Annotated in this window: 61 protein-coding genes and 1 tRNA gene (1 of these 62 cut by a window edge); 11 read left to right on the top strand and 51 right to left on the bottom strand. The window is 41.3% G+C overall.

Annotated elements, in window-relative coordinates:
• The 9 genes from vncS to I6G42_RS04770 form a co-directional block, all read right to left on the bottom strand.
• Positions 1-638, bottom strand: the 5' end (the start) of a protein-coding gene (gene vncS / locus I6G42_RS04810; RefSeq protein WP_038804919.1) for a sensor histidine kinase VncS. 691 nt of this gene lie to the left of the window's left edge; the window shows 638 of its 1,329 coding nt (coding positions 1-638); its start codon is at positions 636-638; its stop codon lies off the left edge, out of view.
• Complete coding sequence (vncR, locus tag I6G42_RS04805) at positions 635-1,291, bottom strand: response regulator transcription factor VncR (protein WP_038804918.1); 657 nt, start codon at positions 1,289-1,291, stop codon at positions 635-637. The genes vncS and vncR overlap by 4 nt, the downstream gene beginning before the upstream one ends.
• 141 nt (positions 1,292-1,432) lie before the next feature.
• A complete protein-coding gene (gene vex3 / locus I6G42_RS04800) occupies positions 1,433-2,812 on the bottom strand; it encodes an ABC transporter permease subunit Vex3 (RefSeq protein ID WP_000902987.1) in 1,380 nt (459 codons plus the stop codon).
• Between the two features lie 285 nt (positions 2,813-3,097).
• Complete coding sequence (vex2, locus tag I6G42_RS04795) at positions 3,098-3,730, bottom strand: ABC transporter ATP-binding subunit Vex2 (RefSeq protein ID WP_038804916.1); 633 nt, start codon at positions 3,728-3,730, stop codon at positions 3,098-3,100.
• Positions 3,731-3,742: 12 nt separating this feature from the next.
• Positions 3,743-5,020 (bottom strand): ABC transporter permease, encoded by a 1,278-nt coding sequence (locus I6G42_RS04790; protein WP_038804915.1) that lies wholly within the window; start codon positions 5,018-5,020, stop codon positions 3,743-3,745.
• A 268-nt stretch (positions 5,021-5,288) separates the two neighbouring features.
• Positions 5,289-5,374 (bottom strand) — tRNA-Leu (locus tag I6G42_RS04785).
• A gap of 80 nt (positions 5,375-5,454) precedes the next feature.
• Positions 5,455-6,030: a cysteine hydrolase family protein gene (locus tag I6G42_RS04780; RefSeq protein ID WP_038804914.1), complete on the bottom strand. Its 576-nt coding sequence runs from the start codon at positions 6,028-6,030 to the stop codon at positions 5,455-5,457.
• Positions 6,030-6,818 (bottom strand): GTP-sensing pleiotropic transcriptional regulator CodY, encoded by a 789-nt coding sequence (gene codY / locus I6G42_RS04775; protein ID WP_004246012.1) that lies wholly within the window; start codon positions 6,816-6,818, stop codon positions 6,030-6,032. Before codY ends, I6G42_RS04780 begins: the two co-directional genes overlap by 1 nt.
• A gap of 280 nt (positions 6,819-7,098) precedes the next feature.
• Entirely contained in the window at positions 7,099-8,676 is a 1,578-nt protein-coding gene (locus tag I6G42_RS04770; protein WP_038804912.1) for a DEAD/DEAH box helicase, read from the bottom strand.
• Between the two features lie 347 nt (positions 8,677-9,023).
• On the opposite strand from I6G42_RS04770, the gene I6G42_RS04765 reads away from it, so the two are divergent.
• The 5 genes from I6G42_RS04765 to I6G42_RS04745 all read left to right on the top strand — a co-directional run bounded on the left by I6G42_RS04765 (position 9,024) and on the right by I6G42_RS04745 (position 15,332).
• The gene (locus I6G42_RS04765) at positions 9,024-10,340 is read left to right on the top strand and encodes an FAD-containing oxidoreductase (protein WP_038804910.1); all 1,317 of its coding nucleotides are present in this window, start codon (positions 9,024-9,026) and stop codon (positions 10,338-10,340) included.
• A gap of 604 nt (positions 10,341-10,944) precedes the next feature.
• Positions 10,945-11,700: a hypothetical protein gene (locus I6G42_RS04760; RefSeq protein WP_038804909.1), complete on the top strand. Its 756-nt coding sequence runs from the start codon at positions 10,945-10,947 to the stop codon at positions 11,698-11,700.
• Between the two features lie 296 nt (positions 11,701-11,996).
• On the top strand, positions 11,997-13,340 hold the full coding sequence (gene murT / locus I6G42_RS04755; protein ID WP_038804908.1) for a lipid II isoglutaminyl synthase subunit MurT: 1,344 nt from the start codon (positions 11,997-11,999) through the stop codon (positions 13,338-13,340).
• Complete coding sequence (gene gatD / locus I6G42_RS04750; protein WP_038804907.1) at positions 13,340-14,122, top strand: lipid II isoglutaminyl synthase subunit GatD; 783 nt, start codon at positions 13,340-13,342, stop codon at positions 14,120-14,122. Before murT ends, gatD begins: the two co-directional genes overlap by 1 nt.
• Positions 14,123-14,249: 127 nt before the next feature.
• Positions 14,250-15,332, top strand: coding sequence for a M24 family metallopeptidase (locus tag I6G42_RS04745; protein ID WP_038804905.1), 1,083 nt, complete (start codon positions 14,250-14,252; stop codon positions 15,330-15,332).
• Positions 15,333-15,434: 102 nt separating this feature from the next.
• On the opposite strand, the gene I6G42_RS04740 is transcribed toward I6G42_RS04745, so the two are convergent.
• The 19 genes from I6G42_RS04740 to I6G42_RS04650 all read right to left on the bottom strand — a co-directional run bounded on the left by I6G42_RS04740 (position 15,435) and on the right by I6G42_RS04650 (position 31,668).
• A complete protein-coding gene (locus tag I6G42_RS04740; protein ID WP_038804903.1) occupies positions 15,435-15,896 on the bottom strand; it encodes an ECF transporter S component in 462 nt (153 codons plus the stop codon).
• Positions 15,874-16,647, bottom strand: coding sequence for a bifunctional hydroxymethylpyrimidine kinase/phosphomethylpyrimidine kinase (locus tag I6G42_RS04735; protein WP_038804901.1), 774 nt, complete (start codon positions 16,645-16,647; stop codon positions 15,874-15,876). The genes I6G42_RS04740 and I6G42_RS04735 overlap by 23 nt, the downstream gene beginning before the upstream one ends.
• Positions 16,637-17,386 (bottom strand): tRNA pseudouridine(38-40) synthase TruA, encoded by a 750-nt coding sequence (truA, locus tag I6G42_RS04730; protein ID WP_038804900.1) that lies wholly within the window; start codon positions 17,384-17,386, stop codon positions 16,637-16,639. Before truA ends, I6G42_RS04735 begins: the two co-directional genes overlap by 11 nt.
• A gap of 96 nt (positions 17,387-17,482) precedes the next feature.
• Positions 17,483-18,634, bottom strand: a complete 1,152-nt coding sequence (locus I6G42_RS04725) for an MFS transporter (RefSeq protein WP_038804899.1) — start codon at positions 18,632-18,634, stop codon at positions 17,483-17,485.
• A 112-nt stretch (positions 18,635-18,746) separates the two neighbouring features.
• Positions 18,747-19,370 carry a Pr6Pr family membrane protein gene (locus I6G42_RS04720; protein WP_038804898.1) on the bottom strand — a complete coding sequence of 208 codons (624 nt, stop codon included), beginning with the start codon at positions 19,368-19,370 and terminating at the stop codon, positions 18,747-18,749.
• Between the two features lie 2 nt (positions 19,371-19,372).
• The gene (locus I6G42_RS04715) at positions 19,373-19,711 is read right to left on the bottom strand and encodes a zinc ribbon domain-containing protein YjdM (RefSeq protein WP_001061600.1); all 339 of its coding nucleotides are present in this window, start codon (positions 19,709-19,711) and stop codon (positions 19,373-19,375) included.
• A gap of 209 nt (positions 19,712-19,920) precedes the next feature.
• On the bottom strand, positions 19,921-20,439 hold the full coding sequence (locus I6G42_RS04710; RefSeq protein ID WP_038804896.1) for a Dps family protein: 519 nt from the start codon (positions 20,437-20,439) through the stop codon (positions 19,921-19,923).
• Positions 20,440-20,587: 148 nt separating this feature from the next.
• Positions 20,588-22,369: an ABC transporter ATP-binding protein gene (locus I6G42_RS04705; protein ID WP_038804894.1), complete on the bottom strand. Its 1,782-nt coding sequence runs from the start codon at positions 22,367-22,369 to the stop codon at positions 20,588-20,590.
• Between the two features lie 8 nt (positions 22,370-22,377).
• On the bottom strand, positions 22,378-24,114 hold the full coding sequence (locus I6G42_RS04700) for an ABC transporter ATP-binding protein (protein ID WP_038804893.1): 1,737 nt from the start codon (positions 24,112-24,114) through the stop codon (positions 22,378-22,380).
• A gap of 178 nt (positions 24,115-24,292) precedes the next feature.
• Positions 24,293-25,051, bottom strand: a complete 759-nt coding sequence (gene tpiA, locus I6G42_RS04695; RefSeq protein WP_038804892.1) for a triose-phosphate isomerase — start codon at positions 25,049-25,051, stop codon at positions 24,293-24,295.
• 96 nt (positions 25,052-25,147) lie between these two features.
• Entirely contained in the window at positions 25,148-25,825 is a 678-nt protein-coding gene (locus I6G42_RS04690) for a DnaD domain-containing protein (protein ID WP_038804890.1), read from the bottom strand.
• 8 nt (positions 25,826-25,833) lie between these two features.
• Positions 25,834-26,778 carry a homoserine O-acetyltransferase MetA gene (gene metA / locus I6G42_RS04685; RefSeq protein ID WP_038804889.1) on the bottom strand — a complete coding sequence of 315 codons (945 nt, stop codon included), beginning with the start codon at positions 26,776-26,778 and terminating at the stop codon, positions 25,834-25,836.
• Positions 26,779-26,959: 181 nt separating this feature from the next.
• Positions 26,960-27,472 carry an adenine phosphoribosyltransferase gene (locus I6G42_RS04680; RefSeq protein ID WP_038804888.1) on the bottom strand — a complete coding sequence of 171 codons (513 nt, stop codon included), beginning with the start codon at positions 27,470-27,472 and terminating at the stop codon, positions 26,960-26,962.
• 119 nt (positions 27,473-27,591) lie between these two features.
• Positions 27,592-28,029, bottom strand: a complete 438-nt coding sequence (locus I6G42_RS04675) for a GNAT family N-acetyltransferase (protein WP_038804887.1) — start codon at positions 28,027-28,029, stop codon at positions 27,592-27,594.
• A gap of 73 nt (positions 28,030-28,102) precedes the next feature.
• Positions 28,103-28,792 carry a 50S ribosomal protein L1 gene (gene rplA / locus I6G42_RS04670; RefSeq protein ID WP_038804886.1) on the bottom strand — a complete coding sequence of 230 codons (690 nt, stop codon included), beginning with the start codon at positions 28,790-28,792 and terminating at the stop codon, positions 28,103-28,105.
• A gap of 96 nt (positions 28,793-28,888) precedes the next feature.
• Positions 28,889-29,314: a 50S ribosomal protein L11 gene (gene rplK, locus I6G42_RS04665; RefSeq protein WP_001085808.1), complete on the bottom strand. Its 426-nt coding sequence runs from the start codon at positions 29,312-29,314 to the stop codon at positions 28,889-28,891.
• A 122-nt stretch (positions 29,315-29,436) separates the two neighbouring features.
• Positions 29,437-30,153, bottom strand: a complete 717-nt coding sequence (gene ldcB, locus I6G42_RS04660; RefSeq protein WP_038804885.1) for an LD-carboxypeptidase LdcB/DacB — start codon at positions 30,151-30,153, stop codon at positions 29,437-29,439.
• Positions 30,154-30,167: 14 nt separating this feature from the next.
• On the bottom strand, positions 30,168-30,629 hold the full coding sequence (locus tag I6G42_RS04655) for an HIT family protein (RefSeq protein WP_038804884.1): 462 nt from the start codon (positions 30,627-30,629) through the stop codon (positions 30,168-30,170).
• Between the two features lies 1 nt (position 30,630).
• On the bottom strand, positions 30,631-31,668 hold the full coding sequence (locus I6G42_RS04650) for a M42 family metallopeptidase (protein WP_038805623.1): 1,038 nt from the start codon (positions 31,666-31,668) through the stop codon (positions 30,631-30,633).
• Between the two features lie 138 nt (positions 31,669-31,806).
• On the opposite strand from I6G42_RS04650, the gene I6G42_RS04645 reads away from it, so the two are divergent.
• Positions 31,807-32,358, top strand: coding sequence for a DUF1307 domain-containing protein (locus I6G42_RS04645; protein WP_038804882.1), 552 nt, complete (start codon positions 31,807-31,809; stop codon positions 32,356-32,358).
• Positions 32,359-32,409: 51 nt separating this feature from the next.
• On the opposite strand, the gene brnQ is transcribed toward I6G42_RS04645, so the two are convergent.
• The 20 genes from brnQ to recJ all read right to left on the bottom strand — a co-directional run bounded on the left by brnQ (position 32,410) and on the right by recJ (position 51,020).
• Positions 32,410-33,735, bottom strand: coding sequence for a branched-chain amino acid transport system II carrier protein (brnQ, locus tag I6G42_RS04640; protein WP_038804881.1), 1,326 nt, complete (start codon positions 33,733-33,735; stop codon positions 32,410-32,412).
• Between the two features lie 170 nt (positions 33,736-33,905).
• Positions 33,906-34,193, bottom strand: a complete 288-nt coding sequence (locus I6G42_RS04635) for a rhodanese-like domain-containing protein (RefSeq protein ID WP_038804880.1) — start codon at positions 34,191-34,193, stop codon at positions 33,906-33,908.
• 21 nt (positions 34,194-34,214) lie between these two features.
• Positions 34,215-34,706, bottom strand: a complete 492-nt coding sequence (locus tag I6G42_RS04630; RefSeq protein WP_038804879.1) for a prolyl-tRNA synthetase associated domain-containing protein — start codon at positions 34,704-34,706, stop codon at positions 34,215-34,217.
• Between the two features lie 12 nt (positions 34,707-34,718).
• Positions 34,719-35,303 (bottom strand): uracil-DNA glycosylase family protein, encoded by a 585-nt coding sequence (locus I6G42_RS04625; RefSeq protein ID WP_038804878.1) that lies wholly within the window; start codon positions 35,301-35,303, stop codon positions 34,719-34,721.
• Positions 35,304-35,356: 53 nt separating this feature from the next.
• Positions 35,357-36,757: a dipeptidase PepV gene (pepV, locus tag I6G42_RS04620; RefSeq protein WP_038804877.1), complete on the bottom strand. Its 1,401-nt coding sequence runs from the start codon at positions 36,755-36,757 to the stop codon at positions 35,357-35,359.
• A 12-nt stretch (positions 36,758-36,769) separates the two neighbouring features.
• Positions 36,770-37,375 (bottom strand): nitroreductase family protein, encoded by a 606-nt coding sequence (locus tag I6G42_RS04615; RefSeq protein WP_038804876.1) that lies wholly within the window; start codon positions 37,373-37,375, stop codon positions 36,770-36,772.
• A gap of 143 nt (positions 37,376-37,518) precedes the next feature.
• Positions 37,519-37,812, bottom strand: coding sequence for a hypothetical protein (locus tag I6G42_RS04610; protein WP_038804875.1), 294 nt, complete (start codon positions 37,810-37,812; stop codon positions 37,519-37,521).
• The gene (locus I6G42_RS04605; RefSeq protein WP_038804874.1) at positions 37,793-38,185 is read right to left on the bottom strand and encodes a hypothetical protein; all 393 of its coding nucleotides are present in this window, start codon (positions 38,183-38,185) and stop codon (positions 37,793-37,795) included. The genes I6G42_RS04610 and I6G42_RS04605 overlap by 20 nt, the downstream gene beginning before the upstream one ends.
• Positions 38,167-39,378, bottom strand: a complete 1,212-nt coding sequence (locus tag I6G42_RS04600; RefSeq protein ID WP_038804873.1) for a hypothetical protein — start codon at positions 39,376-39,378, stop codon at positions 38,167-38,169. Before I6G42_RS04600 ends, I6G42_RS04605 begins: the two co-directional genes overlap by 19 nt.
• Positions 39,375-39,770, bottom strand: coding sequence for a hypothetical protein (locus tag I6G42_RS04595; protein WP_038804872.1), 396 nt, complete (start codon positions 39,768-39,770; stop codon positions 39,375-39,377). Before I6G42_RS04595 ends, I6G42_RS04600 begins: the two co-directional genes overlap by 4 nt.
• Before the next feature lie 72 nt (positions 39,771-39,842).
• Positions 39,843-40,250 (bottom strand): hypothetical protein, encoded by a 408-nt coding sequence (locus tag I6G42_RS10045; RefSeq protein WP_050562295.1) that lies wholly within the window; start codon positions 40,248-40,250, stop codon positions 39,843-39,845.
• Positions 40,251-40,673 carry a hypothetical protein gene (locus tag I6G42_RS04585; protein WP_227698176.1) on the bottom strand — a complete coding sequence of 141 codons (423 nt, stop codon included), beginning with the start codon at positions 40,671-40,673 and terminating at the stop codon, positions 40,251-40,253.
• Positions 40,674-41,154: 481 nt separating this feature from the next.
• Positions 41,155-41,553: a hypothetical protein gene (locus I6G42_RS04580; RefSeq protein WP_038804870.1), complete on the bottom strand. Its 399-nt coding sequence runs from the start codon at positions 41,551-41,553 to the stop codon at positions 41,155-41,157.
• Positions 41,554-41,851: 298 nt separating this feature from the next.
• Entirely contained in the window at positions 41,852-42,373 is a 522-nt protein-coding gene (locus I6G42_RS04575; RefSeq protein ID WP_000720915.1) for a hypothetical protein, read from the bottom strand.
• Between the two features lie 151 nt (positions 42,374-42,524).
• Positions 42,525-43,370: a metallophosphoesterase family protein gene (locus I6G42_RS04570; protein WP_038804869.1), complete on the bottom strand. Its 846-nt coding sequence runs from the start codon at positions 43,368-43,370 to the stop codon at positions 42,525-42,527.
• Complete coding sequence (gene uvrC / locus I6G42_RS04565) at positions 43,360-45,207, bottom strand: excinuclease ABC subunit UvrC (protein ID WP_038804868.1); 1,848 nt, start codon at positions 45,205-45,207, stop codon at positions 43,360-43,362. Before uvrC ends, I6G42_RS04570 begins: the two co-directional genes overlap by 11 nt.
• A 101-nt stretch (positions 45,208-45,308) precedes the next feature.
• Positions 45,309-46,001, bottom strand: a complete 693-nt coding sequence (locus I6G42_RS04560) for a M57 family metalloprotease (RefSeq protein WP_227698190.1) — start codon at positions 45,999-46,001, stop codon at positions 45,309-45,311.
• A gap of 113 nt (positions 46,002-46,114) precedes the next feature.
• Positions 46,115-46,894 (bottom strand): alpha/beta hydrolase, encoded by a 780-nt coding sequence (locus I6G42_RS04555; protein ID WP_038804867.1) that lies wholly within the window; start codon positions 46,892-46,894, stop codon positions 46,115-46,117.
• Between the two features lie 68 nt (positions 46,895-46,962).
• Positions 46,963-48,624, bottom strand: coding sequence for a ribonuclease J (locus I6G42_RS04550; protein WP_038804866.1), 1,662 nt, complete (start codon positions 48,622-48,624; stop codon positions 46,963-46,965).
• Between the two features lie 173 nt (positions 48,625-48,797).
• Positions 48,798-51,020: a single-stranded-DNA-specific exonuclease RecJ gene (gene recJ / locus I6G42_RS04545; protein WP_038805616.1), complete on the bottom strand. Its 2,223-nt coding sequence runs from the start codon at positions 51,018-51,020 to the stop codon at positions 48,798-48,800.
• A 177-nt stretch (positions 51,021-51,197) separates the two neighbouring features.
• Between recJ and I6G42_RS04540 the strand changes: the two genes are divergently transcribed.
• From I6G42_RS04540 to I6G42_RS04520, 5 genes are all read left to right on the top strand, one after another.
• Complete coding sequence (locus I6G42_RS04540) at positions 51,198-51,956, top strand: amino acid ABC transporter ATP-binding protein (RefSeq protein WP_033630238.1); 759 nt, start codon at positions 51,198-51,200, stop codon at positions 51,954-51,956.
• A gap of 10 nt (positions 51,957-51,966) precedes the next feature.
• Positions 51,967-52,761 (top strand): transporter substrate-binding domain-containing protein, encoded by a 795-nt coding sequence (locus I6G42_RS04535; protein WP_068981910.1) that lies wholly within the window; start codon positions 51,967-51,969, stop codon positions 52,759-52,761.
• A 12-nt stretch (positions 52,762-52,773) separates the two neighbouring features.
• Entirely contained in the window at positions 52,774-53,451 is a 678-nt protein-coding gene (locus I6G42_RS04530; protein ID WP_038804865.1) for an amino acid ABC transporter permease, read from the top strand.
• A 9-nt stretch (positions 53,452-53,460) separates the two neighbouring features.
• Positions 53,461-54,120 (top strand): amino acid ABC transporter permease, encoded by a 660-nt coding sequence (locus I6G42_RS04525; protein WP_038804864.1) that lies wholly within the window; start codon positions 53,461-53,463, stop codon positions 54,118-54,120.
• 130 nt (positions 54,121-54,250) lie between these two features.
• Positions 54,251-55,033 carry a DUF4037 domain-containing protein gene (locus tag I6G42_RS04520; protein ID WP_038804863.1) on the top strand — a complete coding sequence of 261 codons (783 nt, stop codon included), beginning with the start codon at positions 54,251-54,253 and terminating at the stop codon, positions 55,031-55,033.
• A gap of 68 nt (positions 55,034-55,101) precedes the next feature.
• Here I6G42_RS04520 and I6G42_RS04515 read toward each other — a convergent pair whose 3' ends face one another.
• The 3 genes from I6G42_RS04515 to I6G42_RS04505 all read right to left on the bottom strand — a co-directional run bounded on the left by I6G42_RS04515 (position 55,102) and on the right by I6G42_RS04505 (position 57,528).
• Complete coding sequence (locus tag I6G42_RS04515; protein WP_038804862.1) at positions 55,102-56,124, bottom strand: YdcF family protein; 1,023 nt, start codon at positions 56,122-56,124, stop codon at positions 55,102-55,104.
• 67 nt (positions 56,125-56,191) lie between these two features.
• A complete protein-coding gene (locus tag I6G42_RS04510) occupies positions 56,192-56,629 on the bottom strand; it encodes an Rrf2 family transcriptional regulator (RefSeq protein ID WP_038804861.1) in 438 nt (145 codons plus the stop codon).
• Between the two features lie 56 nt (positions 56,630-56,685).
• Entirely contained in the window at positions 56,686-57,528 is an 843-nt protein-coding gene (locus I6G42_RS04505) for a metallophosphoesterase family protein (RefSeq protein WP_038804860.1), read from the bottom strand.
• Between the last annotated feature and the right edge of the window lie 143 nt (positions 57,529-57,671).

The raw sequence follows: 57,671 nt of genomic DNA, 5'->3' as shown, positions 1-57,671 counted from the left end.
GTCAAGAGATGCTGGTAGAGGCTATTGATTTGTTCCTTGAGATCACCTATCTCATCCTTAGAATCCACGCGCAATCGTACTTGGGCATCCAAATCCATCATTCGACGGGTCACCCGCTTGATTTCCAAAATCGGTGCAACAATGGTCCGAGCGTAGATGTAAGCCACCAAGAGAGAAATCAGAAAGGATGCCAGCAAGGTATAAGGAAGAAATTGGAGACTAATCTGCTCTGCTTCCTTTTGCAAATCCATGGACGCTAGAAATTGGAGAGTCATAGTGCTACCATCTTGCGTTTTCACCTCACGCTCCTCGATAAAGAGGGAAGTAGTTTGACGGTCCGTATCCAGAGGAAGATTGTCCTTGACTTCTAACTTGTCCTCGGTCATCTCTCCCTTGACAGCTCCTTTGATATCACTAGTCTGGGAATACAAGTCTAAGACTTGCTCGATACTTTGCCTATCCTTTCCTTCTAGGGATTGGGAAATGGCTGTCGCTTTCTGGCCAATGGTTTCCTGACGATGACTCAGATAAGTCGAGGGAAAGAGAAAATAAATGGCTAAATGAAGACAAATAACCAGAACACTAAAAATCGAGAAGGTATAGATAAAGATCTTTGTAAATAAACCTGTTCGTTTCATTTTCTCTCCAATTTATAACCAACATTGCGCACAGTGAGGATACAATCCAAGTCTAGCTTTTTCCGTAATTCCTTGATATAGACATCAATGACACGGTCAAAGGGAACCTCATCTGTCACCTTCCAGACCGCATCAATTATCTGAGAACGAGTCAAGGCCCGGCCTTCATTTTTCACCAGATAGTCCAGAATTTCCAACTCTTTGGCATTGATAGCCACTTCTTCTCCCGCGAGGCTTGCACTGTAACTCTCAAAGTCCACCTTGGTATCCTTATAAGAGAAGATTCGTCCCGTATCGTAGTATCGCTTGAAAATCGCGTCCACCCTTACTTTTAAAAGGGAGAGGGAAAAGGGTTTTTCCAGATAACCATCTGCTAGCGAAGCAAAGGCACTCATCTTGTATTCTTCATCCTGAAAGGCGGTCAGCATCAAGACAGGAACCTGACTGCTTTTACGAATCTCAGCTAGTACTTCTAGACCATTAAGCTTGGGCATCTGGATATCCAGCAGTACTAGAGCAACTTCATAGCTGGAAAATTTTTCCAGAGCTTCTTGACCGTCTGCTGCTTCAATGGTTTCATAACCACAATCCGTCAAATAGTCACTGATTCCCTCACGGATCATCTCTTCATCTTCTACAATTAAAATTTTCATAGAAAAACGTTTCACATTCCTTTAAATTTCTTGTAAATCATCTCTGTTTTATCCTGATAGGAAGAGTCCTTATCAAGATGAAATAGATAAAAATGCTACCTATATTATACCCCATTTAGGGAAGAATAGGTAGCAAGTTTTTTATTCGCTATCGAGCAAGAGCTCTTTTGGTTGTTTTCTGAGGAGATTGCTTGAGGCAAGCGCCATAACGAGAACCACTAGAACCAAGGCTAGGACAAAGACGATGATAAAGTCTGATGTCTGAATGGAAATATCTAGGCTCGACAAGGTCTTACTAAAGCCGTCTACTTCTGCACCACCACCAAGGTTAGAGGCTTGAGCAGCCTTGCTGGCTTGCTTGGCAACACCTGAAGTGACATTGGCAAGAACAGTATTTCCGATGGCACGAGCTGTGTAGTTGGCTAGGAAGTAAGCAGAAACGAGAGCAGGGATGGCAATCAGGATAGATTCGGTGATGAATTGTCCCAAGATACTTGCCTGCTTGAGACCGATAGAGAGGAGAATTCCCACTTCCTTGCGACGAGCATTGATCCAAAGACTAAGCAAGAGTGCAAGGAGAAGAACTGAGAAGCTCAAGCTACCCCAGAAGAGGAGGTTGGCCATCTTGTACATACCAGAGATGGATTGCTCTAGAGCTGGGTAGTTAGAGGAGCTCTTCACAAGTGTGTAGCTCTTCCAGTTGATGCCACTGATACCATTCAACTCTTTCATAACATCATCCAAGTTCTTGTCCGCTGTTACAAAGAAGGTTGCGTCCCCATAAATAGCTGTATCTTCTGTGTATCCATAAAGTTTTGCAGCAGTGTGAATGTCTGTGATAGCTGTATTTTCATAGAGTTCTTGTGAGTAGGTTACTGCTGACTTATTGTGGCCATCAAAGAGTCCCTTAATTGTCACTTCAACTGTTTCCTTGGCCCCTTTTTCATTGTCTGCATCGTAGATATTGGAGTCTAGTTTGACCTTATCTCCGACTTTCCAGCCGTGTTTAGCTGCCAAGTCCTTGTGCATGAGGATCTTGTCTTTGTCGTCGTTGGTTAGGTGCTCACCTTCAACAAGCTTATATGAACCAGAGACAAACTTATCTTCTTTAGAGGAGTCATTGACACCTGTAATCATCAAGCTGCTTCCAAACCGTTTGGCACGGTCTGCAGTGAGATTTTTCTTGGTTTCTGGCGTTTCGATGAGGTCGTATCCAGTCAAATCTCCGATAGCGTTGATGCGTTTAACATAAGACTCGATGGCCTTATTTTCGGTGATTTTTTTGATATCCTCACCCTTAATATTCCCAGCACCACGTGGCGTTCCTTGATTGACGCGACGATTGATTTGCATGGAGAAGCTATTGGTGATATTTTTAAAGGTCTCCTGAGAAGCCTTGGCAGTAGCCCCTTTGATTGACAAGCCGACCAAACTCAAGCTCGCCATGAGGAGAATAATCAGGAAGATAACAATCGATTTGAAAAACTTCCTTGTAACATAGGCAAATGCGTTGTGTAACATAGGTTCCCTTTCTAGATTTTGTTCTATTTCAATGTCTTATAACTTATATAAATTATTTTTTTACTATTTCCCTTAGATTGTGCGGACGGGAGCAACTTCCTGTAGGAATTTCATCCCTAATTTTTGAGCCATATGTCTCAAAAATTCCGGCCTAGATAATAACTTTGTTATTATCTAGGCTATCACTACTGCGGGAAATAGTTGTTAAAGACTCACTTTGTTTATTATTACTTTACACGTATATAGTTACCAACTAATACTATTTTAAAGTTTAATAACTAGATTCTATATTTCAGTCAGTTTCTTATCCTTCAATTCAAGTGTAATATCTGACGCTTGTGCCACTTCTTTACTGTGGGTGACGACAATCACACATTTACCTGTTTTCTCGGCAAGTGACTTGAGCAGTTCGATAATATCTCCGGCAGTTTTAGGGTCCAGATTTCCTGTTGGCTCATCAGCTAGAATAACTGGAGCTTCTGATACCAAACTGCGAGCGATGGCTACACGTTGCTGTTGCCCACCTGATAACTGGAGAACGTTCCGCTTGATCTGACTTTCATCCAAACCAAGCTCAAGAAGTGTATCCTTAGTCGCCTTTTTGTTGACCAAGCGGATATTTTCCAGCGGAGAAAGGTAATCAATCAAATTATAATTTTGAAAGACCAGGGAAATATGGTGCATGCGATGGTAAGAATATCCCTTGTCACGAATGTCCTCTCCTTGGAAAAGGATAGAACCTTCAACAGGACTATCTAAACCAGCCAGTAGGGACAAGAGAGTGGATTTTCCTGCTCCTGACTCACCAATAATACTATAAAATTTTCCGGGTTCAAAATTATACTTGATCTGATATAGAACTGCTTCAGCAGTGTTCTTATAACGGTAGGTAACATCTTGCAATTGTAATAAAGTCATGATTTCTCCTTCTTAACTAATAGATGATAAAATTTCTTTTGGCGATTTTCTAAACAAGAATACGAAACAAAGGGCTACAGACAAGCAACTAATCAGGAGCAGAAAAACATAGGATTCTGCAAAGGATAGGAGACTAGTTGATAGACCGCTTGCTTTGGCCAGCGTGTCTTGTAAGGTTGCCTGATCTCCGCTTGCTAGTACGGTTTGTAGCAGATAGGATGTGATGGCGTTTCCTGCAACAAATGCTGGAAGCAAAGCTCCGAGAGATACCAAAACTACCTCTAAACAGAATTGTAGGAAGATTGAGATCTTGCTTTTTCCAAGTGCGAGTAAAATCCCCACTTCGTAGACCCTTTCTCTTAACCAGAGGGACAAGACCAAAATTAAGGCTCCAGCTCCAGCTATCAACATCCCATAAAGGAAGATGGTGAGGAAAGTTTGGAAGGTTGCAACTGAGTCTTTGATTTGTTCAAAGGCCTTGTTTTCCTTCTCGACTTGGTAGCCTTGACTTTCCAAGGCCAAGTTTTCCACCTGCTTCATGAGTCCATCCATTTCCTTAGGATTTTCTACATAGAAGCGAGCTGCACTGACTTGCGGTTCACTATTTCCCAAAAGAGTTTGGCTACTTTCATAGTCTGTAAAGACCTGGTTTTCACTGAAGTCGGAAGACAAGCCTGTGAACTTTTCTTGTTTTTTACCAGAAAAGATTCCGACAATCTCAAACTCTACTATTTGCCCTTTTCCAGATTCAGACTGGCCAGCGTCCAAGCGAATCTTGTCATGAAGCGAAAGACCGTTCTTCTTAGCCAACTCTTCGTGAATGAGGATTTTCTTGGAATCTCCTTTTTGAAGGTGTCGCCCTTCTTTTAGATTGAAAGCCGAACTGGTAAAGGTAACATCCTTGGATGAATCCTCAAGAGCCGTTAAGCTAACCAAGTTCTTGTCCGCAGCTGACAAATCATCACGTTCAACGCTCTGCTCACCACTCACTGCTTCCTTGTCTTTCAGTTTTGCGACCGTTTCGAGTTCAGGAGAGACATTTTCCAGTCCCTTAATCTTGCTCACGGATGCTAGGTCAGACAATTTGAAGGTCTGTCCATTTTCTATCTTTTTGATAGAAAAAGAAGTATTGAGTGATTTGTAAAGATTGCTTTCTACTGTTTTGTTGGACTTCATCAGAGTCAAACAGGCTGAAATTCCTGCCAAAAGGACCAATAAAATCAGAAATAAAATAAAACTTCTCAGTCGTTTTCTGCTGACATAAGCCCAAGCTCTTTGGATTGGATTCATTTGTCACCTCCATGTTTGTAAGACTATTATAAAATCCAAATATGAAATATTTATGAAATCGAAAAAATTTTTTGATTTATTTTTTGAAAAAATAAAAAAGCTAGCGAGCGCTAACTTTCTTCATATAGAACACGTTTTACCAATCAAAAATCGACTCCATGCCATAAATGATAGTTCTTGATGCCCAATACCTTCCGATATCCAAAATGCGTCCTCTAGCCTTCTTTTTAAAAACAAAAAGAGCTAGCCAAAGCTAACTCTTATCCTATGCGGAGAGAGGGACTTGAACCCTCACGACCTAAAGCGGTCACAGGATCCTTAGTCCTGCGCGTCTGCCAATTCCGCCATCCCCGCGTCGATTACTTTACTAGTATATCAACTTTCAAAATCTTTGTCAACACTTTTTTCAGATTTTTTTCATTTTTCCAAGGGAATCATTCTTTAATTTCATCAAGATTTTCATCCAGTAATTTGGCTCCCAAAGTGTTCTTAAAATGTCCAAGAGCAAACTGATGATTTTCTGGCCAGATGGAGGCAACCGCAGGCTTGACAACCTCGATTTGATAACCTAAATTATAAGCATCAATAGCCGTATGGAGAACACAAATATCTGTCAAAACACCAGTTAAGATGACTGTATCAACTCGACGTTCTCGCAAGCGGATATCTAAATCCGTTCCTGAAAATGCTGAATAGTGACGCTTATCCATCCAAAAAACACGACTATCAGAAGCATGGACTTGGTAAAAATCTGCTAGTTTTCCATACAAGTTGCGACCACTAGTTCCAATGATGTTGTGAGGTGGGAAAAGTTTACTCTCAGGATGAAAATCATCCCCTTCCTCATGAGCATCAATGGTGAAGAAAACATAGTCTCCACGATCAAAAGCCAGTCTGGTCACCTGAGCAATCGCCTCTGATATGGCTTGAGCAGGAGCACCTGCTGTCAATTTTCCATGATCTGCTACAAAATCCTCTGTATAGTCAATCGAGATTAAAGCCTTTGTCATTAGTAGTCCCTCTTTTTCACTTCCTCAAAGATATCTGAAATCAATACTTTGAGATAGGTTCCCTTCATTCCTAGTGAACGGCTTTCAATAATTCCTGCCGACTCTAGCTTACGGAGAGCATTGACGATCACTGAGCGCGTGATACCGATACGATCTGCAATGACCGATGCAGTTAATTGTCCTTCATTTCCATTTAGCTCAGATAAAATAGCTGAAACAGCACGAAGTTCTGAGTAGGAAAGGGTATTAACTGCCATGGTGACAGCCGTACGACGACGGATATTTTTCTCATCTTCTTCACGTTGGAAGTTCAAGAGTTGAATCCCCACAACCGTGCTCGCAATCTCAACAAGAATCAAATCCTCATCTTCAAATTTCTTATCATTGCGCCAAATGATCAAGGAACCTAGGCGAATCCCTGATACATGAATGGGAGCAATGGTTGTCAAACCATCTGGAAAATCCGCACGGCTCTCTACAGGAAAAATGGTCAAATCATGTTCAACAGGAAGATTGGCTTCTGTATCATAGATCATGTTTGCCCCTTGTACATAGTCATCTGGGAACGTCTTGGTTTGGAAAAACTGCTCTACACGGTCTGTATTAGTTTTATAGCGCATAAAGTAGCCCAAAAGACGGCCCTTGCTATTGACAATACAGGCATTGCAATCAATAATGTCTGCTAGTTGACGTGTAATGGCATTGTATGGAAGTTCATCCTGCATTTGCTCTTCTGAGCGTTTTAAAATTGATGTAATTTTTCTTGTTTTTTCTAATAAATGTGCCATTTTTTACCTCGCATATAATCGCTTCCATTATAACATAGAAAAGTCTTTATTTCAATAATTATCTGAAAATTGCTTATTGAATTGCAATTTTTAAAAGCAAAAATATTTTATAAAAATAGCAATTTTTTATTGACATTCTGTTTCGATTTTTATATAATAATATTATAAGAAGATGGATTAAAGTTCCCCTTCCCATCTCACCTTTCCTTTACTTTTATACATCTTCTTTTACTATCGGTCTCCTTATATAAAAAAGCGATTCATTTTGAACCGCTTTTTCTTATTTATCGCCCTTGTTACGAATAACAAAGCCTGTTTTCTTTTCACTTGAAGTGTTGCGAGGTTTTTTATTGTCTTTATTACGGTAACGTTTGTCTTTATCAAAACGGTCGTTTCCACGACTACCTTTCTTGAACTCATCACGACGACCATTGCCACGGCGATCACGGTCTCGACGGTCGTCTCCACGACGGCCTCCTCGACCTCCCTTACCTTTACCACCAAAGCCATTACCTGACGGTTTAAATGGCAGTGGTTTTTCACGCGCAATCTCCACTTCAGGAAGGCTGTCTGGATCTTGGACTGTCAGACTCAAGATATACATAGCCAATTCTTCTGGACTAAATTCTGCTGCTAACTTACGAGCATCTTTAGCAAATTTCTCAAAGTTCCCACGAATAGTTTCATCCGCAAAATCTCGTTCGATTTTCTTGAGCGCTACTTGTTTCTTAGCTTGGAAGGCTTCTTCTGCTGTCGCTGGTTTCAAGCCTTTCATGCGTTTCTTAGTCAAGTTTTCGATGATTTGAAGGTAGCCCATTTCATTTGGTGCTACGAAAGTAATAGACTGACCTGACTTACCAGCACGACCTGTACGACCGATACGGTGAACATAACTTTCAGGATCTTGTGGAATATCGTAGTTGTAGACATGGGTCACACCTGAGATATCCAAACCACGCGCTGCCACGTCTGTTGCAACTAGAACATCAAGATTGCCATTTTTAAAATCACGAAGGACACGAAGACGTTTGTTTTGGTCTAAGTCGCCATGAATTCCTTCAACACGGAAGCCACGGATTTTAAGACCACGAGTCAATTCATCTACACGGCGTTTAGTACGACCAAATACAATAGCAAGTTCTGGTTGTTCCACATCCATAAGACGCGTCATGGTATCAAATTTCTCTTGTTCCTTGACACGGATATAGTATTGGTCAACCAGCTCTGTTGTCAATTCCTTGGCAGCAATCTTCACATGCTCAGGGTCTTTCATAAATTGAACACCAATACGTTTGATAGCATCTGGCATGGTTGCTGAAAAGAGCAAAGTTTGACGATTCTCAGGGACACGGGAAATGATGGCTTCGATGTCTTCAAGGAAGCCCATGTTGAGCATTTCATCCGCTTCGTCAAGGATAAGAGTTTCAATATCTTGTAATTTCAAGGCCTTGCGTTTAATCAAATCCAAGAGACGGCCTGGTGTTCCTACCACGATGTGAGCACCAGATTTAAGAGCTTTGATTTGTTTTTCAATGCTGGAACCACCGTAAACTGAGCGAACTTTCACTCCTTTGCTACGGCCAAAGCGGAAGAGTTCTTCTTGACTTTGGACAGCGAGTTCACGAGTTGGAGCGATGACCAAGGCTTGGATGGTCGCTTCTTCTGTCCGGATTTTTTCAAGAGTTGGCAAGCCAAAGGCTGCGGTTTTCCCTGTACCAGTCTGGGCTTGACCGATAACGTCTTTTCCTTCGAGAGCCAAGGGAATCGTCTGTTCTTGGATGGGACTGGCTTCTACAAATCCAGCTTTTTCAATCTCTGCTAGCAAATCAGCAGACAAGTTAAATTCATTAAATTTCACGTTTTTCTTCTTTCTAAAGATGGTGCGAAGCCATCCTATAGCGCGTAGTATATACTTTTCTTTTCATGACGTATCTTCTACAAAAATGAGATACCGTGTTGCTTCTTTTCCACGAAAGAAAAGTACTAGTTCTTTGCAACCTATCTAGTATAACACAAGAGAGAAGCAAAAGATAGTAGAATCCTTTAGGAAAATCATGTAAACGATTTTCTAACAGTAAAGTGGCCTGAAACTTGTTTATCAAAGAATTTGAAGGGAGCATTTCAAGCTCACTTCATTTCCCGTAGCAGATTTGTGCAAAAAGTGTTTTCTTATGCTAGAATGAAAATCGAATAGGAGGACTATAAATGTTAACATATGATTTAATCGTTATTGGATTTGGTAAAGCTGGGAAAACACTAGCTGGTAAATTAGCTTCAGCTGGCAAAAAAGTTGCCCTGGTTGAACGTAGCAAAGCTATGTACGGTGGAACCTGTATCAACATTGGTTGTATCCCAACTAAGACTTTGCTAGTTGCTGCTGAGAAAAACTTGTCTTTTGAAGAGGTTATTGCTACCAAAAATATCATCACTAGTCGCCTCAACGGCAAAAACTATGCTACTGTTGCTGGTACAGGTGTAGATATCTTTGATGCGGAAGCTCACTTCCTTTCAAATAAAGTCATCGAAATCCAAGCTGGTGATGAAAAGAAAGAACTGACTGCTGAAACAATCGTCATCAACACTGGGGCTGTTTCTAACGTCTTACCTATCCCTGGACTTGCTACAAGTAAGAATGTTTTTGACTCAACAGGTATTCAAAACATGGACAAATTGCCTGAAAAACTTGGAGTCCTTGGTGGCGGAAATATCGGTCTTGAATTTGCTGGCCTTTACAACAAACTTGGAAGCAAAGTTACAGTCCTAGATGCCTTGGATACTTTCCTACCTCGAGCAGAACCTTCCATTGCAGCTCTTGCTAAACAATACATGGAAGAAGACGGCATTGAATTGCTTCAAAACATCCGTACTACTGAAATTAAAAATGACGGTGACCAAGTCCTTGTCGTAACTGAAAAGGAAACCTACCGTTTCGATGCCCTTCTCTACGCAACTGGACGTAAACCAAATGTAGAACCACTTCAACTTGAAAATACAGATATTGAACTAACTGAGCGTGGTGCTATCAAGGTTGACAAACATTGTCAAACAAACGTTCCTGGTGTCTTTGCAGTTGGAGACGTCAACGGTGGACCTCAATTTACTTACATTTCACTTGATGACTTCCGTGTTGTCTATAGTTACCTTGCTGGAGATGGCAGCTACACACTCGAAGACCGGCTCAATGTACCAAACACCATGTTCATCACACCAGCTCTTTCTCAAGTTGGCTTGACGGAAAGCCAAGCAGCTAATTTGAAACTTCCATACGCCGTTAAGGAAATCCCTGTTGCTGCCATGCCTCGTGGTCACGTAAATGGAGACCTTCGCGGAGCCTTCAAAGCTGTTGTCAATACTGAAACAAAAGAAATTCTTGGAGCAAGCATCTTCTCAGAAGGTTCTCAAGAAATCATCAACATCATCACTGTTGCTATGGACAACAAGATTCCTTACACTTACTTCACAAAACAAATCTTCACTCACCCAACCTTGGCTGAGAACTTGAATGACTTGTTTGCGATTTAAGTTGAGACTGATTTGTTAGCTAACAGCCCTATTTGGGCTGTTTTTGTTTCTGCGAAATCTCAAATCTATCTTTTCCCTCTTTTATGATATAATGTCCAAACTTTACTTAGCAGTCCTAATTATATATTGAGTCTCAGATCACTCTTTCAAATATCAGCAATACATATGACTTTGAATAACTCGCTTCAGCTCATCGTTTTATGGGTAATTTAAAAAGTATATTTTGCAATGATTGTTTCATGCCTAATTAGTAAATTATCCACTCTTTGCGCGAGTCGTATGTGTATTTTCATCGTTTGTGGAAAGGTTTTACCGTTTGCAAATTGATGGCTAAGTCGATATATTTTTTCTTATCAAATATTTTCCAAATCATTTAATCTTTTTAAAGATAAGAATCACTTTCTAATCAATCAAAGGATACTTCAAATTTCTTCATTCTTGATAATATGAGCAATACTCTGCAAAATGTTTAAACTTTATCATTGTAAAAAATATCGAAAGAAATCCCATATTACATTAGTATATATTTGGTATGGGATGAAATTGACTTTCGAAAACATTAACTATATAATGTCTGTAAACAAGAAATAATGAGGTAACGATTATGAATAAAACAGAATTACTGTTACAAAGACTAGATGATATTGGTCAGTCTCTAAAAGATTCTAGACAAGCACTAGCTTTGCTGGCACTTGGTTCTTGCGGAGTAGAAAGAGACCGATTGGATCAATACTCAGATTTGGATTTTTTTGTTATTGTAAAAGATGGCTACAAGCAGGCCTATATACAGGATCTAACTTGGTTAAGTAATCTAGAACCAATTGCATTTCACTACCAAAATACAGTGGACGGACATAAAGTTCTATTTGAAGATGATGTTTTTTGTGAATTTGCTGTCTTTGAAGCTCATGAACTAGTAAACATTCCCTTCGCTGAAGGCAAGATTATCTGGAAGGAGGTCGGTTTTGATGGAACAATCTGCCAGCCACAAAGATTGCCATCAAAAGAAAATAGAGACCGTGAATGGCTGTTGGGAGAAATTTTATGCAATCTATATATAGGACTAGGTCGCTATCAACGAGGCGAAAAATTGGCTGCTTATGATTTCATCCAAAACAGATCCGTCAAGCTTTGGACCGAACTAATCAATTTGGAAAAAACTTCTAAATCTGATTTTATAGATATTTTTAACAGCAACAGAAGATTTGAAAAAGGTTATCCAAATGAGGCCAAACAATTGCCTCACTTCTTGCAAGGTTACGAACGAATTTCTGAATCTGCTCAGGCACTCCTAGAATATCTTGATAAACACTATCCTCTTAACGCATTTATAAAAGAAAAAATTCGTAATTTATTATAAAAGAGACTTTCCAAAAAATGATCTAAATCCCAAAAGTTAGGTATCTTTGTCAGTTATAATGGATTAATGAAATTTTAAAACCTGTAGAGGATAATCGATGTCCTCTCCTTTCTTATGTTCAGAGTAAGAAAGATTTATTTCTTAAAGTTGCCAAAGTTATCAAATCCAAAGATATTGTATTTGATTGGTTTGGTTTAATCAGAACCTAAAAAGCACTTCTAAGGTTACTTCTTTAGTTGATCTTAGAGGTTACTTTAGTTATTGGACTGCTGGGCGCAGTATGATATAATAGAAACATGAAATTAAAAACTACTTTGGGCCTTCTAGCTGGACGCTCTTCTCACTTCATCTTGAGCCGTCTTGGCCGTGGAAGTACGCTTCCAGGAAAACTTGCCCTTCAATTTGATAAAGATATTTTACAAAATCTAGCTAAGAACTACGAGATTGTCGTGGTCACTGGAACCAATGGAAAAACCCTGACAACTGCCCTCACTGTCGGCATCTTAAAAGAGGTTTATGGTCAGGTTCTGACCAATCCAAGCGGTGCCAATATGATTACAGGGATTACGACAACCTTCTTGACTGCCAAATCTTCTAAAACTGGAAAAAACATTGCCGTCCTAGAAATCGACGAGGCCAGTCTTTCTCGTATCTGTGACTATATCCATCCTAGCCTTTTTGTCATCACTAATATTTTCCGTGACCAGATGGACCGCTATGGTGAGATTTACACGACTTATAAGATGATTTTGGATGCCATCCGTAAGGTGCCTACGGCTACAGTTCTCCTCAATGGTGACAGTCCGCTTTTCTACAAGCCATCTATTCCAAATCCAGTTCAGTATTTTGGTTTTGACTTGGAAAAAGGGCCGGCCCAACTGGCTCACTACAATACCGAAGGTATCCTCTGCCCTGACTGTCAAGGCATCCTCAAATATGAGCACAATACCTATGCCAACTTGGGGGCCTATATCTGTGAAAATTGTGGCTGCAAACGTCCTGACTTGGACTACCGTCTGACAGACTTGGTTGAATTGACCAACAATCGCTCTCGTTTTGTCATTGACGGCCAAGAATACGGAATCCAAATCGGTGGACTCTACAACATCTACAATGCTCTAGCTGCAGTTGCTATCGCCCGTTTCCTCGGTGCAGATTCGCAACGGATCAAGCAAGGATTTGACAAGAGTCGCGCTGTCTTTGGACGTCAGGAGACCTTCCATATCGGTGATAAGGAATGCACCCTTGTCTTGATTAAAAATCCAGTCGGTGCAACTCAGGCTATCGAGATGATCAAACTAGCGCCTTATCCATTTAGCCTATCTGTCCTCCTTAATGCTAACTATGCCGATGGAATTGATACTAGCTGGATCTGGGATGCGGACTTTGAACAAATCACTGAGATGGACATTCCTGAAATCAATGCTGGTGGTGTTCGTCATTCTGAAATCGCACGCCGTCTTCGAGTGACTGGCTACCCAGCTGATAAAATCACTGAGACAAGCAATCTGGAGCAAGTTCTCAAGACCATTGAGAACCAAGACTGCAAGCATGCCTATATCCTGGCTACCTATACTGCTATGCTTGAATTCCGCGAACTGCTGGCTAGTCGTCAGATTGTTAGAAAGGAGATGAACTAATGGTTTATACTTCACTTTCCTCAAAAGCTGGCAACTACCCTTATCAGCTCAACATTGCCCACCTCTACGGAAACCTCATGAATACCTACGGGGACAATGGAAACATCCTCATGCTCAAGTATGTGGCTGAAAAACTGGGAGCTCATGTAACAGTTGATATTGTTTCTCTCCATGATGACTTTGACGAAAACCACTATGATATCGCCTTTTTCGGCGGCGGTCAAGACTTTGAACAAAGCATCATCGCAGGCGATCTTCCTGCTAAAAAAGAGAGCATTGACAACTACATCCAAAACGACGGAGTGGTTCTCGCTATCTGCGGTGGTTTTCAACTATTGGGTCAATATTATGTTGAAGCTTCAGGTAAACGCATCGAAGGGCTCGGTGTCATGGGCCACTACACCCTCAACCAGACCAATAACCGCTTTATCGGTGACATCAAGATCCATAATGACGAATTCAATGAAACCTACTATGGATTTGAAAATCACCAAGGCCGTACCTTCCTCTCAGATGACCAAAAACCGCTGGGACAGGTGGTCTATGGAAATGGAAACAACGAGGAAAAGGTCGGCGAAGGGGTTCATTATAAGAATGTCTTTGGTTCCTACTTCCACGGACCTATCCTCTCACGTAATGCAAATCTGGCTTATCGCCTAGTCACTACTGCCCTCCGGAAAAAATACGGTCAGGATATCCAACTCCCTGCCTATGAGGACATCCTCAGCCAAGAAATCGCTGAAGAATACAGCGACGTGAAAAGCAAGGCAGACTTTTCTTAAAGAAATGAAAGCTATACCAAAGAACTCCGCCATCTTGTCGGAGTTCTTTTTGTCTTTTCTTTTACCCTTCTCCCTTGCATTTTCTCTCTTTTTTTGCCAAAATAGAGGGGTAGAAAGAAGGTAGCATATGTCTAAATTACAACAAATCGTAACATATCTTGAATCAGAAAAACTAGACGTCGCTGTCGTATCTGACCCCGTCACTATTAATTACCTCACTGGCTTTTACAGTGATCCCCATGAACGCCAAATGTTCCTCTTTGTCCTAGCGGATCAGGAACCCCTCCTCTTCGTCCCAGCCCTTGAAGTAGAACGTGCAACCAACACTGTTTCCTTCCCAGTTGTAGGTTATGTGGATTCTGAAAATCCATGGCAAAAAATCAAAAACGCTTTGCCTCAGCTTGACTTCAAACGTGTCGCTGTTGAGTTTGACAATCTCATCTTGATAAAATACCATGGTTTGAAAACAGTCTTTGAAACTGCTGAGTTTGAAAACCTCACTCCTCGCATCCAACGCATGCGCCTCATCAAATCAGCTGACGAAGTGCAAAAAATGATGGTTGCAGGGCTCTATGCTGATAAAGCTGTAAAAGTTGGTTTTGACAATATTTCTCTTGATAAGACTGAGACAGACATCATTGCCCAAATCGACTTTGCCATGAAAGGTGAAGGCTATGAAATGAGCTTTGATACCATGGTCTTGACTGGCGATAACGCTGCAAATCCACACGGAATTCCTGGTGCAAACAAGGTCGAAAAAGACGCCCTTCTCCTCTTTGACCTGGGTGTTATGGTCAATGGCTATGCATCAGATATGACTCGTACAGTCGCTGTCGGCAAACCAGACCAATTCAAGAAAGATATTTACAACTTGACCCTTGAAGCCCAACAAGCTGCTCTTGACTTTATCAAGCCAGGTGTGACTGCCCATGAAGTGGACCGCGCTGCCCGTGAAGTCATTGAAAAAGCTGGTTATGGTGAGTACTTCAACCACCGTCTCGGTCACGGTATCGGTATGGATGTCCACGAATTCCCATCCATCATGGAAGGAAACGACATGGTCATTGAAGAAGGCATGTGCTTCTCTGTTGAACCAGGTATCTATATCCCTGGTAAAGTCGGCGTTCGTATTGAAGACTGTGGTGTTGTTACCAAGGATGGCTTTGACCTCTTTACAAGCACCAGCAAAGATTTGCTTTATTTTGATTAATATTCTTTGAAAATCTTCCCACAATAAAACGCATAATATCAAGGTTTTTCAACACCTGATATTATGCGTTTTTCTGATTTTTAAAACTTTTCTCCAGCCGCTTTACTTAATTTTCTTAATACTCTGACTAAGCACAAACCCCACAACCATTCCCACGATATTTTGCAGGAAGTTTGGTAGGATTTCTGGTAGGGCTGCTGCCCAGCCATTCATCAAAGTTGAGCCCAGAGCATAGCCACTTACCATGACGATAGTAGCCAAGACAAGGCCTAGCCATTGCCACTTCCCTTTAAAACCTGCAAAAAATCCTTGCAAGCCATGGTTTACCAAGCTAAAGAACATCCATTGTGGAAAGCCTGATAAAAGGTCAAGCAGAAAAGCTGCTAGTCCTCCAACGACAGCTCCTTCTTTACTGCCAAAGTAAAAGGCAGTAAAGAAAATACCTGCGTCCAAGAGAGTCAATATTCCTGTTGCCGTTCCAATTTTCAAGTAATAACCTAGAACCACAGAAAGGGCGGTTAAGAGGGATATAAGGGCGATTTTAGTTGTTTTGGTTTGCTTCATATTGTCTTACTCCATATTGATCTGCTTGTGCAATAGCACGGTAAACGAAAGCTTTCGAGCTCTCTACTGCTGGTAAAAGTTCATCCCCTTTAACCAAGTGACTGGCGATGCTTGAGGCAAAGGTACATCCTGCACCAGCATTTTGGCCTTGAATGACTGGGTTTTCTAGAACAGTGAAAGTTTGTCCATCATAAAAGACATCCACTGCCTTGTCCTGACTGAGGCGATTGCCTCCCTTAATAATAACTGCTGGCGCTCCTAAATCATGCAATTTCTGCGATGCAGTTTTCATATCTTCCAAGGTTTTAATCTCTTGATCAGCTAATAATTCTGCCTCTGGAAGATTTGGCGTAATCACACTGACATGAGGAAAAAAGCGGATCAATTCTTGGCAGAGTTCACTGACTGCCACGTCGTGCGTTTCCTTGCAGACCAAGACAGGGTCTAACACCACAGGCACTCCTGAACGTTGCTTGATAAAATCCAAGGCTTTCTCAGCCACACTGACAGTAGGGAGAAGACCAATTTTGATTCCCGCAAAATCCACGTCACGCAAACTATCTAATTCATGTTGAAAAATGACGTCATCTGTTGGAAAGACTTCAAAACCCTTTTCGGTCAAGGCCGTCAAACAAGTCACTGCTACAAAGCCATGCAAGCCGTTTAAGGTATAGGTGGCAAGATCAGCTGACAATCCACCGCCACTAAAAATATCATTCCCAGAAAGGGCTAAAATACGATTATTCTTCATAACGAATCTCCTTTAAATACAAGCCATTCGGTGCAGCCGTTGGACCTGCAAGCTGCCTGTCCTTCTTCTCCAAAATCAAGTCAATCTGCTCAACTGGCATTCGATTATTTCCGATTTTGAGCAGTGTCCCCACCATATTGCGAATCTGCTTATACAAGAAGCCATTTCCTGAAAAGGTAAAGGTTAAAAACTGCCCTGTCTCATCAACACTAAGACTGGCTTCTGTAATGGTACGAACCTTGTCCTCTACACTGGTACCAGAGGCTGTAAAACCGGTGAAATCATGGGTTCCCTCTAGCTTTTTGATTGCCATCTGCATCCGTTCCACATCGAGTGGATAAGGAAAGTGAGTGGCATAGTGACGGCGCATAGGATTTTTGGGACGCCCCCTATCCACGATAAACTCATAGGTCTTGCTATGCTTGGCATAACGGCAATGAAAATCATCCGCCACAAGCTCAATCGAAATCACATTAATATCTTCAGGGGACTGGGTATCCAAAGCAAAACGGAGTTTTTCCTCATTCATTTGATAAGGCAGGTCAAAATGGATAACCTGTCCCAGGGCATGAACCCCACTATCAGTCCTACCAGCACCGTGAACAGTGATGGCTTGTCCTTTATTCAGCCTCGTTAACGTTTTTTCGATTTCCTCCTGAACGCTCCGCGCATGGGGCTGACACTGAAATCCAGCAAAAGCGTAACCGTCATAGGAAATGATTGCTTTATATCTTGTCATGTGTCTATTTTATCAGGAAATAATAGTACAAACAAGTTTAAAGAAAGAGAATTGTCTGGGGACAAAAATGAAAAAGAAAAACTTAGGAAATCAATCCTAAGCTTTCTTTCGAAGAGAAACCATGACAAATACGGAAGTCACTATTAACCAGCATCCTAGAATGGTGAAGACCAGCATCCCGTTTTGAGTGACCATACCGACAGCTCCCAGGACGAATGGGGTCGTAAAGGCCCCAAAGCTACATCCTAACACTGCAAAAGATGTTGCCTGATTAAGGAGGTTAGCTGGAATTCTTTCAGAAAGAAGCTGAAAGACAGTGGTCAAGGCCACACTATAAGAAAAACCTGCCACAATACTTCCTACTACCATCATACCCAATGACGGAGACAAGGCAATCACAATCTGCCCCAATCCAAAGGTAATGCCTGACCAAAGGAGCAATCTTTCTTTAAAGAGAGAAATCAAGAAAGAAAAACTCACACCAGCCACAATCCCAATCAGCTGCATGACACTAAGAACAAAACTAGATAATTGAGCATCCCCGAGGCCTCTTTCCACCATCAAACTAGGGATACGAATGGTGATAGCTGTATTGGTGCAGACAACAACTGCTGCTTCGACAGCCAATAGAAAAATTAAGCCCTTCATCTGTCCCGTCAAACGAGTCGTTTCGGCCTCTTTTTTCTTTGTTTCTTTCTTTTCTTTCCCATAAGGGACAAAGAGCAGATAAAGGATCAATACTAAAAATCCCGCACTGTAGGCCAAGAAGGTCACTGTCCATCCCAGGGATAAGAGTTGACCTACCACTAGAGTCAAAATCGATGCCCCGACAACTTCTGCCGATCCGCGGAGCCCCAGCATCTGGATTCGTGTCTTTCCATGATAGCGTTCACTGATAATAGAAATGGCCTTGGCATTGATCATCCCCACACCCAAACCAAATAAAATTCGCATCGCAAAGACAAAGTTATAATCCTGATACCAGAAGGGGGCTGTTCCACCAATAGAGAGGATGAGAAGCCCTAAACTAATCTGAAGACGCTCAGGAAACAAACGTTCCAAAAATCCATTTAAAATCAGCATGATCATGATTCCAAAAGAAGGAAGGCTGACCAAGAGCTCGATTTGTTCTTTGGGATAGCCCTGATAATAGTCAAACATGGCTGGTAGAGCACTCGAGATGGAAAAGGAAGTAATCAAAACGAGGGAGAGGGCCAAAATACTAGCCCGTTCTAAATATTGTTTCATGAATTTTCTTTCTGTATATTTCTCACTGTTGATCCTTTTAAAAGGAAGATGGCAAGAAAAGAAGGAGCCCGATTGAACTAGAGACTCCGTCCTAACTTTCCTAATAGGAAGACTATTTTCGCTTGATTTGCTTGATCAGATAGAAGATAAATCCTGCAACCATATACGCCGCAAAAATGATCAAACACCATTTGATGACCACGTCCCAACCCTTGTTCACATTTAAAAAGAAATATGGGAAGGGATTGTCCTTGGAATTCGGAATATTGAGTTTTAAGACCAAGCCATTGAACAAGGCAAAAATCATATAAACCAAGGGCAATATGGTCCACAAGACTGGATCCCAGATCTTGTATTGACCCTGTTTATCGAAGAAGAGGGTATCGGCTAAAAACCAGAGTGGAACGATATAGTGGCAAAGGAAATTTTCCACACGGTAAAAGTCTGTCGCGATCGGAGCAAGCATAAAATGGTAAATCACACAGGTAATCATGATACTCATGGTAACACCACCCTTGAGACGAAGCAAGGTCAGACGTTGCCAATTTTCACCTGAACGGCTCATCACACGGAGCAGATAGCCCGTGAAAATCGTTACCAAAAGATTGGACAACACTGTGTAGTAAAGGAGCATACCAAAGCCACCGTGCTTGGTAATTTCTAAATAAACCCCTGTAAATGCCGCTAAAAACAAGAGCACACGACTATAAAAGATAAATTTATAATTCAGTTTCATGGCTAGATTTTCTTAACAAATTCTGACTTGAGTTTCATAGCTCCAAAACCATCAATCTTGCAGTCGATGTTGTGGTCACCTTCTACGATACGAATATTTTTGACACGAGTTCCTTGTTTCAAATCCTTAGGTGCTCCTTTTACTTTCAAATCCTTGATGAGGGTTACAGTATCACCATCAGCCAATTTATTTCCATTAGCATCGATAGCAACAACACCTTCTTCTACTTCTGCAACTTCAGCAGGATTCCATTCATAGGCACACTCTGGGCAGACCAAGAGACTTCCATCTTCGTAGACATATTCTGAATTACATTTTGGGCAATTTGGTAAGTTGTTCATAAGTCCTCCTTAAACTAACAATTATTCTTTAAAATTCATATGTTATTGAACAGCAACTATTATACCGTAAAATCCTACTTTTGACAATGTGTCCTAAGTCCAGCAAACAAAAAAATCATGCAACTGTTTATAGTTACATGACTTTTAAAAGATGATTGGTCATGGGCACTTATCAGGCACCTCATGATAAAAGGGGTAGCAACTATATTTTACAAACCAGGAGCTTGTCCAAGTTCTGCTGCAAGCATCCAAACGGTTTTCTCAAGTTCAGCCTTAGCACCAACAAAGATATCGTTTGTAACATCATCGCCTTCTTCATCAGTCACATCCAAAGCTTTTTGGAAAAGAGCGATGAGGTAGCGATAAATCGCTAGAACACGTTCCAAGCTTTCTTCAACGTTACGGAATTCTCCTTCTTCTTCTTCAATTTCACTGTGTTGAAGGAACTCTGTCAAAGTTGAGTAAGGTTTGCCACCAAGAGTAATCAAACGTTCGCTGATTTCGTCAAGATAGCCATCAAGACTGTCCATATATTCATCCATTTTTGGATGCCATACCAGGAAGCCACGGCCACGCATATACCAATGAACTTGGTGAAGGGCAATGTGAGCCACATACAAGTCCGCTACTGCTTGGTTCAATACTTCCTTTGTTTTTGCCAATGCTACTGGCGCTGTTTTAGATAATGTTGTTACGTCTTTTAATGCATCTTTTTTCAATTCAACCATTTTTCTCACCTCGTAATATTATTTTTGTAACCAATTTATTGATTACTACCTAAGTATACTACTCCTGGTATACAAAAGCAAGGAAATTAACTCATATTAAAAAAGTTGTAATTGACTGATAATTTAAGAAAAATTTAGCTTTATTTTATTAGCTGACTTGATCAGATTTGCTCGAAAATTGGCTTTGATAAAGATTATAATAAAAGCCTTTTGCTTGGAGCAAGCTTTCATGGTTTCCCTGCTCAATAATCTGTCCATCCTTAAGAACGAGAATTTTGTCCGCTTCTTGAATGGTCGAAAGACGATGGGCGATGACAAAGCTGGTTCTTCCCTTCATCAAGCGTTTCATAGCTTTTTGAATCAAGAGTTCCAAACGGGTATCAACTGAGGAAGTCGCTTCATCCAGAATGAGAATTTTAGGATTGGCTAGGAGAGCACGCGCGATGGTCAAGAGTTGTTTTTGCCCAAGGGAAATATTACTGGACTCTTGATTCATCTCCATGTTGTAACCACCAGGAAGAGTTCGAATAAAGTGGTCTACATTTGCTGCTTTGGCAGCTTCTATTATTTCTTCATCACTGGCGTCAAGATTTCCAAAACGTAGATTTTCTTTGATAGTCCCTTCATAGAGCCAAGCATCCTGCAAGACCATCCCAAACTGACGGCGGTAGTCTTGTCGTGACAACTGGCGAATATCCTGGCCGTCAACCAAGATTGCACCTGCTGTAACATCATAAAAACGCATGAGTAGATTGATCAAGGTCGTCTTACCAGCTCCAGTAGGACCAACAATCGCCACCATCTCTCCCGGTTGAACTTCTAGATTAAAGTCTCGAATCAATGGTTTGTTTTCAACATACTGGAAGTCAACATGTTGGAAGGTCACCTGACCTGTTAAGGGTTCAAGGATTTCGAGTTCTTCTCCCTTGACTTCCTCTGTCTCATCTAAGATATCGAAGATGCGGTCTAACGAAGACTTGGCACTTTGCATTTGACCCGCAAGTTGTGTGATGTTTTGGATAGGCTGGCTAACCTGCCAGACATACTGAACAAAAGCCTGCATATTCCCTACTGTCAAACGACCTGCAATAACCTGCAAACCACCAAGAACTGCAACGATCAGATAGGTCAAGTCTGATACGACATGAAGGGCTGGCATCATGAGTCCAGAGATAAAGCTAGCTTTAAAGCCAACACGTTGGAGGTCGTCCGTAATCTCAGAAAACTCTTTATGAGAAGTTTCCTCACGACCATAGAGTTTCAAAACATTAAAACCTGTAAGATTTTCCTGCACATAGCCATTCATCCGTCCTAAAATAGCCGCCTGTTCTTTAAAATAAGGCTGAGAACGTTTCAAGATACTTCTGGCACCGAAATAAGTCACTGGGATGGATAGAATCACTACAAGGGCCAGTTGGAAGTTCAAGTATAAAACCATTCCCATCACGAGGACAATCGTCAAAACGGCATTGACAATTTGGAGAAAAGACTGTTGAAGAGCGTTGGATACTGTCTCAACGTCACTGGTAAAGCGTCCCAATAAATCACCAAATTGGTGTTTGTCAAAGAAAGATACAGGGATACGATTGATTTTTTCAGTCATTTCATTTCGCAGATCTTGGGTCATGGACTGGACCGCATTAGTCATGAAATAGTTGGAATAATAAGACCCAAGTTCATACAAGAGACCTCTAAAGAGGTAAATGATTAAAACCGTTCCGATGTAGCCAGTATTGATACTAGCACCTGAAAGGCCCTTAGCCATATCTAAGAGGTTTTTTGTCAACTCCGTAATGGCCAGCCCCAAGACAAAAGGCTCCAAGACACTCATGACCACACTCAAAACTTTTAGAAAGACTGCAAAAAAGACAGAAAAACGGTAGGCTTTCAAATAGCTCCACAAACGAGCCAAACTAGATTGTGTTTTCATATTTCCTCCTATTCTTCTGTTAGCGATGCATTTTTCAACTGCGACTCAGCAATCTCACGATAGATATCATTGGTTTCCATCAATTCCTCATGTCGACCGCGACCCACGATTTCCCCTTTATCAAGAACGATAATCTGGTCCGCATCCATGATGGTTCCGACACGTTGAGCGACAATTAAAACTGTAGCATTCTGTGTTACTTCCTTGAGACGACGGCGTAAAATAGCATCCGTGCGATAATCCAAGGCTGAGAAGGAATCGTCAAAAATATAGATATCCGGATTCTTTATAACCGCTCGGGCAATTGAGAGGCGTTGTTTCTGTCCTCCAGAAAGGTTGCTTCCGCCTTCAGCTAGATGGGTCGCAAAGCCTTCTTCTCGGCTTTCGATAAAATCTTTGGCTTGCGCCACGTCCGCTGCCTGATGTAAATCTTTGTGACTAGCATCTTCCTTCCCATAGCGAATATTCTCAGCGATAGTTCCTGTAAAGAGCAAGGCCTTCTGCGGGATAAATCCAATCTTTTGACGGAGAGACTTGAGGCGATAATCTCTCACATCGATACCATCAACTTTGATTTTCCCAAGCGTGACATCGTAAAAACGAGGAATCAATTGCACAAGAGAGGATTTACCAGATCCGGTCGATCCGATAAAGGCAATGGTTTCACCTGGTTTAGCGCTGAAAGAAATGTTGTGCAAAACAGGATTTTCCGTCTCACCGGGATAGGCAAAGGTGACATTTTCAAATTCCAAATAGCCGTGGGTTGCTGTCTCTCTAACGCCTCCTTCATTTGGATCAATAGAAATCGGCATATCCATGACTTCTTTCAAACGTTCACTCGAAACGGCTGTACGAGGGTACATGGTGAAGAGATTGGATAGGAAAAGGAAGGACAAGAGAGCGTGGAAACTATATTCGATAAAGGCTACTAGATCCCCAATTTGCAAACTACCCTGTTTGACAGGATCCAGAGCGAACCAGACAATAGCCACAATCATGGCAATGATAATCTGAACAAACAAGGGTTCTGTCAGACCGGTTAGTTTAAACAGACGATTGGAATTAGCTGCATAGACCGCATTTTGTCCTGCAAAGCGTTCCTCTTGAAACTCCTCACGAGCAAAGGCACGAATGACACGGAGTCCCATTAGATTTTCACGAGCATATTGATTTATCTTATCTAAGGTAGCCTGCTGTTTCTCTGATAATGGTCGAGTCTTGACCGCTACATAAATGACCACCACGGCTAAGAAAGGTACTGCAAAAGCCACTATCCAAGCTAATGACGGGCTGGTCAAAAAGATCATTAAAATACTAGACAGCATCATCATGGGAGTGATGACACCCAGTTTTAAGGTCTGTTCTGCAAACTGCATAAGAACAAAGGCATCACTGGTAATACGAGTAACCAGTGAAGATACTCCTATCTTTTCATATTCATGATGAGAATACTCTTGTAATTTGGCATAGAGATCATCTCTCATATCCTTGACCATATTGGTCGTTAGCTTACTAGCAGCGTAGGCTAAGACTATACGCCCCAAGGTTCCACATAGGATAATCATCAGCATGATTGCGGCCCAAATATACAATTGCTGTTCATTCCCTTTATTCACACCTTCATCAATCATCCGAGCCAGAACAGTTGGCAGTCCAAGATTGACGATAACAAAGAAAATAGCTCCAAAGAAATCCAAGAATAACCACTTGGGATATTTTTTCAAATAAGACCAAATATAGAGCATAACTCCCCCTTTCATAACCTTTTGATACAGAAAAGAGCGCGCATCCGCACGCCTTTCCTTCCCTAAGGAACTTCCCTAGTCGGAAAAATTCCTCTTTCACAAGAATACTCCAAGTAAAAACAAGACAGGCAGTCAAAGTCACCTGGTACTTTTGACTGTCTGTCTGGAAAAAACTAGATTATTTTACAAAATCAAGCAATGCCAAGAAGCTTTCAGCTTCAAGTGACGCACCACCAACAAGGGCACCGTCAACGTCTGGGCAAGCCATGTATGAAGCAACGTTTTCAGGTTTAACTGAACCACCATATTGAACACGAACTTTGTCCGCAACTTCTTGACCAAAGTCGGCAGCTACAACGTCACGAACAACTTTACACATTTTTTGTGCGTCGTCTTGTGAAGCTGATTTACCAGTACCGATTGCCCAGATTGGCTCATAAGCGATAACTGATGCAGCAACTTGTTCAGCTGTCAATCCAGCCAATGCAACAGATACTTGAGCACCTACGAATTCAGCAGCTTTACCAGCTTCGTAAGTTTCAAGTGACTCACCACAACAGATGATTGGAAGCATACCGTTTGCAAAGATTGCTTTTGCTTTTTTGTTGATATCTTCGTCAGTTTCATGGAAGTAGTCACGGCGTTCTGAGTGACCGATAACAACGTAGTCAGTACCGATTGCTTTCAAAACTTGTGGGCTTGTTTCACCAGTGAAAGCACCTGCATTTTCAAAGTAGCAGTTTTGAGCAGCAACTTTAAGGTTTGAACCTTTAGCAGCAGCAAGAACAGTTGTCAAATCAAGAGCTGGAGCTGCGATACCTGCTTCAACAAGGTCTGATGAAGGAAGTTTTGAGGCAACGGCTTCAACGAATGCTTTTGCTTCTTCTGGATTTTTGTTCATTTTCCAGTTACCAGCGATAAATGGTTTACGTGACATTTCACATACCTCTTTTTTCATTTTATTTTCTATTATTTTATCATATTTATAAGGAGCTTGCAAATCTTACTCTAATTTACAAGATTTTTCAATCGGCTACTCTTGCCACAAATTCATGGCATCAAGGAAATCAGCCGAAGCCTGAACTTGTTTAGGATTATTTGCTTCTCTCTCTGCTCGTTTGACCTCTACCTGAGCCACAGACTGGATGCCTTCATGGCGCCAATTCCGAAGGATGGCCTGAATATATTTCCAGTTTGGTTTACCATTGAGAACGGCCTCTCGGAGAGCTTCCTTGATCAAATCCGCCTTAATTCCGTCTTCTTTGACAGTCTTAGAAAGATCTTCGATTTCAAATGGCGTTAACAAGCGTCCCAATTCCTGCTGAAATGTCTCAACCAGATCCTTGAGTTGATTTTGCGGGTTTGGGGCAGTTGCAGCTGGAGTCTGGCTGTTCAACAAGCTATCCAAGCGTTCAAAAGCCAAACTAGCATCAAAAATGAGTTCAATCTCCCCATTTAGTTCAATGGTTCGATATTGTAGTAGCCCATTTTCAGTCAAGTTTGAAATGGATTGGTTGACATCTGCAAGTTCTTTTCCAATAGTTTCTGCAATTTGGCTTGGCGATAGCTCATCCAAAGCAGATGTATTTTGCAGATAAAAAAATTGCCAGACGAGAAAATCATCACTGGAAGGAAAGAGTTCCTTAAAATGCAAGAGCAGGGCACTTGGCAAAACCAAGTTCCCTGATTTAAAAGCGTCAAAATATGTCATAATTCCTCTTATAAATATCCAAATGAAGCTGCGTCATCCTCTACCTTTTTCCAGTCAAAAGGAGTTTCCTGATAGACAGCATAGTTAACCCAATTACTGAAAAAGAGGGCAGCTGATGAAGACCAACAAAGACACGGTTTCTCATTCACATCATCATTTTTGAAGTAATTCTCTGGAATGTGAGGATTAAGTCCTGCCTCACAATCACGAAAATACTCTTTTGCTAGAGTATCACGGTCATATTCTAAATGACCAAAACTATAAATCTCACGAAGATCCCGACTGGCTAAAATAGAAACGCCGACTTGTTCTCCCTCAGAGAGGATTTCCAGATTGGTTTTTCCTAATATCTCTTCCTTATAGATTTCTGTATAACGAGAATGGGGAGCTACATAGCTATCATCAAAACCACGAAAGAGAAGATGGCCCTCTTTCAAGGTATCCTGCGGGTAAATGCCTGACAATTTCTGCTCCATCTGGTGTTTATCAACTCCATAGCGAGCATAAAGACCTGCTTGGGCACCCCAGCAGATATGAAGGGTCGAATAGACATGGGTCTTGGACCACTCAAGCACCTGACTGAATTCCTCCCAATAGTCCACTTCCTCAAATGGTAAATGCTCAATCGGAGCCCCTGTGATAATCATCCCATCAAAATACTCGTCCTTGACTTCAGGAAAAGTTTTATAAAAAGTCTCCATATGCTCTGCACGAGTCGTCTTGGAACGGTGGCTCTCCATATAGAGAAAGTCTATGTCCAATTGCAAAGGAGTATTTGCTAAATGCCGTAACAACTGGGTCTCTGTGACCACTTTTTTGGGCATTAGGTTTAAAATCAAAATTTTCAAGGGACGGATATCTTGGTGGGCCGCACGTTGATCATCCATGACAAAGATATTCTCTGTCCGTAAAATCTCAACAGCTAGCAATTTTTTATCAATTCTAATCGGCATAACCTTCTCCTAACTGTACTCTTTTAGAAATAATTGAATGTGTTTGAAGTCAAATCTCAAACACTTAGTCCTTTTATTATACTGCAAGAAGATATAGTTTTCAATTATAGTTTTTCTCTAACTAGCTATAGTTTGTTTATATAGCAGATGAAGAGAAAACAGCCCCAAGGACTGTTTTTCATTAATAATGCATAAGTACCTTGTAATCGTAATCTCCGATTGTTTCACGGCCTTTAAGCTCATCCAACTCAATCAAGAAAGCACAACCGGCTACAACTCCACCAAGTCTTTCAATCATCTCAATCGTTGCCTTGACAGTTCCACCTGTTGCCAAAAGATCATCTACGATGAGAACACGCTGGCATGGCTTAATCGCATCAGCATGCATGGTCAAGGTATCAATACCGTACTCTTTCTCATAGTCAGCAGAAATGACTTCACGTGGCAATTTCCCTGGTTTACGAACAGGAGCAAATCCAATCCCCAACTCAAAGGCAACTGGACAGCCAACGATAAAACCACGGGCTTCTGGTCCCACGATCATGTCGATTTTCTTGTCCGTTGCATACTGAACGATTTCACGAACAGCATAACTATAGGCATTACCATCTGCCATCAATGGGCTGATATCACGGAAGGTGATGCCTTCCTTGGGATAATTTTCAATCGTTGCGATATAATCTTTTAAATTCATCTTTTTCTTTCTTTCAAAGTTTTTTACTCTCTATTATACCATATTTTCCGTGAAAGAAGAAATAGAAGATTTTTATTTGCTAATCCATGATTTCGTCCTGTTGATTTAAGATTCAAGCTTTAATCCAACCATTGAATATAGGCTGTTTTATCTTCACTATTATAACCAGCTCCTTTATAAAAATTCTGAGTACTTTCATTTTTAGAACCTGTCAGGAGCATCATCTTATAACAATTTTCTTCTTTAGCTATTTGTTTAGCATATTCAAGACAGGCGCTTGCATAGCCCTTCCCTCTATCTTCTTCTCTAGTCACCACATTTTCAATCAAAGCATAGGGTCTCACACCTCTTGTCAAATTGGGAATAATGACACAAATACAGGAGGAGGCTATTCTTCCTTCCACCTCCTTCACGATAACATGATGGCGCTGGTCAGAAATCATCTCACTCCATACTTGTTGCAAATGAAGGTTATCTTCTGGGAGCTCTTTCTCATGTAAGGACAGGTAGAGATTTAATAACTCAAATAAATCCTCCTGTACAGCTTCTCTCAACACTTTTATTTCCTCCAATCCTTTGTTGATAGATTTGAATAAAAAAACTCTGACCGAAGCCAGAGATTCTAGTTAATTAAAGTGAGTTCACGTCAACCTTGATACCAACACCTTGAGTAGTTGTGATTGTCAAGTTTGTTACGTAAGTTCCTTTAGCTGTAGCTGGTTTTGCTTTTTGGATTGTTTCGTTGAAAGCTTTAAAGTTTTCAACCAATTTTTCAGCTTCAAATGATACTTTACCGATGATTGCTTGAACGTTACCTGCACGGTCAGCACGGTAAGTAATTTTACCACCTTTAGACTCTTCAACTGCTTTAGCAACATCCATTGTTACAGTACCAGTTTTAGGGTTTGGCATCAAGTTACGTGGTCCAAGGACACGTCCAAGACGTCCAACAAGAGCCATCATGTCAGGTGTAGCGATAACTACGTCGAAGTCCAACCAACCGTCGTTGATTTTCGCAACAAGGTCATCTTCACCAACGAAGTCTGCACCAGCAGCTTTTGCTTCTTCAGCTTTTGCACCACGTGCAAAAACAAGAACGCGTGAAGTTTTACCAGTACCGTTTGGCAATACCATTGCGCCACGGATTTGTTGGTCAGCTTTTTTAACGTCGATGTTCAAGTTGTAAGCAACTTCTACAGTTGCGTCAAATTTTGCAAAGTTAGTTTCTTTTGCAAGTGCTACAGCTTCTTCTACACTGTATGCTTTTGTGCTGTCGATTTTCTCAAGAGCAGTACGAAGTTGTTTGCTTTTTTTAGCCATTTTCTATTCTCCTTGTAAGTGGTTCAATCGATTTTCATCTCCCACGTCACTTCTCGAAATGATGAAGTCTTGCGGGTTATATTGGGGTGTTATTGATTAGTCAACAACAGTGAATCCCATAGAACGAGCAGTACCTTCGATCATACGCATTGCAGACTCAATGTTTGCTGCGTTCAAATCTGGCATCTTAGTTTCTGCAATTTCTTGTACTTGTGCACGAGTAACTGTAGCAACTTTAGTTTTGTTAGGTGTACCTGATCCTTTTTCAACACCTGCAGCTTTTTTCAAAAGAACAGCAGCTGGTGGTGTTTTTGTAACGAAAGTAAATGATTTGTCTTCGTATACTGAGATAACAACTGGAATGATCATACCAGCTTGGTCAGCTGTACGAGCGTTGAACTCTTTTGTGAATCCCATGATGTTGATACCAGCTTGACCAAGAGCAGGTCCAACTGGTGGAGCTGGTGTAGCTTTACCAGCAGGGATTTGCAATTTTACAAGTTTTTCGACTTTTTTAGCCATTTTTAAATCCTCCTTTGTGGTTTTGGCGGTAATTAGAGATTTTTACCTCCCACAAGTATGCTTTACGCATACCTTTCCATTATACACTATTTATCTAAAAATGCAAGAGAAAAATTTCTTTTTTAATCGACATAATCTCCGCCTTCAAAGCCATAGTATTCTTCCAAACTAAGACCACTTGCAGCAATTTCTTTGGCTTCTTTTCCAACGTAGCGAAGATGCCATTCTTCCGCCATGTAGCCAGTCTCTTTTTCCTTGCCTTTGAGATAGCGAACAACAAAACCATAGTCAGCTGCGTGGTCCAAGAGCCACTGAGCTGCTTTTTCTTCTGTTACCAATTCTCCATTAGTCCCAATCAAATCAAAAGCAAGACCTGTTTGGTGTTCACTGTATCCAGGGCGAGCTGAGTAGCGATCTGCCTCTTCTTTACCATCTTGATTCACATAGTCTTGATAAAGCTTGGTTTGAGTTTCATAACTTCTAAAACCGCTGTAGTGATCGCTGATTGGGTAGCCAGCTGCTTGCATTGCTGCAATGAGTTTCAGCAACTCTGCTTTAGCTGTTGGATTTTCTCCTGGATTGTAGTCTTTTGACAAAGGATAGTGCTTATTAGCTACGACGATTTCATCGTATTTTCCTTGTATACTATAGTGGTCTCCCTTATTCACAACTTCTGCCTTTTTCTGACTAGAGGCTTGAGATTTGCTCCCTACAGTTCCCTCAGGTTGACTAGTTTGCTCCGTCTTTTGAGCACTGTCTTCATTTTTAGGTTTTTCTTGAGAACATGCTGCTAGGGTTACTGCCAGTAAACCAGATAAAACGATGTATCTTTTTTTCATTTTTTCTTCCTCTCTTATACCAAGTGCTTCTCTAATTCATCGGATAAGGCTTTAATCATTTGTTCCAACTCATGGGATTTCACTTGGCAATCTTCTGCCGCCATTTCTTCCCATGGCACCCACCAGACTGGACCACGGCCATTCAATCCATGACCCCTCATATCACCTGATCGTCTTGGAAAGAGGTGCCAGTGAGCGTGGGCATCTCCATTTCCTAGGAGTTCAATATTCATCTTTTCAGCTTTAAACGTTTTGGCGACAGCTTCTTGGACCAAACTCATTTCCTCTAGAAAACGAAGTTTTACAGAAGTCTCCATATGGTGGAGTTCTGTGACATGCTCTTTTGCTAAAAACAAGGTATAGCCCTTAAAGTATTGGTGGTCTCCAATAACAACATAGCCTGTCTCTAGTTCTTTTACAAAGTAGGGATTTTCCCCTGCCTTGATCCATTCAATTCTTTGACAAATCAAGCACATATTAGTCTACCAAGGTGCTCTTGAGATAAGCATCGACCATACGCTCAGTCGCCACGACAGAATCAATGTGTGTTCGTTCGTAAGAGTGACTGGATTCAATACCAGCTCCAAGGAGGGCGTGTTTGACCTCTGCTCCTGCTGACATAGCTGCCGAAGCGTCCGATCCGTAAAATGGATAGATGTCGAGCTTAAATGGAATATCTTGCTCCTTCGCCAAAGCTACCAAGTGTTGACGGAAGTCATAGTGATAGGGACCTGAAGCGTCCTTGACACAGATAGACACTGTATACTCATCCGTCTGCTGGTCATCGCCCATAGCTCCCATATCTACAGCTAGATATTCCACCACTTGAGTTGGAATATTGGAGTTAGCACCGTGGCCCACCTCTTCGAAGACTGAAAAAGCAAAATGAGTTGTTACTGGCAATGCAATCCCCTCTTCCTTATAAACACGAAGAAGATTGAGCAAAATTGCTGCGCTGACCTTGTCATCCAAGTGACGAGACTTGATAAAACCAGTCTCTGTCACGACAGTTCGCGGGTCAAAACTGATAAAGTCGCCAACCTCGATGCCCAAGGCGCGCGTTTCCTTTTCATTGGTTACTTTTTCGTCCAAACGCACTTCTATATTGTCCTGTGTGCGTTCTGCAGTTCCTGCATCCTTGTAGACATGACAAGAAGTCTGGTGAATGAGGATGGTTCCAGATACCTTTTGACCTGTGCTAGCCACATGAACCGTACAGTTCTCCCCTTCAATCATGTTCCAAGGGAAACCACCGATACGATCTAATTTGAGACGGCCATCCGGTTTGACTGCACGAACAATAGCACCCAGCGTATCCACATGGGCAGTCACATAGCGCTGTTGGTCATCATTTTGACCTTTAATGGTCACATTGACACCACCCTTGGCTGTACGAACTGGCTGGTAGCCAAGTTTCTCTAAAGTATGGACTAGATAGTCTGAAATCTCACGAGTAAAACCCGTCGGAGATGCAATAGCGGTTAATTCTTTGATATAGTTTACAGTTTGATTCATTTCTTCACCTCTTCCTACCATTATAACATTTTTCTAGTCAGACTCCTTCTCAAAAGGAGAAAAACTGTGTTTAGTTGCTTTCACTATAGATCCATGTTATAATACAAATACTTTGATTATGAAAGGAAAGTAATAGATATGAAATCATACTTTAAAGTATCACTAGCCCTTGTGGCTTCACTTGTCCTCCTGCTCGGATGTTCCAAACAAGCATCAACACCTGCAAACAGCAGTTCTAAAGAAGACACAACAACTCAGTCAAGTGAGAGCAAACAAAGCACTGAGCAATCTTCTGAGAAGAAAGAAACAGCCAAGACACATACTTTTGTCAACAAAAGCAATCCTGGAATCACTTCTACCTTGGTTTATACTGTAGAAGGCGACAATGTTACCAAGCAAACCGCTCAGAATGTTGCAGATCCTGAAATCCTTGGTGCAACTCCAGAAGAGGTCAAGAGTACACTCGAGGATACCTATAAAGGTTATTACGGGCTAAAAGGTGTTAAACAAACCATTGAAATCAAAGATGGAAAAGTTGTTCAAGATCTCGAAGTTGATTTCTCAACTGCAAGCCTTGACGAACTTAGAAAAGCACTCCCTGAAGAATATCCTGGTATTGGAAATCGTGTCAGTTTCTCAATCTCTAAAAATGGACTAGAGACAATGGGATTTACTGAAGAAACTAACTAATCCTCCAAAGTTAATATAGGCAAAAATCCTTGGCTCAAGCCAAGGATTTTTTTATTCCATTTCAAAAACATCGCTTTCTTGCTTGTTTGGTAAAACCAAGGAAAGCAAAATTCCAATAATAGCTGGCACCAACCATGGTAGAGAGGCAGCTGCAAACGGAAGAGCATTGACGAGATTTGCTAGAAACTCAATCTTAAAGGAACTGCCAAGGACGCTTGCAAGAGCAATAGCTGTAACGACTGCAATTGTTAACTGCATGCCCGGTTTTGATAGAGTAACAAACTTATTAACAATCACGATCATCACAATGGCGATGGTGATTGGGTACAAGATTACCAGTACTGGCACTGAATACTTAATGATTGCATCAAGACCAAGATTTGCAATAGCAAACCCAATCAAGGTAAAGGCAGTGGCATAGACCTTGTAGCTGATTTGTGGGAAACGACCGTTAAAGAACTCGGCTGTCGACACAATCAAGCCAACTGTCGTTGTGAAGCAGGTTACAGTTACCATAACAGCAAGGAAGAGTTGAGCTGTTGAACCAAAGATTTCCTGAGTTGCTTGTGACAAGATATAAACACCTGGTGTTCCACCCTTCATCGCTTCTGCTGGTACTGGGAAATGATTTCCAAGGAAACCTAAACCAATGTAAAGAGCGCTAAAGGCAAGAGCTACAACGATACCAACCACCCAAATAGTTGAAATGTATTCTTTCTTACTGGAGAATCCAAGTTGTTTCAAGGTTTGAACAGCGATTACGCTGAAGGCCACTGAGGCAAGGGCATCTAAGGTGTTATACCCTTCTAGGAAACCTGTACCAAAGGCAGAAGCTTGATAAGCATCTGAAGCCGCTTGAGGGCTTGTTCCACCATATTTGAAGGCACCTAGTACAACCAAGATAACGATCAACAAGGCAAAAACTGGCGTTAAGATACGTCCGATTCGATCCAAAATCTTTGATGGATTGAGTGAAATCAGATAGGCTGTTGCAAAATACAGCACAGTAAAGATAATCAATCCTAGACCTTTATTTGCTTCAGACAAGAGGGGGCTAATCCCAACTTCGTAAGCTGTTGTAGCTGTACGCGGAATAGCAAAGAAGGGACCAATCGATAGATAGAGAACTGCAAGATAAAGCGTTGCAAACCAAGGTGAGATTTTCTTAGAAATCTCGTGAATGTATCCTTTAGGGTTTAGAGTTCCAATAATAAGTGTCAAGACGGCAATACCGACACCTGAAAAGACAAAACCTGCGATGGCAGGAAGAAACTGTTCTCCAGATAGGGCACCTAGAGAAGGTGGAAAAATCAAGTTTCCCGCACCAAAAAATATTCCAAACAGGAGCAAGCCTGTTAGGGCACCTTTTTTAGCCATAAAAATCTCCTTCATATTTCTAAAATACTGACCTAGTATACCATGATTAAGACTCTGAAAAAAGTATCCAAAATTAATCATTGAATGTTTTCAATATTTTTAAAAATAAGAATTATCTAAAAACAAATTTCTCCTACCTAGTCCACACCAAGTAAGAGAAATGCAAAATTTTAAAGATTTTCAAAGGCCGTCATTCCACCTTGGACATTGATAACGTCATAACCCTGTTCAGCTAGAAATTGACAAGCACGCGCTGATCTCATCCCAGATTTACAAATGACATAATGCAAGAGGTCCTTGTCCAATTGATCATAGATATCAGCTAATTGACTAAGTGGTAGATTCTGAGCACCTTCTAAATGAAGCGGCTCGAACTCTTCTACTTCTCTCACATCTAAGACTGAAAGGGACTCTTTCTGATAGAGCTGGTAAAATGCGTCGAAGGCTATTTCTTTCATCATTTCTTCTTTTTGATGCCATTAAGGCAAGATTAAAACCCCATAGGTAAATCCAATCGACTCTAAAAATCGGAACAAGTCTTGGGTTTTAATAAAAATAGTCTTTTCATTGGTATTGGGATGGAAAGTCATGATCTCTTCTGACAAAATATCTTTGTCAAAGTATACCTGAATATCTTTTTCTGCATTATTCAACAAACCAAAAGGTGACACCGTCCCTGCTGACAGGTTCATTTTCTCAGCCAAAGAATCTGCTGAAGCCATGCGAATCCGATTAGCTCCCACTTGAACTTTAAAGTCATCCATATCCAATCGTTTCTTGTCATCCATTATGAGTAGATAGTACTGGGTTTTCTTCCTATCGGTCAAAAACATGGACTTAGTCCGGACTCCTTCCATTCCTTCAATATAGCTATCTGCCTGCTCTGTCGTAAATACAGGTGGGTGCTCCACCACATCAAAGGTGATTCCCAACTCTTGCAAGGTATTAGCTACTTGTTGATAAGCGTCCATAGTTTTTCTCCTTTATTGATGAATAATCTTTTGTACCAATGCTTGCAACTCTGGCACCACTTCTGACTCAAACCAAGGATTCTTAGCCATCCAGATTTGATTACGAGGAGAAGGGTGAACTAGAGGAAAATATTCTGGCAAATAGTCTTTGTAGTGTTTTACCCGCTCTGTTACCTTGCCACTGATTTTCTCATGTAAATAGTAGGCTTGGGCATACTGGCCAATCAAAAGGGTCAATTCAATATTTGGACATTCCTTGAGGAGTTGTGGGTGCCATTTTTCGGCAAAGCCTTTACGGGGTGGAAGGTCGCCCGATTTTCCATGTCCTGGGAAATAAAAGTCTATGGGAATAACTGCAAACAAGCCCGAATTGTAAAAGGTGTCTTCATCCACACCTAGCCACTCACGCAAGCGATCGCCACTCTTATCCTTCCAATAAATCCCAGCTTCTTGCGTTTTAAGCCCAGGAGCCTGACCGACAATATTGATGCGGGCAGTTTTTGGCGCCGCAAAGAGAGGTTCGATTCCACGTTCTGTATAGCTGGTATTTTGCGGATCCGCCATAATGGCTTGCTTGATTCTTTCGATTTGAGACATCTGTTTTCCCTCCAAAAAGAAGTCCAAGCATACAATCTCAGACTTCTATCGTTTTATTTGATTAATTCATAGATAGCTTCTGCATAGATTGCTGCTGCTCGGAAGAGATCGTCCAAGGCGATAAATTCATTAGCTTGGTGCATGGTGTCAATAGAGTCTAGGAACATGGCACCGTAGGCAACTCCACGTTCCAGCAAGCGACCAAAGGTACCACCACCGATGACTTGCTCGTGACCTTGGAGACCAGTTTGTTTTTCATAAACATTCAACAAGGTTTGAACGAGTGGATCTTCCATTGGTACATAGTGAGGGGTATGACCGTGTTCAGAAAGGCTAACAGAAGCAACTGGTAAGTTTTCAAGGATTGACTTGATTTGTTCTGGACTTGTTCCTTTTGGATAACGGAAGTTGAGGGCAATGGTATTGTCAGCACTTGTTTCATCGAAGCGGAAGACACCCGCATTCATAGAAAGGGCACCCATCTTTTCATCAACATGAGCAACCTTGAGATTTTCACCTTCATGGTCATTCAAGAGAATCTTACCAGCGATGTCAAGGTAGTCTTTTGCAGGCCCAGCAAAGTCAAACTGACTGAGGAAGAATGCTAGGTAAGTAGCTCCATTGACACCTGAAGCAGGCATAGCACCATGGGCAGATTTACCAATCACAGTCACCTTGTACTGACCGTTTTCTTCTTGGAGTTCTCCTCTAAGTTTGTGCTCTGCAACAAAGGAATCTAGTTTAGCTTGCAAGTCAGCCAAGTCACCTGAAACAAGTGCTGTTGCTGATTCAGGTACCATGTTTTCACGCAAACCACCTGTGAAGCTGTGAAGACGGGCAGCACCAGCATTTTCACCTGCAAAGTGGAGGTATTCTGTGATGTTTCCTTTTTCACCATTGATGATAGGGAATTCAGCATCTGGAGAGAAACCGAAGTCTGGTTTCGCAAGTCCTACGTGCTCAAAGTAGTAGTCCATGTCTGCCCAACCTGATTCTTCGTCTGTTCCGACAATGAAACGAACTTTCTTAGAAGTTGGAAGACCCAATTCTTTGATGATTTTCAAACCATAGTAACAAGCTGTTGTAGGACCCTTGTCATCAGAAGCTCCACGCGCATAAAGGCGACCATCTTTGATAGTTGGTGTATAGGGATCTGTGTCCCAACCGCTACCAGCAGGCACTACGTCCATGTGGGCAAAAATTCCAAGAACTTCTTCTCCATCACCAAACTCGAAATGTCCTGCATAGTTATCAACATTTTTAGTTGGATAACCATCACGGTCTGCGATTTCAAGGAATTTCTCCAAGGCTTTTACCGGACCAGGACCAAATGGATGTTCAGCATCGGCCTTGCTGTCGTCACGTTCTGAGTTGATTTCCAAAAGGCTAAACAAGTCAGCCAAGAGGTCTTCTTTGCGTTTTTCTACTTCTGCTGTAAAATCAATTGCTGTCATTTTTTCTTCTTTCTATCTTTTCTCGATGATTTCATCTACTGGCAAGCGGTAGCTTGGTTCTAATTTTTCGTCTGTGTAACCCACTGTAATCAAAAGTTCTGGGCGGAAACGGTCTTCAATTTCCAAAACTTCGTTGGTTTTTGATTTGTCAAATCCAAGGATAATGTTAGAACCAATTCCTTGGTCTGTAAGAGCGAGAACCAAGTTCATGGCAACCAAACCTGCATTGAGGGCCAGGTAGTCACTGACCTGTTGGTCACTGTAACGCGCAAATTCTGCAGGCAAATTTTTCATAAAGTATTGAAGCTGCTCCTCTGAGAAATTGTTCGCACCACCAACTCGGGCAATCTTGCGAGCACGTTTAGCCAGGTCTGCATCAGTAAACAAGGCAATGGTCACTGGCGCTGACGATACCTGCTCAAAGTTCGAACCATAAGCTAATTTTGCCAATTCAGCATTTTTCTCACGAACGACCACAAACTTCCATGGCTGGCTATTGTGGGCACTTGGAGCCAAAGTTGCGATTTCGATAGCCGTGCGTACATCTTTGGGATCCACCGGCTTATCAGTGAAATGCTTGGTCGCATGACGTTTTTTGTTTAATTCAAGAAATTTCATAATCGATTTCCTTTTCTAATTCTACTGCTTCCATTCTACCATATTTTGAAAGAGCTTGCAGAGATTTTTCATAGGAAAAGCAAGAGCAAAAAAAACTGCTCTGTGCAGTTTGTAATAATTATTCTATATCACTCACTATAAAATTAGCAAATGGAATCATACTGAGATAGCTTCTCCGTTGTCACTTCTTCCAACTTTTTCTTTACCTGACCTTTTATGGCCGTATCCATCTGAGATTTTATTTTCCTAATAGCGACTTTTGTCTCCTCCGCACTTTCTCTCACTTTTTCTTTATAGTTGGTTTGCAAAGAATTTTTTTCCTTTAGGATTACTGTCGCCATTGTATAGATTCTATTCTTCTCCATCATGCGATACATCTGACGTAAAGCAAATTCATATTCTTCATCTGTATAATATTCATTTAATGGTGCGAGCATATGACCTCCTTAAATCTCCGATTGTCTGTTCTAACTCATCTTGCTTTTTACGATAATCTCTGTTTAACAAATCCTCTCGATACTGCAATTCATCTTCTCTGCGCCTACACATAAATTGAGAATCCTCCATCAATTGTTGTAAACTTCTATAAAACTGTTCTCCATCTTGGTAACTGTGTTGTCCTTTTTGAAGAAAGGCATCCATTTTGCTAGCTTCGTCTTCGACGATTCGGGCAAGGCGGTCTCGACGTTCATAGAGTTCATTGCGTTGATTCGTAAAAGTTGCTTTCCGCTTTAGATACTCATCTTCCAAATCACAATACTCTTTTTCTTTTGCTTTTAACTTTTGGAAGACTAAATCCGACTGTTCCATTTTCTAAATTCTCCTGCCAATTCCTTATCTGTAGCTAGTTTACTCTCAATGACTTGGATAATCTGTTGGTTAAGGGTATCAAACTCTGTGGCTAGTTTTTCAACCTTTTGATTCATTTGCTCAAAATCTTGCTTAACTGAATCGACAATCGTATCCTGAGTCACACCCGCAGACACAAAAGTCGATAGAACTTCATCATAACTCAGGTATCGGAAACTACTAAAGTCAAGCTGATTCCATAGTTCTTGTGCTTTTGACACCACCTCTTCTTGAAGGTGCTTGACGTCGTCTGCACCAGCTCGAGCCGCATTAGCCATTCCTTCCCCTAGTGCCATCCCCTGCAAGCTATCCAAGTATATTTCTTCCTTGCTTGACAAACCATCTGCCGAGAGGTAGCTTTTGATTTTTTGGTAGCGGTACATACCTGCTGTTGCTTCTGCTAGCGCCGTTACTTTGAGATTCGTGACTCGTTTTCCGTCCAAATCAACTAGCTGGCCATTCTCATCAAATCGCCACTGGGACAAGTTATGATATTCTAACTTGTCACCCCAGTTATCTTTTGCAGGGTAGATGTAGGGAAATATAGCTGTTTGAGTCGTATTTCCCGTAATATTGCCAATAACATCATACTTATGACGGAAATTGCGAAATTGTTCTGGATGTTCTTGCATATACTTGATTTCTTCTTTCGAAATCAAGTTATGAATATCTGGCCCATTATACCCAACATTGGCATAACCTCGCTTTAAAGCGACATACATAGCCAGAGACTCTCCAAGCGAATGCCCCGCAGTTGTAATTTTAGCAGAGGGAAAAGTTTTTTCGATTTCTTCCGCAAAACTCAGAGCCGTTTGAAATTGAGATTTTCTAAATGTCTTTGTTTTCAAATCCGACAACACCTGTCTATCACCAAATCCTATTGATTGGATATCTGTTTGGATGTCAAGTCGATCGTCTTTATTCGTCCCTGCATAGGCAATCACTACATGGCTATAATCCACATTCCCATTTTTATCCACAGGAGCAACTGCCATCGCCTGCATACCGTTGGAGGTGTTGTCTATAGGATTAGAGATTACTTTAAACCGATCGTTCCCAACTAAATCACCCTTACTATAAGGCCTATTCACCTTTAGAGCATCCACTTTATAAACATCATCAGCAATATATCTATAATCTTTTTCAGTTATCATTTTAATTTACCATATCTTACATCTATGTCCAAGTCTGATTTACTATCAATCTGTTTTCTCTTCTCTAAAACCTCACCTGAATTTCTAGATGTTAGTTGGGACATGCTAATCTCACCACCTAGATTCCATAATGTGAATCTAACATAGTACTTATCATTAACAAGCGCATCACCACTCCATGTTCCTGTTATATTATCTTTAGAGAAAGATTCGAATTCTACCGTGCGAACTCCTTCGTAATGATTGACTAAGTATAACGCCATCCTATCCTGTTCGATCCTCATTTTCTCTTCCAATGTCTTTTCTTTTTGGTGATTCAAACTAAACATTACAATCCCTCCTATAATACAGATTACTAAAGTAATAATACCCCATTTTTTACGCTTATTCATTAACACACCTCCTTATATTATTCTATAAAGTAACTAGCCTCAACTACCTTATAGTATAACATAAATGGCTATTTAATTAACATTGGCATAATTCAAGGCTGTCACAAACTGAGGAACTACTACTTTCGCAGAATTTAGGCTAGAACGAAGCTGTAGTTTATCCCTCCCAAGACCTAAAGACTGTAGATCCGTTTCAATGTCTTTTATGTCATCTTTATTCGTCCCTGCATAAGCAATCGCTACATGGCTATAATCCACATTCCCATTTTTATCCACAGGAGCAACCGCCATCGCCTGCATACCGTTGGAGGTGTTGTCTATAGGATTAAAGATTACTTTAAACTTACCCAATTCTACATTATCTGGATTATAATAATACTCTTCACCTTCTGTAGGATGATACATCACATCATTTCGCTTTTTCTCAACCCAATATGATTGTTCTGCTATCCAATTGATTTTTTCTTCCGTAATTCCCATTTATTCTCCTAAATAATTTATCGTTATGTCATTTATACTAATATCTTGTATCGCTAAAGGTTGACTTCTCTGGAAATCTTTAAAATCAGAAACAGGGTTAAGACCCAATGAATCCGTATCATTATTAAGTCTTTTCAAGTCTCTAAAAGGAATCGTCGTTTCCTTATTTAGTCCATTTTTTCTTAATTCAATATTTAATAAATAAGTACCAGTTTTCTTATCCTTGGTAAATTCTATAAATTTGACTGAATCTACATCATATCCTTTAATAATTCTTTTAACTACAGTATCCTGTTGCGTTTTTGTCAAAGTTAATTTATTCTCAAAATTTTTACTATTTGGATGATTTAAACTAAACATCACGATTCCTCCTATAATACAGATTACTAAAGTGATGATACTCATTTTGATTCGTTTTTTCATGGTAACTCCTTGTCTATGTCATTCTTTTTAAAGAAAGGTAAGATGAAGTTTTTATAAAATCCCAATGTAGCTACTGATAAAAACAAACAATCAACCACAATAATTGCAACAGATAACCACGGTGATAATGGAATTTTATGTCCTGCTGTATCAGTAATCCTCTCCAAATGAAAATTTCTAAGAACCAAATAAAGATAATAACTGTTCAATAGACTTGCCACATAACCAATCAAAACCAGGGATTTCAAGCTTGTAAATATCCATATACCTAATAAGGGAAGGATTATTATCAACAAGGGAAGACCCCAGAAAATAAATGTCAAAAAAAGGAACGTTGGACCATTCCACAACCAGAGACAATAAAGAAGACATAGGTAAGAAATGATATAGACTATTCCTAATATATTATTGCTTATTTTAACCATAATTTCCCCTCAATCCATTTCCGTTTATTATATCATATCTCATCTCTATACTACTATTAGATTAGATAACTAATTTTTATATTATTAATTGTCTTTGTATAGGGAATATCCGTCTTGTCAACAGCCATGTCTTCTAAATAATATCCAGATGTTCGTATAACATCCCCAAAAGCATCCTCTGCTAGGGATATTGTTGCCATTCCATTGATTACAAGTGTTATTCGCCAGGTTCCTGTTGTTTCATTTTTTCTGAATTCTATGAATTCTATAGTTTCAATCGAATTCTGTGTTTTTAATTTTACTCTATTAACCACAAATAGTGCCATCCTATCCTGTTCGATTCTCATTTTCTCTTCCAATGTCTTTTCTTTTTGGTGATTCAAACTAAACATTACAATCCCTCCTATAATGCAGATTACTAAAGCAATAATACCCCATTTTTTACGCTTATTCATTAACACACCTCCTTATATCATTCTATAAAGCAACTTGATCTCAATTACCTTATAATATAGGGCCAATAGCCACTATGATCTTGTGCATTGAATTCAAGATTAGCATGGTTCAATAGCGATTTCCTTTTCTAATTCTACTGCATCCATTCTACCATATTTTGAAAGAGCTTGCAGGGATTTTTCATAGAGTTAGTACTTCTTTCAAACTCTCTGCTATTAATTTGGAGCTATTTAAGTAGGTATCGCTTTAGATTTGAAGCAATCAAAAAGCAGGTGATCGAACACCTACTTTCTTATATTATTGACCAGATGTGTATGGAGCAATTGCTTTATAAGCCGCTTCCAGCGCTTTCTTCATTGTATCACGTCCAGTTTTCAACTGTTGAACAAATAGAGTACGAGTTTGTTCTGGCACTACTGTATCATCAGAACCAATACTTGAAAGGCTTTCGTTAAATGACTCTCTTACAGTCTCCATAGACTTAAGCGCTGGTTCAACTTGGGCGTTATATGCTTCTTTTCCACTCTCTGGAATTTTCTCCCCAATTTCAACTGCATGCTTTTTATAATTGTCGACTAGTTTACCAAAGACTTTCTTCACATCTCCAACAGTTTTAGCATTGTCAATTTCTTCATCGGTGATCAAAACAACCTCATTATTTTCTGTCTTTGAACTAGACGTTGTTGATGAAGCCTCTGAAGAAGTTTTCTCTACAGAGCTTGAAGTCTTAGTCGAAGAGTCAGACGTTGTTTTCCCTGAACATGCTGCTAAAACAACAACAGATAAAAGAGCCATACTGGCTGTAATAATTTTCTTCATAATGTTCTCCTTTTTATTAAGAATTAAGTTCATTGTATAACAAAATAATTTCAATGTCAAACTTTAGCTAAGCCATCTTTTCTTCCTTATTGTCTGACTCTTTTCTAAGCGATTCGACTACAAACCTTACTTCAAATTAAGGGCGTCCATTTTATTTCTCACTTTGCAAAAAATCAAAATAGGTCTTTACATCCTCTACATACCCGTGCTTTTCAATTAAACTAGCTAAGAGTTCTAGATTGTGCCCCTGATAGTTATCTTCTCTGCGTAGCTCTTCATACATTTCAATAAAGGGAAGTCCCTTGGACTTGGCTAATTCTAGCTCCACTTCATAGTCATAAGAAACTTTTCGGAATAGAATGTTTACCAATTCCCCATCTTCTACTTCTATCACGGCATACTGAGCACGGTGATTTTTTAACGCCTCCCAATCAAAATAGGGCATGCCAATCGAACCAGGGTTGATAATTTGTTGCCCTTGACTACCATAACGAAGCAACTGCTTGTGGACATGACCGTAGACTGCCACATCTGTCTCCTCATCAAGTAGCCGGTCAAATTTCTCCGTATCATTGTCAACCAGTAGATCACTCCCATAGTTTTTGTCAGGCAAATTATGAGAAAGAGAAAAGCGCAGTCCGTCAACTTCTTTCTTTTCCAGCAAAGGCAAGCTTCGTAGCCAGACAATCGTTTCAGGATCCATTCGCTCCATCAAAAACTGGGTCATACGTAAGAACTGGACTTCCTGTGGGTCTTCTAAGCCATATTGGCCATCTAAAGCCTCAAGGACACAATCATCCCAATTGCCTCGAACACTTGCTGTGATAGGAAGTTCCTTTAACAGAGCGACCAAGTCATTTGCACCTGGACCCGGGAGGAAAATGTCTCCCATAAGCCAATATTCACTGGCTCCTTGAGTTTTAGCATCTGCAATCACTGCTTCTAGTGCCGTTGCATTGCCATGAATGTCTGATAAAATTGCGATTTTATGGTTCATGATGATTTCCTTCCGTTTGGTAATCTACTCTCTCTTCTGCCACTTGAGCCAATTCCACTTCTTCCTGAGGGTTCAACTTCCTCTGAACAGCTTTTGCGACTGCTCTTGGCACCCCAACTTCGACAATCTCATCCACACTGGCTTCCTTGATTTTGGTCAGAGACTTGAAATGCTTCATGAGATTCTGTTTGCGTTTAGGTCCCAGACCGTCAATCCCATCCAATTGAGATGAAAAAGAATTTTTGGAGCGCAGTTGGCGGTGGAAAGTGATAGCAAAGCGGTGTACCTCATCTTGGATGCGTTGGAGCAGGAAAAATTCCTGAGAATTGCGAGATAACTCTACCACTTCCAGTGGATCTCCAAAGAGCAGTTCATGGGTTTGGTGCTTGTCATTCTTTTGCAGACCTGCAATTGGAATATCCAATCCTAGCTCTTCTTGAATGACCTGCTTGGCAATATTGACTTGACCTTGCCCCCCATCAATCACAATCAAATCTGGCGGGGTTAAACCTTCTCGTTGAACTCGGCCATAACGTCTGCGAATGACTTCTCTCATACTGGCATAATCATCTGGACCGACAACCGTTTTTATCTTGTACTTACGGTAGTCTTTTTTACTGGGTTTACCATTGACAAAGACCACCATAGCTGAAACTGGACTGGTTCCCATAATATTAGAGTTATCGAAGGACTCGATGCGGACTGGAGTCGGGATTTGGAGCAAGCGTCCTAGATTTTCAATAGCTCCTTGGGTCTTTTCAACAGATTTCTCTAGCAGATTGAACTTCTGCTCTAGACTGACTCGAGCGTTCTTTATAGCCAGATTGATCAGTTGCTTTTTCTCTCCACGTTGGGGTTTGATAATCTTGGTATCCACCAAGGCCTTGACTGCTTCTTCATCAATATCCTGCGGGATCAATACCTCATTGGGAACCAGGTGGGATTTTTCTTGATAGAATTGTCCCACATAGGTCAAAAAGTCCTCGTCCGGATCATTGTAATAGGGAAAAAGATTGACATCCCGCTCAATGAGCTTGCCCTGACGAACAAAGAAAACCTGAACACACATCCAGCCCTTATCCACATAGTAACCAAAGACGTCTCGATTTTGCAAATCTTTCGCCATGACCCGTTGCTTGGTCCTAAGTGTTCCAATGGCCTGAATCAGGTCACGGTATTCCGCCGCACGTTCAAATTCCATACTTTGAGCTGCCTTTGCCATCTTACCCTTGAGGTCATCGATGATTTTGTCATCCTGCCCTTTTAAGAAGTCAGAAACCTCCTGAGCCATAGACTTGAAATAAGCCTCATCTTTTTTACAGATGGTATGAGCCATACACTGGCCGATATGGTAGTAAAAACAGACCTTAGAGGGCGGGTTGGTACATTTCCGAAAAGGAAAAATCCGATCCAAGAGTCGCTTGATTTCATTGGCTGCCCCTACATCTGGATAGGGACCAAAGTAGAGACCACCGTCCTTTTTGACCTGACGGGTGATAATCAAGCGAGGATAACGCTCATTGGTGATTTTGATGAAGGGATAGGACTTATCATCCTTGAGCATGATATTGTACTTGGGCTGATTTTCCTTGATGAGGTTAATTTCCAGCAGGAGGGCCTCAATATTAGACTCGGTGACGATAAATTCAAAATCCACAATTTCGGATACCAGAGCCTCCGTCTTGGTATCATGACTTCCACGGAAATAAGACCGCACGCGGTTACGCAGATTTTTAGCCTTTCCTACATAGATAATAGTGCCATTTTTATCCTTGTGAATGTAGCAACCGGGACTAGTCGGCAAGAGCTCCAGTTTTGATTTGATCAAGTTATTCATAGTTCCATTATAGCAAAAAGCCTGTAACAGGACGAACAAAAAGCCCCACCAATCGCTTGATGGAGGAGCTTTGATTTCATTTCGGATTGCACTGACTTCATCTAGTCGCTACTGGTATAGAGTTCTTGAACAGCTGTCACATCCCGAGGCTGAATTCCATAGTAGGAGCCTGCTGGCTGCATGACAGAAATCTCGTTGGTATGATCCAATCCGATGGCATGCCCCAGCTCGTGCTCCGCCGTGTGCACGATCCGTTCATAAGAATAACCATAGTTTGGATTGGATAGATAATAGTGATTCAGGCGAACCGTTACAGATATAAATTGATTGGTTAACAGATTGGTTTGACTCTCAGCTTGACCTGCTACAGCGGTCGATCCATCATTCATCTCACTTGCCACAATATCTGCCTGGCTAGGATCTACAACCACCTCAAAGGTAAAGGCTCCCGTTTGATTCCAGTTTTTTATAGCTTCTGCATAGGCGCCTTGGAAGGTCTCATCCATTTGAGGCTCAATATAGATGCGAGCTGAGGCCTGAGCCCACTTGCCTTCTGCATGTTGGTGACTGTCTGTCTGAGGCAAGACTTCCAGCCTTCCCGTCTCCTTCCATTGATTCCAGCCACCTTGACCAATCTTGCTCATTTTTTCAACCTGATTGACCGCAGAATGAAAATCACCTGTCAGATACCAAACCACTCCAAAAGCAATGAGCAGTAGAATAGCCACAGTCCAAACCAGACGCCAGAAGAAACGCCAAATTCCCAAAAGAAATCGGAAGAATAATCGAATAATCTAGAACATGACGCTCCACCTTTCATAAAAATAAGAACCTATCTTGAAATCACATTCTACTTGTTCAAGATAGATTCTCTATTTTACTGAAGAAAGCTGAAAGAAATCTAAAACTAAGATAAGCGCTCTTCCAAAACAAAGTCAATTGGTAATGTAGCTAAAAAACGCTCCAATTGTTTTTCCCAGTAGTACCACTCGTGCTTACCTGGGCTATGACTATAGGTCACCTCAAAACCTAGTTTTTTGAGGTTTTTCACTGCGAGATTATTGGCAGAGTAGAGATAGTCTTGCTCCCCACACCAAGCCCAAAGTTTGGTTTTTTTATCCGATTTCGCAGCCATGCTTTCAAGCGAATGAGGGCTAGCTGTCCAGTCTTTAATCTCTCCAAAAACTCCTCGCCAGTAGGCAAGTGATCCCATATCCTGACTTTCAGGAGAAAATTCTTGAAAACTGAGCGCACCAGAAAAACTAGCCGCATGAGAAAAACGATTCGTCGATAGAGCGAGTTTAAAGGAGCCGTAGCCACCCATGGAGAGACCTGCTATGAAGGTCTTTTCTCGCTTGCTGGTCATATTGGGAAAGAATCGTTTCATGACCTGAGGTAACTCTTCTGCTAGAGCTGTATAGTAGTTATAGCCATACTGAGTATCTGTGTACCAGCCATTGCTAGTATTGGGCATGATGACAATGAGATTGGTCCCGCGCAACAAGCGTTCGACATTGGTACGTTTGAGCCAGCTATTTTGATTTCCTGACATTCCGTGCAAAAGATAAAGGACAGGAATATCTGTGCAATCTGGTTCAGTCACCCGACTAGCATCTGGATAGAGTACGGTAACGCCCCACTCCATATCCAAAACTTCTGAGTAATACTCAATATTCATAACTGCCATGGTTTTCTCCTTTTACTATTCTATAAGAAAAAGCCGAATTTCGACTTTTTCTGTAGGTATTCTGCTTATTATTTTGCTTCCATCACGACTGGCAAGATTGCTGGACGACGCTTAGTTTGATCAAAGAGATATTTGGTCAAATTATCACGAACCTTGCCTTTGAGCTCTGCCCAGTCAAAATCATCACCTTGAAGATACTCTTCTACCGTTTTGTTAATCAAATCTGAACTTTCACGGAGAATGTCGCGGCTCTTCTTGAGGTAAACAAATCCACGCGTATGGACGCGAGCCTTAGCCACAATCTTCTTCTCACGACGGTTGACAGTGATCGCCACGATAAAGATTCCATCCTCTGACAAGACCTTACGGTCACGAAGGACCACATTTCCAACGTCCCCGATGGCATTTCCATCAATCAAGACATCACCTGCAGAAACTGCTCCAGCTGGAACAAAGTCTCCATGTTCATAAGACATGGTCGTTCCCTTTTTAGGGATGAAAATGCGCTCTGGCAACATCCCAACTGCCATGGCAGCCTTGGCATGCGCATCCAACTCACGATATTCCCCTTGGATAGGGAAAAGGTAATTTGGTTGCAAAAGATTGATCATCAACTGCAAATCACGCGCATTCCCGTGTCCGGATACTCGCAAGCTTTGGGTAATGAGTTTTACCACACCACCAGCTTGGTAGATCATGTTTTCAACACGCGCCATGACGGCTTCTTTGGCGATAGATGGAGTGGTTACGATATAGACCAAGTCCCCATCTTTGATTTCCACATAACGGTGGCGTCCAATGGACATCTTGCGAAGTCCATTAATAGGCTCACCCATACGGCCCGTCTCAAGGATAATCAACTCATGGTCTTCAAAACGAGACATTTCTTTGGGTTTAATCAAGAGACTTTCGTTGGCTAGAGACAATTTTTTAAGTCGAATCGCTGTTCGGACGATATTTTCAACATCAAATCCCGTCAAAACAACTCGACGACCTGTATCTGCAGCTGCATCAAAAACCTGCTGGATACGAGAGAGGTTGCTGGCAACAGCTGCAACAATGATACGACCTTCCCAGTCTGCAATGGTCTGGGTAATTTCATCTCCAACTTCGCTCTCACTCGCCACTTGGATATTGCTGTCCGCATTCGCAGAATCACTGAGAAGAGCTAGGACTCCCTCACGACCAATCTCCGCCAAACGAGCAAAATCAGTCGCATAGGATTTACTAGCCGTTTGGTCAAACTTGAAGTCACCTGTATAAACAATGCTGCCCTTTGGAGTTTTCAAGACGACTCCCAAACTTTCTGGGATGGAGTGAGTTGTACGGAAGAAGGAAACCACAGTCCCTCCAAAGTCAATCTCCGTATCCTCATCAATCACATGGAAGTCATTAAATTTCTTAACCGTATCATTTCCTTTGACAAAGAGTTTTGCCAACTCAATGGTCAACTCAGAGCCAAAGACAGGCACCTTAGCCTCTGCCAAAAGGTAAGGCAGAGCTCCAATGGCATCCGCATGTCCGTGGGTCAAGAAGACCCCAGCGATACGATCACTATTTTCAAAAAGGTATTCCATATTTGGAATGACGACGTCGACCCCAAGTTGTTCATTTTCAGGGTATTTAAGCCCCGCATCCAAAACAAAAATTGAATTGCCAATCTCAGCAATGTACATATTTTTCCCGTTTTCTCGTACACCACCTAGTGTTGTTAAACTGATATTACTCATTTTCCCTCCGAAACTTAATTTATCTTGATTATAGGATAGGTTTACCCTCTTATTCTAAAAGTTCTAAAACTTTCAGCCGAATCTTTTCCTACCATTATACCATTTTTTTGATGATTTTCAAAATGAAGATTTGCTTCCAAAAAAGAGCTGGTTGCCCAACTCTTTCCTATTCTTTAGTTTTCTTCCATCAAAAAATCATACATTTCTTGCACTGTCCCCAGTGCCATCATTTCTTGATCTTTGACGGTTTGTTTGAGATTTTGGTAAATCTGACTTTCAGCGATTTCCCTTTTTGGCGCTTCTTTATCGACTGTCATGACACCATCTTTGATCGTCACAAAGCCTAGTTCTTCAAATACTTGAATCATCTTGACCAGCAAGATTTGTTGGATATTGAGATAAGCCGCCAAATCCTTGAGTTTATAGCGAATATCAAACTCTGGGAACTGATAAATCGTCTTGTACAATTTGGCAAACTGTTCCCTAGTCCCATAACCTGTTAGATAATAGGCCTTGTCAATGTCATTTTTGAAATAGACCGCAGAGAAATTTTGTTCCTTAAATATAGTCTTAAGCAGTGTAATATCCTCAGGAATGGTTTTCACAACAACCGCTTCACTGGTCGCTAGATCTGGCAAGTCTCCAGAAAAGTCCAAGACTGGAACCCCTTCTGGCAAGACTGCATTCTTCCCACGAATATTAAAGAGTTGAACACCCTCCACACGCGCATCCACCATCATCAACTGGAGGGCAGTTTGACCATTCCATTGATTGACAGACAAGGTGACTGCCAATTCAAGTTTTTTTGTTTGAGCAAACTCTGTCGCCCATCTTCCTTGACCAAAAGCCACCACTTCAAAACTAGCTTCACCCTTAGAAATTTTCAGCTTGAGATGGGCATTACCTGCCCCCATGGTACGGGCACTTTCGACCTGAAAATCCTTAATATAAAAAACTGGTTTCTGATTGTCCATTCCAAAAGGCGCCAAGCGTTCAAAGCTTTTGACCGTTTCTAAACTAAGAGTCTCCAAGTCTAGCTCTTCATCTAGATTTAACTTGTTCTTACCGCTAGCATCTGCACCTTTTTCACGGATATATTCTTCCAAGACCTGAGATAAATCTGAGAGTTTCTCCACTTCCAGCGTCATTCCTGCTGCACCAGCATGGCCTCCAAAGGCTATGAAGAGATCTCGGTGGGGATCCAAGGCTTCAAAAATATCAACTGCTTCCACACTACGAGCGCTACCCTTGGCACAACCATCTTCTATATTAAGAACGATAACTGTCTGCCCCAATTCCTCTAGCAAGCGCCCAGCCACGATACCCAGAACGCCAGGATTCCAGCCTTCCTTGGCCAAAACCTGGACCTTCTTCTCAGGATTCACCATGGTCTTAGCTTCATCATAGATTGACTGAACGATTTCCTTACGTTCTTCGTTTTTCTGATGAATCATGAGGGCAATTTCATGCGCTTCCTCATCATCAAAGCCAGTCAACAAATCAATGGCAGGGTTGGGATCATCCAAGCGGCCTAAGGCATTTAAACGAGGAGCAATCTGGAAACCAACCGTTTCTTCTGTCACTTCATTAGCAGAAATCCCAGCCATTTCCAGCATTTCTTGCAAGCCAATACGCTGAGTATGCCCCAGCATTTCCAGACCATATTGAACCAAGATACGGTTTTCATCTGTCAAGCTCACCATATCTGCAATGGTACCGATAGCAACCAAATCAAGCAGTTCCACTTGCACTTCCTCTAAAAGGGCGCAAGCCAGCTTGAAAGCCACTCCACAACCAGCCAAATATTTGAAAGGATAGTCCGCATCTGGATGCTCAGGATGGATAATGGCGTAGGCATCTGGTAAGATTTCAGGCATGGAATGGTGGTCAGTCACAATGACATCTACTCCCATAGACTGGGCTAGTTCAATGGCTTCGTGACCCGCAACCCCATTATCCACTGTCACAATCAAGGAAATTCCCTCTTGCTCGATAAAGTATTTATAAACACTGGCATTGGGGCCATAGCCATCTGTAAAGCGATTGGGCAGGTAAACACGGCACTCAGCCCCCAGCTGCTCCAAACTTTCCTTCACAATCGAGGCCGAAGTCATACCATCCGCATCGTAGTCTCCATAGATGAGAATATTTTCCCCTTCTTCAATGGCCTGACGAATCCGCTCCACTGCCTTATCCATATCATGGAGTAGATAGGGGTCATGTAACTCCTCTAAAGAAGGTTCTAAAAACTTCTTTAGACTTTCTTCATCCTGAATCCCTCTTTCAAATAATAAGCGAGCCACCTCAGGACCCAGCCCAGCCTTCTTGGCTATCTTTGTAAAATCCGCATCTTCAACCTGCGGGGCAAACTGCCATTCATAAGTAGGAGTTATCAAAAAAACATCCACTCTTTCTAAGAATTCTATCGTTTTATTATAACACGATTTAGGCTTTTTCTCTATCCTGATTGCTTTTTTATAACATTTTAGTGAATTTTTTTCAGATATGATTTGACAAGAACATTCTTTTGTTGTAAAATTATGTCATAAAACCTAACATAAAGGAGATATCTCATGACTTTAGTAGAATTTAAAAACGTCGAAAAATATTACGGAGATTATCATGCACTCCGCGACATCAATCTCCGTTTTGAAAAAGGACAAGTTGTTGTCCTGCTTGGACCTTCCGGTTCTGGGAAATCCACTCTTATCCGCACCATCAATGGTTTGGAGGCTGTAGACAAAGGAAGTCTTCTAGTCAATGGACACCAAGTAGCAGGTGCAAGTCAGAAGGATTTGGTTCCCCTTCGCAAGGAAGTTGGCATGGTTTTCCAACATTTTAACCTTTATCCACACAAAACTGTGTTAGAAAATGTAACGTTAGCGCCCATAAAAGTTCTAGGAATTGATAAAAAAGAAGCTGAAAAAACAGCCCAAAAATATTTGGAATTTGTAAATATGTGGGACAAAAAAGATTCTTATCCAGCCATGCTATCTGGTGGACAAAAACAACGGATTGCCATCGCACGCGGACTCGCTATGCATCCGGAGCTCCTCCTCTTTGATGAGCCAACATCTGCTCTTGATCCTGAGACTATCGGAGATGTTCTAGCAGTTATGCAGAAACTGGCACATGACGGGATGAACATGATCATCGTTACCCACGAAATGGGCTTTGCCCGTGAAGTTGCTGACCGTATCATCTTTATGGCCGACGGAGAAGTTTTAGTGGATACGACAGATGTCGATGACTTTTTCGACAATCCAAGCGAACCCCGTGCCCAACAATTCCTCAGCAAAATTATCAACCACGAAAGTGACAAAGTCAAATAAGGAGGCGCCTATGAAAAAGAAACTCTTTTTATCAGCATTATTGATCAGCCTTTTCAGCCTTGCTTTAGCCAAACCAGTCCAAGCCGATACTAGCGTCGCAGACATTCAAAAAAGAGGCGAACTAGTTGTCGGTGTGAAACAAGATGTTCCCAATTTCGGCTACAAGGATCCCAAGACAGGGACTTATTCTGGTATCGAAACTGACCTTGCCAAGATGATTGCGGACGAGCTCAAGGTCAAGGTTCGCTATGTGCCTGTTACCGCTCAAACCCGTGGCCCCCTTCTAGACAATGAACAGGTCGACATGGATATCGCGACCTTCACCATCACAGAAGAACGTAAAAAACTCTACAACTTCACCAGTCCCTACTACACGGACGCTTCTGGCTTTTTGGTCAATAAATCTGCCAACATCAAAAGCATCGAGGACCTAAATGGTAAAACGATCGGAGTTGCCCAAGGTTCCATTACTCAACGCCTGATTACCGAACTAGGTAAAAAGAAAGGTTTGACCTTTAAATTCGTCGAACTTGGTTCCTACCCAGAATTGATTACTTCCCTTCACGCTCACCGTATTGATGCCTTTTCCGTGGACCGCTCTATCCTGTCTGGCTACACCAGTAAACGGACAGAACTGCTAGATGATAGTTTCAAGCCATCTGACTACGGTATCGTTACCAAGAAATCAAATACCGAACTCAACGATTATCTTGATAACTTGGTCACCAAATGGAGCAAGGACGGTAGTTTGCAGAAACTTTATGACCGTTACAAGCTCAAACCATCTAGCCATACTGCAGATTAAGGAGGACACCCCATGACAGATTTATCATCTTGGACAGCCTATTTTCAGGATTTTGGACAATTTTTCAATGGTTTCCTCTTCACTCTTGCCCTAGCAATTGGATCCTTTATCCTAGCTATGGTTTTGGGCATCTTCTTCGGAGCTATGTCAACCAGTAAACGTCCATTCTTACGAATCCTAGCTCGTATCTTTGTCGAATTTTACCAAAATACTCCCCTCTTGGTGCAGTTTGTCATCGTTTTTTATGGTCTACCTCTTATCAGTGACCATACCATCATGATTCCGATTTATTGGACAGCTGTTCTCTGCGTCGGACTCTATCACGGTGCTTATATCGCTGAGGTCATTCGTTCAGGGATTCAGTCTATACCAAGTGGACAGATGGAGGCTGCCTTGTCGCAAGGTTTCACCTATATCAGTGCCATGCACTTGATTATTTTGCCTCAGGCCATCCGTATCATCCTCCCTCCTTTGACCAACCAAATCGTTAACCTTATCAAGAATACTTCAACTGTTGCCATCATCTCTGGAGTGGACTTGATGTTTGTGACCAAGTCTTGGTCAGCTCTCAACGGAAACTACATCCCAGCCTTTCTAGGTGCTGCCCTACTCTACTTTGCCCTTTGCTTCCCTGTCGCCCAGTTTGGTCGCAAGATGGAGCAAGCCAACAAAAAAGCCTATTCACTTTAGGAGGTTACTATGGAATCTATTTTAGAAGTTTTGACCCCAGATAACCTAGCTTTTATCTTTAAAGGATTCGGCTTGACCCTCTACATTTCTCTGATTGCCATCGTCCTCTCTACCCTTATCGGGACTGTACTTGCAGTCATGAGAAATGGAAAGAATCCTATCTTGCGAATCATCTCCAGCATTTATATCGAATTTGTGCGTAATGTTCCCAACCTTCTTTGGATTTTCACTATCTTTTTGGTTTTCAAGATGAAGTCAACACCAGCTGGTATTACGGCCTTCACCCTCTTTACATCAGCAGCCTTGGCTGAGATTATCCGAGGCGGCCTCAATGCCGTAGACAAGGGACAATACGAAGCAGGAATGTCTCAAGGATTTACCTCTGCGCAAATCCTCTACCATATCATTCTCCCACAAGCGATCCGTAAAATGCTGCCAGCTATCATTTCTCAGTTTGTAACTGTGATTAAGGATACCAGTCTTCTCTACTCTGTTATCGCTCTACAAGAACTCTTTGGCTCCAGCCAAATTCTCATGGGACGCTATTTCGAACCAGAGCAGGTCTTCAGTCTTTATATCTTGATTGCTCTGATCTATTTCAGCTTTAACCTAGCAATTTCAAGTCTATCCCGCATGCTTGCCAAACGTTGGAAGCAAGCCGCAGAATAAAAAAAGAAATGTGAACTCAAAACAAGGGTTCACATTTCTTGCTATAAATGAAAAAGAGCAACTCAATGCTATGCAAACGTTTTACTTTTTGGTAAAATGACTTTAAAACCATAAAGCAAGGAGAAAAATCATGATCCACGACCTTTGCAAAGAATTCTCTCAACTGGAGCAAGTAGAAGCTATCGCTCTTGGTGGTTCTCGTGCAGGACAAAACTATGATCAAAATTCTGACTATGACGTTTATGTCTATCTTAACTCACCTATTGACGAGAAAACTCGTCAAATCATTCTTAGCAACTATTGCTCCTATATGGAAATTGGAAACCAGTTTTGGGAACTAGAGGACGACTGCGTGCTAAATAACGGTGTCGAAATCGAGTTGATTTATCGTTCACTGGAGTCGTTTGAGCAAGAACTAAACTCAACTGTTTTTCAGCATCAACCCCAAAACGCTTATACAACCTGTATGTGGCACAATCTACTCCATAGCAAAATCCTATACGATCCAAATGGACGCTATGCTTCTCTCCAAAAGACTTACCAGATTCCCTATCCTCAGGAACTTAAAAAACATATCATTGAAAGGCAACTCCTTTTACTAGAACAAACCATGCCTGCCTTCTCTCATCAAATTGAAAAAGCTATCAAACGTCAAGATCTTATCAGCATGAATCATCGTACAAGTGAATTTTTTGCTTCCTACTTTGACTTGCTGTTTGCCCTCAATGAGCAAACTCATCCAGGTGAAAAACGAATGCTCGACTATGCTAAGAGCAATTGCGCTCTCCTCCCTAAACAATTTGAAGAAACTATTCGCGACTATTTCCAACTACTCTACCAACCGCAACAAGGAGAACAAGCGATCGTAACCTTGCAAACTATCCTGAAGGAACTAAAAGCCATTTTGCCATAAGCAAAATTGAATAATAATGACTACATGAATTTTACAAAAAATCTCCTAACGGAGATTTTTTTCATATATTACCATAAAATACCCCTATAAGAGAAAATCAGAGCTAAAATCAACAAAACATAAAAGGCGATAAAAATCCATTTTATCTTCACACATAGGGCAATATATTCTCTGATAAAGGCTGATGGAATATAGTAGGCGGCTGTACGGCAACCAAGACCATCTCCCTTCATCCCAATACGGCGAGCATAGGTACTGGTACGAAAAACATGGTAATCATTGGTTACAAAGAGAAAGCGTGGACTTTCTACCAGTTTCTCTCCCATTTCTTTTGAGAAGAGAAGATTCTCATAGGTCGTGGTCGAGCTTTCCTCTAGGAGAATTGCTTCTCTCGGAACATCCGTTTCTTCTAGTAAATAATTACAAATCGCTTGAGCTTCAGAAATCTTCTCATCCCCACCTTGACCACCACTTGCGATGATTTTAACATTTGGATTGAGAGACTGGTGATAAGCTTCTACTGCCTTATCAATGCGACTCTTCAGTAAGGGAGTCACTTTTTCTCCATTCAACAAACCTGCTCCGTGAATGATAATAAAATCATAATATTTTTTCTTAGGAATAAAAAGATACAGGATAGAATAAAGCAGAAATCCTGCAAAGGCAAAACCAAAAATCAAATACGAATAAATCAAAAAGAAAAAGATAATATTCACTAGATGATTGGTGTAGAACAAGCCATTGGTATCGCTCACTCGAATCGCCATGATCACAAAAAAGAATAGAATCACGCAGCCTAATCCTAGAGACAAATAATTTGCCTTGGATTTTCCTTCTTTTTTCAATAACACAAATCCATTATAAATAAGGAAAAAACCACTTAGAAAAACTAAAAGAGGTAGCAGGAGAAAAATCCCTGCAAAGAAAACCATGTGCACTTCTTTCTGCCCAGCTTCGTAAAAAAGATTGGCAATGGATATATAAGAAAAGAGCAGAGACAAAAGCAAGAGAGCTGGATTCCAGAGACTGCGATTGTCCCTTAAAAACGAAACGAGAAAAAGTAGGACAAAAAATCCTGTGATAAAGTACATAGTCTCCTCCTTTGATGACTACATTGTACCATAATTATAGCAATAGAAAAAGAGGACTCCAGCCCTCTTACTTAATCATTTTATCTTGAGTTTCAGCTACAACCTGAGCCAGACTCGTCTGACGAAGTTGGTTTTCCATCGCTTCTTGGATATCCAGCAATTTTTGATCCAAAACTTCATGGATATTTGCCCCTACTGGACAGTTAGGGTTGGGATTGTCATGGAAACTAAAGAGTTTACCAGATTTTCCTAAACATTCGACTGCCTGATAAACATCAAAAAGGCTAATATCTTGGAGGTCTTTGATAATCTCGGTACCGCCCGTCCCACGCGCAACTGATATCAGTTCAGCTTTTTTGAGTTGAGACAAGGTTTTGCGAATAATGACTGGATTGACTCCAACACTGGCTGCGAGAAAATCGCTGGTTACCTTGCTCTCTTGACTCTTGATGGCAATGATGATCAACATATGAGTCGCAATCGTAAATCGACTTGAAATTTGCATCTTCTTATCCTTTCACATCCTATATGATACCCATTATACCCTTTTGCGTTGTAATGTCAATTATTACCACCATCCAGCCATGCATCCAACTCGGCATCATGCCCTTGTTCTTGGGCAATTTCATACAGAAGTTCCTGATTATGAGTATGGTGAATCCCATTTATCAAACTTTCATAGTAAATCTGGAAATAAGGGAGTTTTAAATCCTTAGCCAGCTGCAATTCGGCTTCTACATCATAATTCACTCGACGAAAACCAACATCAGACAAACCTGCCTCATCAAACTCTAAAATCATATATTGAGCCCGCAGGTCCTTACGCAACTGCGCATCTAAAAAGAAGGGTTGCCCAATCGAACCTGGATTAAGAATCAACTGTCCGTCACTTCCGTAACGAAGAAACTGTTGGTGAATATGCCCATACACTGCGATAGAGGCATGCGGCTCCGTCACCAATCTATCAAAATCTTCTTGTTTTCCCGTATGAATCAACTCTCTACCCCAGTTTTTATCAGGGAGATGGTGGGTGATTCCTACCGTCAAATCACCAAACTGACGATGAACTTGCATGGGTTGATTGTGGAGGTCTTCGATTTCTTCAGGGCTAATCTCTTCTAAGATATACTGGCATTGGCGTAGGAGATAGCGATGACTAGCTTTTGTTGGATCTAGCTTGCGATGCAAACCACGCCAGAGACTATTCTCCCAATTTCCCAGCACTCTTGCAGTGATGGGCAAGCTAGCTAAGAGATCCAATATCCTTCTACGTCCTGTTCCAGGCATGAGAATATCTCCCAAAAGCCAATACTCTTCTACCTCTGCCGCTCTTGCATCAGCCAGTACAGCTTCCAGAGCTGTCATATTTCCATGTATATCTGAAAGAACTGCTATTTTAGTCATTCTTTCTCCTCATTTCCTCTTACTTCTTTTGTTAGTATTATAGCAGAAAACACTCAAAAAGAGCACTATCACTACTCACTGGATTAACTTGTAAAGGCTTCCAAGACGTGCTATAATATAGGTAGAGAGTTCCCCTTCATTTA

The sequence above is a fragment of the Streptococcus oralis genome (genome assembly GCF_016028255.1).
In the GTDB taxonomy this organism is placed as follows: domain Bacteria; phylum Bacillota; class Bacilli; order Lactobacillales; family Streptococcaceae; genus Streptococcus; species Streptococcus oralis_AC.
The sequence above is the reverse complement of the archived record's forward strand: the minus strand, read 5'-3'. Positions and strand labels throughout refer to the sequence as shown.

Bases quoted from the DNA above. Each gene is read 5' to 3' on its own strand.
- I6G42_RS04710 (WP_038804896.1), bottom strand. From the start codon at position 20,439: ATGGTTGAATTGAAAAAAGATGCATTAAAAGACGTAACAACATTATCT.
- murT (WP_038804908.1), top strand. From the start codon at position 11,997: ATGAAATTAAAAACTACTTTGGGCCTTCTAGCTGGACGCTCTTCTCAC.
- I6G42_RS04615 (WP_038804876.1), bottom strand. From the start codon at position 37,375: ATGAAATTTCTTGAATTAAACAAAAAACGTCATGCGACCAAGCATTTC.
- I6G42_RS04505 (WP_038804860.1), bottom strand. From the start codon at position 57,528: ATGACTAAAATAGCAGTTCTTTCAGATATACATGGAAATATGACAGCT.
- I6G42_RS04580 (WP_038804870.1), bottom strand. From the start codon at position 41,553: ATGAATAAGCGTAAAAAATGGGGTATTATTGCTTTAGTAATCTGCATT.
- I6G42_RS04515 (WP_038804862.1), bottom strand. From the start codon at position 56,124: ATGTACTTTATCACAGGATTTTTTGTCCTACTTTTTCTCGTTTCGTTT.
- I6G42_RS04720 (WP_038804898.1), bottom strand. From the start codon at position 19,370: ATGAAACTGAATTATAAATTTATCTTTTATAGTCGTGTGCTCTTGTTT.
- I6G42_RS04630 (WP_038804879.1), bottom strand. From the start codon at position 34,706: ATGGACGCTTATCAACAAGTAGCTAATACCTTGCAAGAGTTGGGAATC.
- I6G42_RS04525 (WP_038804864.1), top strand. From the start codon at position 53,461: ATGGAATCTATTTTAGAAGTTTTGACCCCAGATAACCTAGCTTTTATC.
- codY (WP_004246012.1), bottom strand. From the start codon at position 6,818: ATGGCACATTTATTAGAAAAAACAAGAAAAATTACATCAATTTTAAAA.
- brnQ (WP_038804881.1), bottom strand. From the start codon at position 33,735: ATGGCTAAAAAAGGTGCCCTAACAGGCTTGCTCCTGTTTGGAATATTT.
- I6G42_RS04605 (WP_038804874.1), bottom strand. From the start codon at position 38,185: ATGGAACAGTCGGATTTAGTCTTCCAAAAGTTAAAAGCAAAAGAAAAA.
- I6G42_RS04650 (WP_038805623.1), bottom strand. From the start codon at position 31,668: ATGAATCAAACTGTAAACTATATCAAAGAATTAACCGCTATTGCATCT.
- I6G42_RS04555 (WP_038804867.1), bottom strand. From the start codon at position 46,894: ATGGCAGTTATGAATATTGAGTATTACTCAGAAGTTTTGGATATGGAG.
- I6G42_RS04550 (WP_038804866.1), bottom strand. From the start codon at position 48,624: ATGAGTAATATCAGTTTAACAACACTAGGTGGTGTACGAGAAAACGGG.
- I6G42_RS04705 (WP_038804894.1), bottom strand. From the start codon at position 22,369: ATGAAAACACAATCTAGTTTGGCTCGTTTGTGGAGCTATTTGAAAGCC.
- rplA (WP_038804886.1), bottom strand. From the start codon at position 28,792: ATGGCTAAAAAAAGCAAACAACTTCGTACTGCTCTTGAGAAAATCGAC.
- metA (WP_038804889.1), bottom strand. From the start codon at position 26,778: ATGCCGATTAGAATTGATAAAAAATTGCTAGCTGTTGAGATTTTACGG.
- I6G42_RS04625 (WP_038804878.1), bottom strand. From the start codon at position 35,303: ATGTCTCAAATCGAAAGAATCAAGCAAGCCATTATGGCGGATCCGCAA.
- tpiA (WP_038804892.1), bottom strand. From the start codon at position 25,051: ATGTCACGTAAACCATTTATCGCTGGTAACTGGAAAATGAACAAAAAT.
- I6G42_RS04520 (WP_038804863.1), top strand. From the start codon at position 54,251: ATGATCCACGACCTTTGCAAAGAATTCTCTCAACTGGAGCAAGTAGAA.
- I6G42_RS04655 (WP_038804884.1), bottom strand. From the start codon at position 30,629: ATGTGCTTGATTTGTCAAAGAATTGAATGGATCAAGGCAGGGGAAAAT.
- I6G42_RS04595 (WP_038804872.1), bottom strand. From the start codon at position 39,770: ATGAATAAGCGTAAAAAATGGGGTATTATTACTTTAGTAATCTGTATT.
- I6G42_RS04725 (WP_038804899.1), bottom strand. From the start codon at position 18,634: ATGAAACAATATTTAGAACGGGCTAGTATTTTGGCCCTCTCCCTCGTT.
- I6G42_RS04540 (WP_033630238.1), top strand. From the start codon at position 51,198: ATGACTTTAGTAGAATTTAAAAACGTCGAAAAATATTACGGAGATTAT.
- I6G42_RS04575 (WP_000720915.1), bottom strand. From the start codon at position 42,373: ATGAAGAAAATTATTACAGCCAGTATGGCTCTTTTATCTGTTGTTGTT.
- I6G42_RS04600 (WP_038804873.1), bottom strand. From the start codon at position 39,378: ATGATAACTGAAAAAGATTATAGATATATTGCTGATGATGTTTATAAA.
- I6G42_RS04535 (WP_068981910.1), top strand. From the start codon at position 51,967: ATGAAAAAGAAACTCTTTTTATCAGCATTATTGATCAGCCTTTTCAGC.
- uvrC (WP_038804868.1), bottom strand. From the start codon at position 45,207: ATGAATAACTTGATCAAATCAAAACTGGAGCTCTTGCCGACTAGTCCC.
- vex2 (WP_038804916.1), bottom strand. From the start codon at position 3,730: ATGACTTTATTACAATTGCAAGATGTTACCTACCGTTATAAGAACACT.
- I6G42_RS04740 (WP_038804903.1), bottom strand. From the start codon at position 15,896: ATGAAGCAAACCAAAACAACTAAAATCGCCCTTATATCCCTCTTAACC.
- I6G42_RS04570 (WP_038804869.1), bottom strand. From the start codon at position 43,370: ATGAACCATAAAATCGCAATTTTATCAGACATTCATGGCAATGCAACG.
- I6G42_RS10045 (WP_050562295.1), bottom strand. From the start codon at position 40,250: ATGGGAATTACGGAAGAAAAAATCAATTGGATAGCAGAACAATCATAT.
- I6G42_RS04760 (WP_038804909.1), top strand. From the start codon at position 10,945: ATGAATAAAACAGAATTACTGTTACAAAGACTAGATGATATTGGTCAG.
- I6G42_RS04680 (WP_038804888.1), bottom strand. From the start codon at position 27,472: ATGAATTTAAAAGATTATATCGCAACGATTGAAAATTATCCCAAGGAA.
- rplK (WP_001085808.1), bottom strand. From the start codon at position 29,314: ATGGCTAAAAAAGTCGAAAAACTTGTAAAATTGCAAATCCCTGCTGGT.
- I6G42_RS04780 (WP_038804914.1), bottom strand. From the start codon at position 6,030: ATGACAAAGGCTTTAATCTCGATTGACTATACAGAGGATTTTGTAGCA.
- pepV (WP_038804877.1), bottom strand. From the start codon at position 36,757: ATGACAGCAATTGATTTTACAGCAGAAGTAGAAAAACGCAAAGAAGAC.
- vncR (WP_038804918.1), bottom strand. From the start codon at position 1,291: ATGAAAATTTTAATTGTAGAAGATGAAGAGATGATCCGTGAGGGAATC.
- ldcB (WP_038804885.1), bottom strand. From the start codon at position 30,153: ATGAAAAAAAGATACATCGTTTTATCTGGTTTACTGGCAGTAACCCTA.
- I6G42_RS04510 (WP_038804861.1), bottom strand. From the start codon at position 56,629: ATGCAAATTTCAAGTCGATTTACGATTGCGACTCATATGTTGATCATC.
- gatD (WP_038804907.1), top strand. From the start codon at position 13,340: ATGGTTTATACTTCACTTTCCTCAAAAGCTGGCAACTACCCTTATCAG.
- I6G42_RS04735 (WP_038804901.1), bottom strand. From the start codon at position 16,647: ATGAAGAATAATCGTATTTTAGCCCTTTCTGGGAATGATATTTTTAGT.
- I6G42_RS04765 (WP_038804910.1), top strand. From the start codon at position 9,024: ATGTTAACATATGATTTAATCGTTATTGGATTTGGTAAAGCTGGGAAA.
- I6G42_RS04690 (WP_038804890.1), bottom strand. From the start codon at position 25,825: ATGACATATTTTGACGCTTTTAAATCAGGGAACTTGGTTTTGCCAAGT.
- I6G42_RS04745 (WP_038804905.1), top strand. From the start codon at position 14,250: ATGTCTAAATTACAACAAATCGTAACATATCTTGAATCAGAAAAACTA.
- I6G42_RS04790 (WP_038804915.1), bottom strand. From the start codon at position 5,020: ATGAATCCAATCCAAAGAGCTTGGGCTTATGTCAGCAGAAAACGACTG.
- vex3 (WP_000902987.1), bottom strand. From the start codon at position 2,812: ATGTTACACAACGCATTTGCCTATGTTACAAGGAAGTTTTTCAAATCG.
- I6G42_RS04610 (WP_038804875.1), bottom strand. From the start codon at position 37,812: ATGCTCGCACCATTAAATGAATATTATACAGATGAAGAATATGAATTT.
- I6G42_RS04635 (WP_038804880.1), bottom strand. From the start codon at position 34,193: ATGAAAGAAATAGCCTTCGACGCATTTTACCAGCTCTATCAGAAAGAG.
- truA (WP_038804900.1), bottom strand. From the start codon at position 17,386: ATGACAAGATATAAAGCAATCATTTCCTATGACGGTTACGCTTTTGCT.
- I6G42_RS04645 (WP_038804882.1), top strand. From the start codon at position 31,807: ATGAAATCATACTTTAAAGTATCACTAGCCCTTGTGGCTTCACTTGTC.
- I6G42_RS04530 (WP_038804865.1), top strand. From the start codon at position 52,774: ATGACAGATTTATCATCTTGGACAGCCTATTTTCAGGATTTTGGACAA.
- I6G42_RS04715 (WP_001061600.1), bottom strand. From the start codon at position 19,711: ATGAACAACTTACCAAATTGCCCAAAATGTAATTCAGAATATGTCTAC.
- I6G42_RS04585 (WP_227698176.1), bottom strand. From the start codon at position 40,673: ATGAAAAAACGAATCAAAATGAGTATCATCACTTTAGTAATCTGTATT.
- I6G42_RS04700 (WP_038804893.1), bottom strand. From the start codon at position 24,114: ATGCTCTATATTTGGTCTTATTTGAAAAAATATCCCAAGTGGTTATTC.